The following is a 57671-nucleotide window of genomic DNA, read 5'->3' as shown; positions in this document are numbered from 1 at the left end:
ATGTTGGCTAAACTTGGCACCTTGTACGCTTTGTGTAATGAAGTGCTGGGCTTTACCGGATCATGGATAATTTACAGGAAGTTACAGGGTTTTATAGATGGAATTAAAAGTCGCTGCATATGAAGATTATGAACGCTTGGCTTCACTGCATGCACAAAGTTGGAAAATGTTTTATCAGGGTGTTCTAGAGCGTAAATATTTAGATCTTGATGTGCTTGCCGATCGTCGAGCTGTTTGGCAAACTCGTTTTATCAACCCTCCCTACAATCAATATGTTCTGATGGTTGAAGAAGGTGGGTTACTCTGCGGTTTCATCTGTGTATTTGGTAATCATGACTACGAAAAAGGTACGATTATTGATGCTTTACATGTCGACGACTACTACTTAGGTAAAGGGCTAGGTGTTAACTTAGTTGGTCATGTAGCTCAGTGGGTTAAGAAGCATTTTCCTAATAATGGCATTTATGTAAATGTAGTGAAAAGTAATAGTAGAGCGATTAATTTTTGTGAGAGGCTGGGGGGACACTTTAAACAAGAAAGGACTTGGATTGCACCTTGTGGTTCTCGTGTCCCAGAGCTGATTTATGCATGGAAATCGCCCGAGAAGTTAATAGAATCAACTTCACAACTCCAGAACGGTGCTGTTAATTTGGTTAAAGGGTAGAACGGCTGCCTTAATCATTCTGGTGTTAGCGTATTACAGGAACTATATTGCAATATATAAGGTGAGAGCCCACGTATACTGGTAGGCGGTATGAAAGTAGTTATGGTGATAGCGTTGTTTTGGGGGAGCGTAAATATACTGGCCGCTAAACCAATATCAGTCACTCTGTTCGCTACTAACGACTTTCCTCCATATAGCTATAGCGAAGATGGGGAAGCTAGGGGAGTTTATCCGGATATTGTTCGTCATGTGGCTAGCTCAATGCCCAATTTTAAAGTGGTGATTAAATCAGTGCCTTGGAATAGGGGACTGATGTTGTTAGAAAGCGGTAAAGCCTTTGGGTTTATGCCGCCTTATTATTTACCAGACGTGCGACCATATATCAAACCATACTCTGTCCCTTTGTTTGAGGAAACAGTAGCAATTTACTGCCACAGAGATGTAGTTAAACAATTAAGTAACCCAATCGTTTGGCCAGATTCGTTTTATGGTTTACGTGTCGGAATTAACTCAGGATATAACCTTGGTGATCAAGCATTTTGGCAGGCAGAAAGTCGCGGAGATATTAAAGTTCAAGAAGCGAAGGATCCTGAGGCCAATATTCTAATGATTCGAGAAAAACGCAACGATTGTTATTTGCACATCTCTTTATCAACGAACTGGACGTTACGCCAAATGAAAAGTAACGCTAAAATAGGTGATGGTAATTGGATGGTGATGGTAAAGGAAGTCAGCTCACAGTCTGGTTACCTCGGTTATACCAGCATTGATACTGGTTTTCCTTTCAAGCAAGAGTTCATCGATACGTTTAATCGAGAATTTATAAAGCAAAGGGAATCAGGCAGCATAGATGATGTTATTGCTCCTTATATTGTTGATTAGTATGTAATGTAAGGAGCTTTAGCTGCGAACACTTTTCTGGAGGTGTTCGATAAATACTCCAACTTTTTTTGCTAGGTGTTTTCTTGATGAATAAAAGGCATACAGCACGAGATCTTCGGCTTCATAATCTAGATGAAGTTCGGTGAGTAATCCATTATCGATTTCATTTTGGCAAAATGGCAATGGTAATATTGCAGCGCCCAAGCCAGCCATTGCCCCTTGTTTTGCAAGCTGACCACTGTTGACTCTAAAAGTAGACTGAATTCGCTGGGTAATAGTTTCCCCTTTTCGAAATTTAAAGACCCAGGGGGTCCCACTTAATACAGAAAACGTGCTAATGCATGGAATATGGTGCAAGTCACTCAACTTATTTGGTTTTGAGTAAGTGCGCAGTAGTTTTGGTGCTGCAACCACGGCACTGGTCCAGCGAGTGATCTCTCGTGCTATCCAACTGCTGTCTGGCAAGTTGCCTCTATGGAAACTGAGAAAGACATCAAACCCGTTCAGAAAATCTTGGTTGGGTGTTAAGTTTGTGTCACAGCATAATGATATTGACGGGTTTTCAACGCAAAAAGACACTACAGCTTCTGCTAATTGAGGAGAGTATGGCATAAGCACTCTAAGTTGACCAAATGCATCATGGCTATGTTCTGTAACCTTACTTAATGCCTCATTAAGCTGTAAAAACAAAGGTTGAGTTTGTTCGTATAATTGATCACCCGCTGGTGTGGGTGAAGTTTTACGAGTGGTCCTGTTAAATAATCGCGTATGAAGCGTATTTTCAAGTAAACCAATATGTCGGCTAACATTGGATGTCGGTAATCCAAGAAACTCAGAGGCTTTTTTGAAGCTATTGTTTTCGTAAACACAATGAAAGCTTCTTAGCCATTGTTGTTCAACCTTATCTATCATCGCCAACTATCCCATTTTTTGAGATTATAAATTCAAAGATAGTGACTTTATTACGTAATTCAGCTCAATACAATCTGTTTACCATGTCGGTTGTACAAAAAGATACTGGCTGTTATTAACCGAAATAAATGAGCGAAGATAACGAAAGTAATAATATAATTAAAGGACGCAAGGCTGAGATACCAGACGGTGTATGGATGCAGTGTCCCAAGTGTACTAAGACATTATATAAAGATTTTGTTGAACAAAACTTGTATGTATGCCCTGAGTGTTCCCACCATATGAGGATGCCTGCGCGCAAGCGATTGGAGTCTTTCTTAGACAAAGGTGAGCTGCAAGAAATGGGCTGTGATCTTGAACCGAGAGATATCGTCGGGTTTAAGGATGTTAAACAGTACAAAGAGCGTTTAAAGCTCGCCCAAAAACATACCGGAGAAAAAGATGCACTGATCGTATTAAAAGGTGAGTTGTATGGGTTACCTCTTGTTACTTGTGCTTTTGAGTTTTCATTCATGGCAGGCTCTATGGGCTCGGTAGTTGGTGCGCGCTTCGTTACCGCTGTTGAAACGGCAATAACAGAGAACTGTGGACTGGTATGTTTTTCAGCGTGTGGTGGGGCACGGATGCAGGAGTCATTAATGTCACTATTACAAATGTCCAAAACCAGTGCAGCGTTAAGACGTTTGTCTGATCTACGGCTACCCTATATATCAATATTAACAGACCAGACTTTCGGTGGGGTTTCGGCAAGCTTAGCCATGTTAGGGGACATTAATATTGCCGAGCCAGGTGCCAGAATTGGTTTTGCTGGTCGGCGTGTTATTGAGCAAACGGTTCGCCAGCAATTGCCCGACCAATTCCAGCGCAGTGAGTTTTTATTAGAACATGGCACTATCGATATGATTGTGGACAGGCGAGAGATGCGAGAAAAGGTCGCGAGTCTACTATCTAAGCTAATCAATCAGCCACTTGTAAAACGCTAACCATAAAGAGAATTTATAAAGTTTATTGGCGATTTGCCAAATTTATTTATCTAGTAAATAACGCCATTAGCGAGCAATTTATTCACATACTCCATCAAACATAGCAGTGTATATAATTGATTGTCTAACAACCAAATTGATTTCAATTCTTGTACGCTGACCGATCGTTCAAATTAGTTAACATGCTTAAATTTTGTCACTTGACTACTTTAGGCTAAAGATTTTGCAATCTGTTTTAAATTTTTTACAATTATAACTAACTGATACGCTTGTATTTTTAGTTTTTTTTATATAAATCAGATTAGATCATTAATGTTTTTTTTGAAAAATTAATATTTGAGCCTATTATCTGCGCGGTTCAGGGGATTGACATAACGCTTTTTAGCATAAGCCGTTTTCAATCCCCTCTTTATTCAGAGTAATAATTCTTTGGAGTATCAATGAAACTCACAACATTAAGTGTGTTATTTTCGTCGTTGTATTTTGGTTTAGTAGGTAATGTTTCTGCTGAAACACTAACATTTAGAGAAACTATTGATAGTGCATGTGGTATAAAGATTGCGCCAGGGCAAATTGGCTCGATTCTATTTAAGGACGAAACTCACTCAAGTGAGAGGTTTGTTAGGTTTACGCCGTATAGCAATGATTCACGTAAAACTTCACTTAACTTGCAGGTGAGAACTGTGTCAGGAACGATAGCACGTTATGGTGGCGTAGGAAATGTTGAACTAGGTAAACTAAAACTGTGGGTTGGTACAACCCCTGCCTCGGCATCATTCTCAGCTGCAAACACAGGGTCTCCTACGCCTGTGTCCAACGATACAGAGCTGAACGCGATTGCTGTTGTGGATTATTCGAAAAGCGAAATCGCTGAAAGTAGAAGCGGCCATACCGTAACCGCGACCATTCAGCTTACCTGTCCATAATGGTTGTAAAATAAAGTATCTGTAATTAGAGTTGGATAGTTGTAATATACCTATGATGAAGTTTCCATTTAAATTAATGATGATTTTTGTACTGAGCTTAAGTTACTCAGGATTTATTTATGCGCAATCAATAAGCAATCTATCATTAGAAAGTTTATTTTTTAGCACAAATGATCGTTTGCTGGTTACTTTTGGTAACTTAAATAAATACTCTGAAACCTACAAGATATCGGTGAGTAAATTATATTTTAGTTTAAATGACGTTACCACTCTCACTAATAATATTGATAGTGAAAATAGTGAAAATAGTGAAAATAGTGAAAATAGTGAAAAACAACTATCCAAATTTTTTAATAAGGTAAAACCTGAAAGTACGAGTAAAAGAAAACTGAATAGAATATTAAAATTATCCGCAGGAAAAACACGTAAAGTTAAAGTTCCAGTATTTAATTTAGAAAAAAATAAACTGAACTTCTATCGTATTTGTAGTGAATCAGAGCCTAAAGGTGGCTATGTATACGAGGTGTGTACGCACTCTGTTATATACTACTCTGATTCTAACTGAGTCTGATGCATGAAATACGTAATTTTCCTTTTTTTAACTTTTTTTTCAAGCTTATCATTGGCTGATCGATGCTATGACAAGACTGTTAGAAATAATGTTAACGAGAGATACCTAACAGAGGGCACTCGTTATGTTGATATGAATATTTGTACTTATCTAGTTGATGGTGCATCAGAGGAAGATAGTCCCATACTCATATTTGCTATAAAGCTAAACGAAGCTGATGATGTAAAGTTTAGGCATCGAGTCAGGGTGACGGCTTCTGGAGCTGCGTCTAATCCATGTATTATCGGTAGAAGAGGTGAGTACAGTTCAGCCATCAATTATAATCCTACTAAAAGTGAATGTGACTTAAGTAATAATTTCGTCTCTATGAGGTTTAATTTTCGCCCTGATGACAGTGACTCTAGCGGAACCCCCATGTTGATTATATTCAAGATGGATGTATCGCAAGTGACAAGTGATAAATTTGTTGATTTAAAGATAGGAAGTGAAACTGTCCTAGATCAAGTGCTTTATTTTGAATATGAATCAGATATGGTTGAAAATTCTATAAACTCCTGCAGTATTGAAGTTTCAGAAGATACTGTAGGTGGTATGATTTTTAATGACACGACTAATGTAAACGATAAATATCTACATGCAAGGCTTTTAACTTCTCAAGGTGGGAGCTTTAAATTTATACATGAAAGTAATAATGAACAACTAAGACAAAGCTTTTTAGGTTATTATGGATTTGGTTTTAATCTGGATGATCCAACATATCCATTTGAAGAAATAAAGTGGATTATGGAAAATAACAATCATAGAATTTTTGGTTCGCACGATATAACATTAGCTCCTAAATATAATTTAAATAGAAGTGACTTATTACCTTGTGACTATAAAGCAACATTGGAAATCGTGTGCGAATAATATTTCTGAGCGTTAGTTTATTATCATTTTATACTCAGGCACACATGCAAGCCCCAAGAGAGTTAAATGAAGTGGTGTATAGTCAATTTCCTCAAGTTGAATTAACCCTAGGAAATTTATATGACATCGATAAAGTCTATTCCCTAGAGGTGAATGGAGTTTTAGTAGAGGAAGCTATTCGTCTGAAAGGAAATCAAGTTAAGAAACAGTTAATACAGCTGCCGAAAGTTGAGCCAAATAAAGTGAATCGTTTTAGAGTTTGCTCTATGACTGCAGCGACACAAGAGGTAAGAAGTAAAATATGTTCAAGAGTCAATGTTTATTATCCGCAGCGATAATTCTCACTCTTTGGTTAGATGTTGTTTCAGCGGCAGGCTTTAGTATTCCCGGTGCTTCAGTGCCCGGAGGGTACGATCGCGTAACCACTTCTGATGGCGTGACCTGTGAATCAACCATAGCCAGTAGCTCTTATGTTCAAGCAGGCTTGATGGGTGTCACTGAAGACAGTGACTACAACCGTGTTACCACCCCAAACTATTCGGCCAACATTGAAAATAAGGATGAAGTTGGTGCGTATGTTCAAGTGGTGATCCCCTTTGGTGGTGGAAAACGTGAACGTTTAAACTGTAATCGCCTTTACAATATTGAAATCGATCGGCTAAAAGCACAGATTGAAAAACTCAAAGCGGAAGCGAGCCTGGGTGACATTTGGGCGCAGGCGAGTGAAGCACAGGATAAAAGCATTCCTGAGATGATCACAGTTGATGAAACACGCGGGACTGCACTTTTCGATGCCGATGGTTACTCGCTGAACTCATCGTTTACTCATAAATTTAACGACGTGGTTTTTACACTTCTTGATAACGATCAAGCGAAAGTTAAGGTTATCGTACACACTGACTCTGGTTTACCAGAGAATGAAGAGCTTGATCTTACCGAGCAACGAGCGGACTCTATCGCAAAATATCTAGAGAGTAGAGGTATTGATAAAAGCCGAATAAAAGCACTTGCAAGAGGGAACCTTTACCCTGTAGAGTCGAGTGATACCCAAGAAGGCCGAAACGCAAACACTAGGGTTGAATTTATCATTAGTAAGTAAGCTGACGATGACAAATTACGTTCAAGTAATCTATTTTCTGATCCACAACGTATTAAACCTTAGACTCACAGTGGAGAAGATAAAATGGAATTGCAAATCGAATCATTGGAAGGTGGAATTTATTTAGCTTACTCGGTTGACGGTGACGAGAAGATGTTACTGCGTGATGGCAACCATGACCCGCTTAAATTTTCGAGCTTGTGTCAAGCGAAGGAGCATTTTAAAGACCAGCAGTACCATAGTGCTTGCCTGGTTCACCTCAGCGCCTACGACGAGATGTGTGGTGAAAATATCGCAGCGGGTATCCCTCTCAAAACAGACCTTCAATGGTACTAAGCGACTCCCATCAAAGCTTATTAGGCCAGCACTCTTGCGGTGTTGGCTTTCTTTATATTAGTATCCCACAAATACGATCATTAAAATATTCGTACCCCTAAATGTGTATGCTCAGCAAGATGTATTATTCATAATGCATTTATTCATAATGCATTTATTCATAATGCATTTGTCGTTTTTGAATTTTTATTGATTACTATATTTCAGCATCAAGGGATGTGACTCGATTGTGAAAAATAGCCTCTCTATACGAGCGTATACCCGTCAAAAGCATGGTCACACACATGACTACCATCAATTAGTTCTGCCTATAGCTGGCGTAATCGATATTGAACTTGAGAGTTATGTAGGAAGCGTTTCTGTTGGCGAATGTGTTGTAATTCCTGCGGGAGTCTGTCACCACTTTCGCGCCCATGAATCCGCTCGTTTTATTGTTGCCGACTTAAACGAGTTATCATCAAATTTACTTGATACGACAAGTTTGGTATTTACCATATCGGCGCCTCTCTTGTCTTACTTATCGTTTGTCGAGTCTCAGCTGCAACATAGGGTCGAGGATACTCTTGAAGATTCTATGATGTCTATGTTCAATCAGCTTATGATTCAACAATCTTGTGACATGAAGATAGATCGTAGAATTCGACTAGCAATACAAGCTATAGACAAGGATCTCAGTGATGAAATCAGCATTGACTCTTTGGCCGCAAAGGCTTGCCTTAGTCCAACACAATTTAAGAAGTTGTTTAAGCTTTCTACAGGTCAAAGCGTGATGCAATATGTTGCCAAGCAGCGTATGGAAAAGGCGAAAGCTTTATTAACTCACACTGATATGCCAGTTCAATTGATCTCTGAAGCGGTTGGATATTCCGACCTGTCGGCATTTAGTCGGCGGTTTTCTCTGTTTTTTGGTCTTTCACCTAAAGCAATGCGTGGTTGAATGTTTGATTAACTGTTGAGTCTTTAAAGCCAACTTTAGTGTCTTATCTGCAAAGTTTATCTAATCTTTTTCATTATCATTTGTGTATTAACTACATACAAAAGAAAATGGTAATGACACTCATGGTACATCAAAAACAGAGAAAAATTGGCATAGGTTTGATTTTATTCTCGTCTTTGCTTTGGGGAACAACAGGAACGACTGCTTCATTGATCCCCAATGTGAGCCCTTTGGCGATTGGTGGATTTTCTATGGGCTTAGGCGGTTTCTTATTAGCATTGATAGCGCGAAAAACAATCATCAGCGATAGGATGATATTGAATGAAAACAAGTGGCTAGTTTGTATTGGAGCCTTAGCCTTAGCGGTTTATCCTCTTGCTTTTTATACCTCGATGAAGATGGCTGGAGTCGCTATTGGTACGGTCGTGTCTATATCTAGTGCGCCATTATTTGTTGCCATCATAGAACGTCTTTTTAGCAAAAATACCGCAGTGGATTTACTTTGGATCTTTAGTCTTTTTATCGGCACATTAGGCATAAGTTTACTGGTCTTTTCAGACTCGTCTGTCACTATGGAGTCGTCTGAGATAAATCACCATATTGGTATTAGCCTAGGGTTGTTAGCCGGTTTGACTTACGCGATTTATGCATGGGTGGCGAGAGATCTAATCACTAAAGGGGCGAATTCAAAATCTGCGATGGGAAGTGTTTTTGGTTTAGGTGCTGTATTTCTTATTCCCTCACTTATTTTTACTGGTGATGGCCTATTTGACACAAAATTAAGCACTTCAGTTGCTTTATATATGGCGTTAGTTCCAATGTTTCTAGGGTATATCTGCTTTGGGTACGGTTTAAAAGTGGTTTCAGCAAGTCAGGCAAGCTTACTTACGCTTTTTGAACCTGTTGTTGCGAGTGTATTTGCGGTAAGTATAGTTGGTGAGCGTATCCAAGCGTCTGGGTGGGTAGGTATAGGGCTGATTATGACATGTTTGCTAGTTCAATCTTATCAGCCCAAAAGCAAGTCTCACCTAGCGCTGCAAAGCGAGTGATACTTTAGATGTTGGTTTTCGACCTAGCGTATCACTGATTTCCCAACCAGCTTGGGCAATCATGTGTAGATCGATACCCGTCTCTATACCTAAGCCATGGCAAAGGTAAACGACATCCTCGGTGGCGACATTACCTGAAGCACCGGCGGCGTAGGGGCAACCGCCAAGTCCAGCAACACTACTGTCTATCACTTTAATACCCATTTGCAGGGCTTGGTAAATATTGGCTAATGCCTGACCATAGGTGTCATGAAAGTGTACAGCGATGCATTCAAGTGAAACTTGCTTGCTTACAGCATCAATAACTTTAGCCGTTCGCATCGGCGTGCCTGTACCTATGGTGTCGCCGAGAGACACTTCATAGCAACCTAGATCAATGAGAGAGCGAGCAATTTTTGCGACCTCGTTTGGATCGGTTGGCCCGTCATAAGGACAATCAAGGATACAAGACAAATACCCCCGTACGGGAATGTCTTGAGCACGTGCTTGCGCGATGACGGGCTTAAACCTCTTCAAACTTTCTGCAATGGAGCAATTGATGTTTTTCTGGCAAAACCCTTCAGAGGCCGAAGTAAATACAGCGACCTCATTCGCTTTTGCTGTCATTGCTTTTTCTAACCCCTTTATATTCGGGGTTAGGGCGCTATAGCAGATATTGGGTTGACGTTTAATTTGCTGCATCACCTCCAATGAGTCCGCCATCTGTGGTACCCATTTGGGTGAAACAAATGCGCCCGCTTCTATAAATTTTAGCCCACAGGATGAAAGCTGGTTAATGAGCTTGATTTTAGCTTCAATTGGCACCGCTTTCTCATTTTGCAAGCCATCACGAGGCCCAACTTCAACAATTTTTACTGACCGAGGCAGATCTGTTTTTGGGATCATGGCTGTCCCTCATTTACCCAGCTCGCAGACCGTTTATCAAAAAATGCACTCAGCCCCTCTTGCCCCTGTTCTGAGACCCTAACTTTAGCAATAAGCTCACTAGTATAATCAATCAGCTCATGAGCCAGTGGCTTAGACTCGCATTCTTGAATAAGGAGCTTAGTCTTTGTCATTGCGGCTGGACTGTTAACAAGTAGATGAGAAAGCAAATGCTCTCTGCGCTCGCTTATTTGCTCTGAAGATACCACTTCATGAATCAGCCCAATATTTAGAGCTTGCGTTGCATCAAATCGTTCTGCCGTCAACATGTAGCGCCTTGATTGTCGAGCACCAATGCTACGATTCACGTACGGGCTAATGGTTGCAGGCACTAAGCCTAACTTTACTTCGCTTAGGCAAAAGAGTGCGCTGTTATCTGCCAGCGCAATATCACAGCAACAAATTAGTCCTAAAGCGCCGCCAAAGGCACAGCCTTGGACAAGAGCAAGAGTTGGATGCGGAAAAGTGTCCAAACATTGCATCAAAAATGCTAACCTAGATGCGTCTTGGCGGTTTTCTTGTTCAGTTTTACTTGCCATGGATTTCATCCATGCCAAATCAGCGCCTGCAGAAAAATGTTTGCCATTTCCTTGCAGCACTAGACATCGAACTGACTCATCATGAGCCAGTGATTCGATGGATTCAATTAATGCTTCGATTACCTCAGCGTTAAAGGCATTGTGTTTATCAATGCGATTTAACGTTAAGGTCGCAACGCCACGTGAATCAATATGGCAGTCTAGGTATGTCCTATCCTTGGTGTTGTTCATACCGTTTCCTTACATTCTGAAGATACCAAACTGACTATCAGGAATAGGCGCTTGAGCCGCTGCTTTTAATGCTTGTGCTAATACATCACGAGTCTGTTTTGGGTCGATAATTCCATCGTCCCACAGTCTTGCACTGGCGTAGTAAGGGTGGCCTTGCTGCTCATACAATTCGACAATTCCTTTCTTGAATTGGTTTTCTTGAATGTCAGACCATGGCTCGCCTTGACGTTTCAACACCTCGCGTTTGACTTGAGTTAGCACCCCAGCTGCTTGCTCGCCGCCCATCACAGATATTCTGGCATTGGGCCACATCCACATTAGGGTAGGGTCATACGCTCGGCCACACATTCCATAATTACCAGCGCCGTATGAGCCGCCGATAATAATGGTAAACTTAGGCACATCGGCGCAGGCGACTGCCATAACGAGCTTAGCGCCATGTTTGGCAATACCACCTTCCTCAACTTTTTTCCCAACCATGAAACCGGTTATGTTTTGCAAAAATAACAGAGGGATCTTACGCTTTGCGCATAGCTCGATAAAGTGAGCACCTTTCTGCGCGGATTCAGCAAATAGAATTCCATTGTTGGCAACGATCCCTATTAGCCTACCTTCAATTCGAGCAAACCCACAAACGAGCGTTGTACCAAATAAGGCTTTAAACTCATCAAAGTCTGAGTCATCGACGATACGTGCAATCACTTCTCTAACATCGAAAGATAGGCGCAGGTCCGAATTGACGATGCCATATATTTCTTCAGCTGGCAGTCTTGGAGGGAGAACTTTGTCGACAGGAGCCTGATTTGCAACTTGATTACAGCTTGATAGTGCTTCACGGGCCATATGCATAGCCTGCTGCTCATTTTCAGCGTAGTAATCGGCAACGCCGGATTTTCTGCAATGAACATCTGCACCGCCAAGCTCTTCATCTGTCACAATCTCACCGGTAGCTGCTTTCACAAGTGGTGGGCCAGCCAAGAAAATTGTGCCTTGTTTTTTGACGATTACAGACACGTCTGCCATAGCAGGTATATAGGCGCCCCCCGCAGTACAAGGACCTAACACAACCGCAATTTGTGGTATGCCCTTGGCTGACATACGCGCCTGATTAAAGAATATCCGCCCAAAATGATCTTTATCAGGAAACACTTCGGCTTGATGGGGGAGGTTAGCACCGCCAGAATCTACCAAGTAAACGCAAGGTAGATTGCATCGTTCCGCTATTTCTTGTGCTCTAAGGTGTTTTTTGACGGTGAGCGGGTAGTAAGTTCCACCTTTAACAGAAGGGTCGTTTGCCAGAACCATACAAGGTACACCCTTGATTTGGCCAATTCCTGCCACTACACCAGCACATGGGATGGACTCTTCGTATACCTCCCATGCCGCAAATTGACCCACTTCTAAGAAGTCTGATCCTGGATCAAGCAGAAGATCGATACGTTCGCGAACAGGCAATTTTCCTTTCTTGCGCTGTCTTTCAACGGCTTTTGGGCCTCCACCTTGTTTAAGGCTCTCTAGATCTGCACTGAGTTTTTCTACAAGCCCTGTCATTGCTTGCTGGTTTTTAACAAACAATGGGGAATCGGTTTTTATTTTAGTTTTAATGACTGCCATAACATCCTCGTTAGCGTGACTCTTCAAACAGCTCACGCCCAATAAGCATCCTGCGAATTTCTGACGTTCCTGCACCAATTTCATAAAGTTTTGCGTCTCTTAATAAACGCCCGGCAGGGAATTCATTGATATAGCCGTTGCCACCAAGTAACTGGATAGCATCTAGGGCAATTTGAGTGGCCATTTCCGCGCTGTATAAGATAGCTCCAGCTGCGTCTTTTCTGGTTGTTTCTCCTCGGTCACATGCGCTTGCTACGGCGTAAACATAAGAGCGCGCGGCATTAGCTCGGGTGTACATATCTGCAACCTTTGCTTGGATTAACTGAAACTCGCCAATAGAACGACCAAATTGCTTGCGGTCATGGACATAAGGAACCACGAGATCAAGACAGGCTTGCATAATGCCAAGTGGGCCTGCTGCAAGTACGACACGTTCATAATCCAATCCGCTCATAAGAACTCTTACGCCTTGATTTACCTCGCCAAGGACATTTTCAACCGGCACTTTACAGTTATTGAATACCAGTTCACAGGTATTCGATCCCCTCATCCCAAGTTTGTCTAGCTTTTGAGCATGACTAAAGCCTTCAAAATCCCTTTCGATGATAAAAGCAGTAATCCCTTTCGATGCTGCGGAAGGGTCAGTTTTTGCGTACACAACAAGAACATGAGCATCTGGACCATTAGTGATCCACATCTTGTTACCATTAAGTACATAGTGATCACCTTTAAGCTCGGCTTTAAGTTGCATGCTTACCACGTCGGAACCAGCATTGGGTTCACTCATAGCCAAAGCACCAATGTGCTCACCACTAATTAGCTTCGGAAGATATTTTTCTCGTTGGGCAGCGTTGCCATTGCGAAATATTTGGTTCACACACAAATTTGAATGGGCACCATAGCTTAAAGCGACGGAAGCTGAAGCTCGGCTAATTTCTTCCATCGCCACCACATGAGCAAGATAGCCCATGCCTGCACCACCAAACTCCTCATCAACCGTGACACCAAGTAGCCCCATTTCTCCCATTTTGGCCCAAAGATGGTTGGGAAACTGGTTTTCTTCGTCCACTTTAGCCGCAATAGGGGCTATCTGCTCTCGAGCAAAAGCATTGACGTGCTCTCTCAACATGTTGATTGACTCGTCGAGTCCGAAATTGAGAGGGGTGTATTGAGATATCATATCGCCTCCGATTGGCTGATTTTCTGTTAAGCACAACATCCATTATTGATGACAGTTCAACTTGCTTTAGAACGCTCTAAAGCCTCTTCACATCGTTTTCGAGCAGTATTCAAATCTTCTAAGACTATGGTGATGTCTTCCAACTGACGTTTGAGTACGGCTTCCTTGTCGTCGATGATTTTGAGCATTTTAATTAACTGAGTATCCAGCTGATTTGTATCGTAAAGCTCCAACAAGTCACGGATCTCGGCGAGTGAAAAACCTAGCCGCTTTCCTCGTAAAATCAGTTTGAGACGAATCTTGTCTCTACGCTGATAGACGCGCATGCTTCCTTTGCGTTCAGGTTGAATAAGACCCATATCTTCGTAAAAGCGGATACTTCTTGTTGTGATATCAAACTCTTTCGCGAGCTCGCTGATTTTGTAGGTTCCCACCAGGTGAAACTCCCCAAATTTGGTGATAGACAATCACACTGTCCGCTACGACGGTAAAAAAGATTTTACAGTTTGCGAATGTGTTTGTTTACGTTAACGTAAATGTTAGTGCTATGCTTACGTAAACGTCAAGGAATAAACGTGCAAAAATTTAATGGCCTAAAGAGTAAAAGTGATGTTTAAGACATTCGTAACGCGGTTGCTTGATGGGCTGAGCCGTTTTTAAACCATCATGAGGAGTAGGTAATGGAACAGAAAGAGATTTGGATTGTTTCGGCGAAGAGAACCCCAATGGGTCGTTTTCAAGGCATGCTATCTGAATATTCTTCGCCTCAGCTAGGGGCTATGGCAATCAAAGCTGCCGTTGAAGAGCAGCCGGAAGTTGCTGGGTTGATAAACGAAGTGTACATGGGGTGCGTGTTACCAGCAGGAACAGGGCAAGCTCCGGCGAGACAAGCTGCACTAGGAGCAGGTTTGGATGAAGCGGTGGGGTGTACGACAGTCAACAAAGTGTGCGGTTCAGGAATGAAATCTGTGATGCTGGCACATGATCTTATTCGAGCGGGTAGCGCTAGTTGTATCCTTGCTGGTGGTATGGAGAGTATGACCAATGCCCCTTATCTTCTCAAAGAAGCGCGCTCTGGCATGCGTATGGGGCATAAATCTAGCTATGATCATATGTTCCTTGATGGCCTTCAAGATGCTTATCAAGGTGAACTGATGGGTGTATTTGGTCAACAAATTGCCGATAAATTGGATTTTTCACGTCAGAAAATGGATGAATGGGCAGCACTTTCCGTAGGCAGAGCAATGCAAGCTCAGCAGCAAAGGTTGTTTGATGATGAGATGGTGCCAGTGTCTCTGAAAAGTGGTGATAAGCTTGATTATGATGAGCAACCACCATCAATCAAACCTGAAAAAATTCCTCAACTCAAACCAGCCTTTGCCAAAGATGGCTCTATTACAGCGGCAAATTCTAGTGCCATTTCTGACGGAGCGGCAGCTCTAGTTGTCATGGATGGACAGTTAGCTCAGCAGAAAGGCTTGAAACCATTAGCAATAATCAAGGGGCATGCTACTCATGCTCGTCAACCATCTGAGTTTACCATTGCACCAGTGCACGCTATTGAGCATTTGCTCTCCCAGCTTGATTGGGATATTGATGAAGTGGACCTGTGGGAAATCAATGAAGCCTTCGCAGTCGTAACTCAGATAGCTGTGAAGCAACTTGGTCTTGATAGTGAAAAAGTTAACGTAAAAGGCGGAGCTTGCGCACTAGGGCACCCGATCGGGGCAAGCGGTGCAAGAATTATTGTGACTTTGATCCATAGCTTACGTCAGCTACAAGAATTGAGTAGCGATGGCAGTTCGAGTGAAAAGCGTGTGATGAAGGGTATCGCATCATTGTGTATTGGTGGCGGTGAAGCGACCGCTATTGGAATAGAAATACCATTATAAAAGAAAAGGATAATCAATCATGATTCAGTCAGTTCCCTTATTCATTGGTGGAGAATTCTGCCAGTCTCAAACAACCGAGTGGGTTGAGGTCACAAATCCAGCCACAAGCGAAGTGATTGCTAAGGTTCCATGTGCAACAGAACAAGAAATGGAACATGCAATCAAAAACGCTGCAGAGACCTTTAAGTCATGGAAAGACGTGGCGATATCAGAACGCGCCCGTGTCATGCTTCGTTACCAGCACTTACTTAAAGAGCATCATGATGAGCTTGCAGAATTACTTTCAAAAGAAACCGGAAAAATTTTAATTGATGCGAAAGGTGATGTTTGGCGAGGGATTGAAGTCGTTGAACAAGCAGCCAATATTGCCAGTAACATGATGGGTGAAACGGTTGAAAATGTTGCAACAGATATCGATTCTTACTCAATGATTCAACCACTTGGTGTTTGCTGTGGTATTACGCCGTTTAACTTTCCGGCCATGATCCCTTTATGGATGTTCCCGCTAGCAATTGCCGCCGGAAATACTTTTGTTCTTAAGCCATCAGAGCAGGTTCCTCTTACGGCGATGAGATTAGCAGAACTCTTTGAAAAAGCCGGAGCCCCTAAAGGTGTGTTGCAAGTCGTTCATGGCAGAAAAGAGCAAGTTGACACACTGCTAAAGCATCCTACTATTCGTGCTGTTTCTTTTGTCGGCTCTGTTCCCGTCGCTCAATACATTTACAAAACGGGTACAGACTATAACAAACGTGTTCAAGCTTTTGCTGGCGCAAAGAACCATATGGTCGTTATGCCTGATGCGAATAAGGCACAGGTAATCAATAACTTGGTTGGTAGCTCAGTCGGTGCAGCTGGACAGCGATGTATGGCGATTTCAGTGGCTGTATTTGTGGGTAACACGAAAGAATGGATCGAAGACCTTAAAACAGAGATGGCTAAGATGCAGCCCGGCGCGTGGAATGATGATAAAGCGGCATATGGTCCGCTTATCAGTAAAGAAGCGAAAAACCGTGTGGTTGCGCTCATTGAGGAAGGTAAAGCCCAAGGTGCAGTGTGCCAGCTAGATGGCACTCAATGTCAGGTAGAGGGAATGCCTGAAGGAAATTGGTTAGGTCCGACGCTTTTTACAGGTACGACGACAGATATGTCCATCTATGAGCAGGAAATTTTTGGCCCTGTGTTAGTGTGTATGGAAGTCGATACCCTAGATGAGGCCATCGAGCTAATCAATAACAATCCATATGGGAATGGCACGTCGATATTTACTGCTAATGGTGCGGCCGCACGCAAATATCAGCATGAAATTCAAGTTGGACAAGTGGGAATTAATGTCCCTATTCCGGTTCCATTGCCTTTCTTCTCATTTACGGGGTGGCGCGGCAGTTTTTATGGCGATTTACATGCATACGGAAAGCAAGCCGTGAGATTTTATACTGAGACCAAGACTGTCACTTCACGTTGGTTTGATGACGATATCCCAACTGGACCAAACTTAACGATTCAGCTGCGATAACGGGAGGCGAAATGGATTTTGAACTAAATGAAGATCAGCGCGCGTTCGCCGAAACCGCGCAGCAGTTCTCCATGGGGCAGCTTGCGCCCATGGCGGCTGAATGGGATGAAAAGCAGGTATTTCCTAAGGATGTGATTAAAGCAGCCGGAGAATTGGGCTTTCTAAGTTTGTATACACCAGAAGAACAAGGTGGGCTGGAATTAAGCCGATTAGATGCTTCCATTATTTTTGAACAACTTGCAATGGGCTGTACGTCAACTACGGCATTTATGACCATTCATAATATGGTGACTTGGATGATTGCGAGCTTTGCATCTAAGGAGGCCAAACAGTCTTTTTGTCCAAACCTGATTTCTGGAGAATGGCTAGGTTCCTATTGCTTGACAGAGCCGAATGCGGGTTCAGATGCCGCATCATTAACGACCAGCGCCAAAAAACAAGGTGACACTTACATCATCAATGGTGGTAAAGCCTTTATTTCTGGTGCTGGAGATACCGATGTTCTGGTTGTTATGGCGCGAACAGGAGACCACTCAGCAAAAGGCATTTCGGCTTTTATTGTTCCAGCAGATGCCGATGGAATAAGTTATGGGCGTAAAGAGCCTAAGATGGGGTGGAACAGCCAACCGACTCGCGCCATTACTCTTGATAATGTTGTGGTGCCGGAGCACTTCCGCTTAGGCGATGAAGGGGAAGGATTCTCTATAGCGATGAAAGGCTTAGATGGCGGGCGTATAAACATTGCGACCTGTTCTATAGGTACAGCGCAGCAGGCACTTAATGAGGCCTTACAATATGTCAAAGAAAGAAAGCAATTTGGCAAAGAGCTGGCTCACTTTCAAGGTTTGCAGTTTAAGTTGGCTGACATGGTCACTGAGTTAGTTGCGGCCAGACAAATGGTGCGCTTAGCCGCGAGCAAATTAGACAATCAGGACTCGGAAGCTACGGCATATTGTGCGATGGCAAAAAGATTTGCCACTGACGTTGGGTTTAAAATTTGCGATCAGGCTTTACAGCTCTATGGCGGTTATGGGTACATTAAAGAGTATCCAATGGAACGCCATTTTAGGGATGTTCGCGTTCATCAAATCCTCGAAGGAACCAATGAAATCATGCGTCTGATTATTGCTCGCCGTGTGCTATCAGAAGGCTCTCAGCTACTTTAATTTTAGGGACAGATTACAATGAATATTTCAGAGAGCGGTGCCATTGAGCACACTATCCAAAATCATGTGGCAATTGTCACCATGAATAATCCGCCAGCTAACACTTGGACAGCGGAGAGCCTTACAGAGTTTAAACAGCTGGTTTTGGAATTGAATGAAAATAATGACGTTTATGCCTTAGTTTTGACGGGACAGGGAGAGAAGTTTTTCTCTGCTGGAGCCGATTTAAAACTTTTTGCCAGTGGTGATAAAACAGTGGCGATAGATATGTCTCGTCTTTTTGGCGCGGCATTTGAAGCTTTATCAAGCTTTAGAGGTGTATCCATCGCCGCAATTAACGGTTATGCCATGGGAGGTGGATTAGAAGTTGCACTTGCCTGTGACATTCGTATCGCCGAAGAACAGGCCGTTATGGCGCTCCCTGAGGCGAAAGTTGGCTTGCTTCCATGTGCTGGTGGAACACAAAACCTAACAGCTTTGGTGGGTGAAGGATGGGCGAAACGCATGATTTTATGTGGAGAGCAAGTCACGGCAAGCCAAGCACTTAATATCAAGTTAGTCGAAGAAGTCGTCAGCAAAGGCAATGCGCTAGATGCGGCAATAAGCCTTGCAGAAATGGTCGCTAACCAATCTCCATCTTCGGTGACGGCTTGTAAGTCCCTGATTCAAAATACCAGAACCAACCCCTTGGCTCATGGACTAGTCAGAGAACGAGAGTTGTTTATCCAACTGTTTGATACAGAGGATCAAACCGAAGGCGTGAATGCATTTTTGGAGAAACGTCCACCTCAATGGAAAAATAGATAGGGGGGAGGTATGACAGCATTGGTTCGTTTTGAAGAGCTAAATTGTAAAGAAGGAAATGCAAAGATTGGAGTCGCAACGCTTGATAATGCACCTTCGTTAAATGCTCTTAACTATGACATGTTGAAGCAGCTTAAAACTCAACTAGAGGTCTGGCATGAAGACGATAATATAGTCTGTATCTTTCTTGAGGGGCAGGGAGAGAAAGCTTTTTGTGCCGGTGGTGATGTTCGTACTATGCACGATAAGATGAGTGGTGGCTCTTCTGATGAGATTGCATCTTATTGCACCTCTTTCTTTAAACTTGAGTATGAATGCGACTATTTGATCCATACCTACTGCAAGCCCATTATTGCTTGGGGACAAGGTATTGTCATGGGCGGAGGAATGGGACTTTTCATGGGGGCTAGCCATAAGGTTGTCACTCCAGAAAGTCGTCTCGCTATGCCGGAAATCAGTATCGGACTTTACCCAGATGTTGGGGCTACATGGTTCTTGAATAAGTTAGATCCCGGAATTGGACTATTTCTTGGTATGACGGGGGTTATGGTCAACGCCACTGACGCATTGGGTATTCAGCTTGCCGATCACATTGTTCGTGCTGATGACAAAGCGGAATTACTCTCTGGTCTCAAAGACACGCCTTGGTCAGACATTGAAGATGTATACCAAGAAGTGAGCGCGCTTCTCAATCAATTGACTGATAAAGTCAATGGACATCAACCCGATCCACAAATGTTGCCTTTTATTGATGAAATAAAACAAGCCTGTAATGCAGATAGTGTAATTCAAGTGAGTGAAAACATTCTTGGGCTGTCTGGGCAGACAAAATGGATGGAAGTAGCTAAAAGCAATCACGTTTCAGGCAGTGCGATTACTGCGCATATTTGTTTTCGACAATTAACTCAATATAGTAATTTGTCGTTGGCAGATTGTTTTCGTCTTGAGCTTATCCTGTCTGTTCAAAGCTGTTTGCTAGGAGAGTTTCGTGAGGGTGTACGAGCTCGCCTAATTGATAAGGACAACCAACCTAAATGGCTATACAGTCGAGTCGATAATGTCGATGAAGGCACGATCAACAGCTTGTTTAGCTCATTATGGAATGAAAACGACCACCCATTATCATTACTTGGTCACTATTAAAAATAAGGAAATGACTCATGAACACCATTGCGTTTATCGGTTTAGGTAATATGGGCGGCCCTATGGCAGAAAACCTGCTGTCGGCAGGGGTTAATGTTCGAGTGTTTGATTTGATGCCAGAGGCGGTAAAAACTCTGGAATCTGCAGGAGCCTATGCCGCATCTTCAATCTCGGATGTGGTGAAAGGTGCCGAATCGATCATCACTATGCTTCCAGCAAGCAAACATGTGAAAGATGTATACCTTGGCGACGAAAAAGGGTCTGTTGGGTTGCTTGATATGGTTGAAGATGGGGCATTTCTGATTGACTCATCAACCATTGATCCTCACTCAGCGAAAATGGTTGCTGAGTGCGCTGCGCAAAAGGGCCTTGATTTTGTTGATGCTCCTGTGTCTGGAGGGGTTGCAGGTGCTAAAGCAGGAACCTTGACATTCATTGTTGGCGGGTCGGATGCCGCCTTCGCCAAAGCTGAAAGTGTGCTTAAGCATATGGGGAAAAACATTTTCCATGCGGGGAAAGCGGGCGACGGTCAAATGGGCAAAATATGTAACAATCTGATGTTAGGTATTTTAATGTCTGGTACTTGTGAAGCGCTTAATCTTGGCATCGATAATGGACTCGATCCAAAAGTCTTATCAAATATTATGCTACAGAGCTCTGGGCGCAATTGGGCTTTGGAGCTTTATAACCCCTGTCCCGGTGTCATGGAGACTTCACCAGCAAGTAATGACTATCGTCCAGGGTTTATGAGTAAGTTGATGCTCAAAGACTTAGGATTGGGGTTAGATGCGGCTTCAATGAGCCAATCTTCGGTTCCAATGGGATCTCTCGCACGAAATCTATATGCTTTTCATAACGCAAATGGCAATGAGGAGCTAGACTTTTCAAGTTTGTTCGAGTTTTATCAATCAGAAAAGTAATGGGGTACGCGAATGGAACTAAAACATAGTGTGATAGCTATTACTGGGGCCGGGCAAGGTTTAGGTCAGATGATGGCAACAACATTGGCACAAGCGGGGGCTGAATTAGCTTTACTTGATGTAAACGATGAAGCTTTGCTAGATACCAAGGAACAATGCAATATGCTGGGAGTGAAAGCTTTGACCTATAAGGTCAATGTGACAAACGAGCAGCAAGTCGAGCAGGTATTTAGTGACATTGTGAGAGACTTTGGTCAACTGGACGGTTTAATTAATAATGCAGGTATTCTTCGAGATGGCTTATTGATTAAGGTGAAAGATGATGAAATGACTAAAATGTCCCTTGAACAATTCAACTCAGTGATCGATGTAAACCTTAATGGGACCTTTCTCTGTGGCCGAGAAGCAGCTGCTCAGATGATCAATACCCAACGAAAAGGAGTGATCATTAATATTTCTAGTGTTGCAAGGGCTGGGAATATTGGTCAGAGTAATTATGCTGCGTCCAAAGCTGCGGTGGCAACACTGGCTACCACTTGGGGTAAAGAGCTTGCTCGCTATGGAATTAGGGCCGCCGCCATTGCACCTGGTGTGATAGAAACATCGATGACGGGTGGCATGAAACCAGAAGCTCGAGAGCGTCTGGAGAAAATGGTTCCTGTTGGTCGTATGGGTTCCCCTGAAGAAATCGCTCAAACAGCGAAGTTTATTTTTGAGAATGATTACGTTAACGCTCGTGTATTCGAGGTTGATGGCGGAATATTCATGTAAACCAACGCGACTTCGTCTAGCAAAAGGCACGCTCTGCAGCGTGCCTTACTATTTTTTATAACTACATATTTTGATAGTTGGGACCGCCCCCGCCTTCTGGTGGTATCCAAGTGATGTTTTGCGACGGATCCTTAATATCACACGTTTTGCAGTGTAGACAGTTTGCTGCATTGATTTGAAGCTTAGGGCTGTTATCAACGGTGATGATTTCATATACACCAGCCGGACAATAGCGTTGGCTTGGTTCGTCAAACCTTGGTAGGTGATTTTCAATTGGCACACTTATATTTTTAATCACTAAATGGCAGGGCTGGTCTTCTTCATGCTGTGTGCCAGATAGATAGACTGATGACGGTCGATCAAAACTCAACTTTCCATCGGGTTTGGGATAGCTTACGTCCGAACACTCAGAGATTTCTCTCATTCCAAGATGATCTGGGTTGCTGTCCGAGATATTCCATGGGGCCGCTCGGTTGAATACCTTATGCCAGACATTTTGCTCTAATGTTGCAATAGCACCACCTGCAATGGCACCGTATTTGTGAATTGATGAGGCAAAATTTCGACTTAAATGGAGCTCAGTGTAAAGCCAAGATTGTTCAAAAACACTTTTATAGTCAGGTGTGGTTTGACTGTTTTCTACTCTTAACTGTGAGAACACAGCTTCAGCTGCCAACATGCCTGACTTCATAGCCGTGTGGCTTCCCTTAATTTTGCCTGAGTTAAGGGTGCCCGCATCACAACCTATTAATAGACCACCAGGAAACTGTTGTTTTGGCAGAGAGTGAAGCCCACCTTTGGCGATTGCCCGAGCACCATAAGCTATCCTTTCTCCACCCTCAAGATATTGACTTATCAAAGGATGGTGTTTGTAGCGCTGAAACTCGTCAAATGGACTGAGGTGAGGGTTAGAATAGTTTAAATCAACAATAAGCCCCACAACGATTTGATTATTATCTAAATGATATAGAAAGCTACCGCCGTTTGAATTGGTTTCATTCAGCGGCCAGCCCGCACCATGTAGGACACGACCGGCTTGGTATTTAGGATGATCAGCAGGGACTTGCCATATCTCCTTGAGCCCTAGGGCGTAGTGTTGAGGTTCGCATTCATTGGCGAGCTGGAATTTTTCGAGCAGCTCTTTGCCTAGATGTCCTCGCGCTCCTTCAGCGAAAATAGTGTATTTTGCTTTTAGCTCGATACCTGCTTCAAATGAGGGCTTTTGCTCCCCCGTCTTATCGAGTCCCATGTCAGAGGTATTGACACCAATCACTGCTCCACTTGAATCATAATTTATGCTTGTCGCAGCAAATCCGGGATAAACTTCAATCTCAAGTTCTTCGGCTTTTCGACCCAACCAACGACATAGGTTGGCCAAGCTAATAACATGATTTTTCTCGCTATTATGCATAAGGTTGGGGGTCAAAAAAGACGGTACATTCACATGATTATGTTGTGATGTCATGTAGACAAACTCATCCAAGCTTACTGGGTTATTAACCGGAGCTTCTAAATCTTTCCAGTCAGGAAATAATTCATCTAAGGCTTTTGTCTCAAATAGTGCACCAGAAAGAATATGAGCACCAACTTCAGCGCCTTTTTCAACAACACAAATAGATACAGGTATGTCATTGATCTTACTAAGCTGTGCAAGTTTTATTGCGCTTGATAACCCCGCAGGCCCTGCACCTACAACGACGACATCAAACTCCATACATTCTCTTTCCATTGGTGTAAACCTACCTTTCCAACTTTCTAACACTAATCAATATAGTCTAGTTGACGTAAACGTAAACTTTACTAAGCTGTGTATATGACAGAATCGGTGACCAATTGCGTTTAATGTGAAGCCGATCGGTAAAATATAATCGAGAAAGTCAGTATAAACATTCTGAATATCAGCCTGTTACTGTTCTGTAGTTACTTTTAACACCAAGGAGGAGATGTGAAAGTATTAGTAGCCATAAAACGTGTGATCGACCCATATGTAAAAGTTAGGGTGAAGAGTGATGGCAGCGGTGTTGAAACGAATAACGTTAAGATGTCCATGAACCCATTTTGTGAAATTGCAGTAGAAGAAGCGGTTCGTTTAAAAGAATCTGGCGCAGCGAATGAAGTGGTCGTCGTTTCCATAGGAGATACGGCGAGTCAGGAAAACCTTAGAGGAGCGCTTGCATTGGGGGCAGACCGGGCAATACATATCAAGCATGATATTGCTCCCGAGCCTCTAGCCGTTGCAAACCTGTTGAACGCAGTCATGGACAAAGAGGATCCTGCACTCGTTCTTCTTGGTAAGCAGTCGATTGATACAGATAATAACCAAGTTGCCCAGATGTTGGCTGCTCTGACTAATCGTCCCCAAGGTACGTTTGCGTCAGACATTAAAGTTGATGACGGCTACGTTAGCGTGACTCGTGAAGTTGACGGTGGGCTTGAGACGGTCAAACTTCAATTGCCCGCGATTATTAGTACCGATTTAAGACTCAATGAACCACGTTATGCTTCCTTACCTAACATAATGAAAGCCAAGAAGAAGCCATTAGAAGTTATTTCTGCAGATGACTTGGGCGTCGAAGTGGTATCAACTCACGAGATCCTTGAGGTAATGGCACCTGAAGCTCGGACGGCAGGGGAAATGGTAGCCAATGTGAATGAGTTGATATCTAAGCTTAAAAATGACGCTAAGGTTTTATAGGGAGATGAGCATGAATTCAAAAACGTTAGTCATTGTTGAGCACGATAATCAAGTTCTAAGTAGTGACACTTTAAAAACGATTTCTGCTGCAACCGAACTAAATCAACCAATAAGTGCATTAGTGATTGGGTGCGATTGTCAGAGTGTTGTTGATGCCGCTGCAAATGTTGAAGTAGTGTCTGAAGTACTAGTCGCAGATTCAGAGATCTATCAACAGCAGCTCGCGGAAAATAGTGCACCATTGGTTCAGCAGGTGGCAGTTAGCTATTCTCATCTATTTGCGCCTTCGACAACTTTTGGCAAAAATTTGATGCCAAGGGTTGCGGCTTTGCTTGGTGTGGGTCAACTTTCGGATGTGATCAAAATTGAATCAGAAGATACTGTCATTCGTCCCATCTACGCGGGTAATGCGCTTGCTAGGGTTAAGTCTTTGGACAAAATTAAGATAGCGACGGTTCGAAGCTCTGCGTTTGAAAGTGCAGCAGTAGCGAGTGACTCTAAAGCTGACATAAAGGCCCTAGACATCAATATTAGCAACGATACATCACAATTAATTGAGCGCCAAAAAACAGAAAGTGCTCGCCCTGATTTACCTGCTGCTAGGGTGGTTGTATCTGGTGGGCGAGGAGTGGGAAGTAAAGAAAACTTTGCGCTAATCGAGCAGCTAGCAGACAAGCTTGATGCTGCTATTGGCGCTTCCCGGGCTGCAGTCGATGCAGGCTTTGTCTCTAACGATTTGCAAGTCGGTCAGACAGGGAAGATAGTCGCCCCTGAGCTGTACATCGCTGTCGGAATATCGGGCGCTATTCAGCACCTTGCAGGTATGAAGGATTCGAAAGTGATTGTTGCTATCAACAGCGATCCAGAGGCACCAATATTCGAAGTCGCCGATTACGGCCTAGTGGGAGATCTATTTGAAATACTGCCAGAGCTGACAGAATCGGTATAGCTTATCATTGAAAAATATGATTAATATTCCGATAGTTGTTTTTCATCTATCGGAATATTTTATTTTAAGGCAATCCAACTTGAATAAAATCAACTTAAAAGAGCGATGAATCTGACTAGATTTCCTAAACTTAACCTATTGGCTGAGTTTTAGGAAGTCCTTTGAATGACAATACATTTAGATATTGCCACCTTATCAATTATTTGTGTGTTGTTGTCCGTATGTTATTGCATAGGGCTATTCTTGATTCAAAGACTTCAACCAAGCGTATGTGGCATCAATACGATAGCGACTTCTTTACTACTACTTTCTGTAAGTTTCTTTTTCCTTAGCTTCGGCAATAACATCACTCTTTGGGTATCTAAGATTTTAGCTAATTCTTTAATGGCGTTTAGCTACATTTTTCTGCTGATGGGGATTTGCCAGTTTAGAGGTTTTAGCGTGAAACTCGCTAGTGTCGGCTTCTATAGTTTTCCAGTCCTTGTTGTTGGGCTAACATATTTTACCCTTTTTGTGCCTTCGACTAATGCGAGGGTGATTTTAATGTCTATCTATATCTCAAGTATGTGCTTTGTCGCGATCATTGCTAACCACAAAGGTAAAAGCACCGATATCTCTCCTTCAACAGTTCTTCTTTCTTTCGGGCTCGCGATACAATCTGCTTATAATTTGTTCCGCTTTGGTTGGAGTTTATTTGAAGGTGTGATTGATGACTTTATGCGTACTGGAACTGTGCATCAGTTGGCTTTTGTCAGTACCTTACTCATGATTATCCTTATCTTTTTTTCAGTGACTTGGATGTTGACAGGGCGTTTAGTGGCAACGCTTCATGACACTGCGATTAAAGACGAGTTGACCCAGCTATATAACCGTCGAGCACTTGAGGAATTGATTCCAACTGAAGTGGCTAGGGCATTGAGGCATGATCAACCTTTATCGATAGTCTTACTTGATATCGACCATTTCAAACAAGTTAACGATACTTATGGCCATCAGATAGGGGATAAGGTACTACGAACAACCGGCCATATACTTAAATTACATACTCGCAGAGATGATTTGAGTTTTCGCTATGGTGGGGAAGAGTTCATGGTATTACTACCCAATACCGACATCGAGAAAGCACTGATTGTGGCAGAAAAATTAAGGGAGGAGATAGAGCACTCCCGAATGTTGCCAAGTAAAAAAGATTGCTGTACGGCAAGTTTTGGGGTTACCCAGTTACGTGATGAAGAGTGGCAAAGCGCTGTAGAGCGTGCCGATGTTGCACTCTACAACGCTAAAGAAAACGGCCGTAACCAAGTAGTTGCAGGGGAGAGTTAACCTTGTCTCGACTTGTGGTGGAGAGCAGAGTTAACGCCCCTTTTGTTTATGTTACTTAAGTTTCATTTCCAAATGTTCGACCATGAGTTTAGTAAATCTTGCTGCCTCGCCACCTGTACAAGCTCTGTGATCAAAAGTCACTGATAACGGCATGGCTTTCACTGCAACAGCTTCATTGTTTCTCATCACAACTTTTTCTATGATGCGCCCAGCTCCAACGATGGCCACCTGAGGCGGTGACACAACAGGAGTCGCATATAGCCCTGCAATTGCACCAAAATTAGACAGGGTAATGGTTGCGTGTTGTAGCTGTTCGCGGCCAATTTTTCGGTCGCGTATTCCAGCAACAGTGTCATTAAGCCATGACCGAATATCTGCTGTTTTAACTTCATGCGCATTGCGCAGCACAGGCACATATAAACCGTGGCTGCTGTCAACAGCGATACCAATATTAACTGCGCTGTGAACACAACGTGTCATTGTCTCAGCGTCAAACCATGCATTCAGAGCTGGTTCTTTTTGACAAGCATGAACCACAGCTTGAATTAAACGGCCTGAAATATCTTCGCCTTTCGCCCAATTTTCTAAAAGTGCTTCTTCAGTAATCGTTACTGATGCCACATTATGATGAGACTCAGCCATGGTGCCAACCATGGTACGGCGAGCACCTTTAAGCACTTCAGTACCGGGTTGTTGTTTGCCTGCCTCTTCATAAATATCGGCGTCGGTGATCATGCCGTCATGTCCGCTACCTTTAATTTTAAGCAAATCGACACCAAGTTTTTTAGCAAGAAGTCGCGCTGAAGGCATAGCGGTGATTGGCGAGTCATCATTAGTATTGCGTGCAGCGCCGATCCAAAAATCGTCAACATCAACTTTGTGAGTTTGACTAGAAACATTACCGACTACGGTTGCCGCATCCTTCTGTTTCTCTTTACTGCTCTTACTAGCACCTTCTTCTTCGATTTCGAGTAAAAGGCTACCAATGTTGATCACATCACCTTCTTCGCCGTGGCGGCTGACAATTTTTCCACTATATGGAGCAGGTACATCTACGACAGCTTTGGCCGTTTCGACAGTTAAAATAATCTGGTCTAGCTTGACCATATCTCCTACATTAACATGCCATTGCACAATTTCTGACTCTGCAAGTCCTTCGCCAAGATCCGGTAATAAAAACGATCTCATTTCCAATCCTCCATGAGCTCTTTCGCTGCAATAACAATGTCTTCTTCTTGAATCATAAAGTAGTCTTCATTTCTGTAATATGGCATAACCGTATCCATACCAGTCACACGCTTTGGTGGTGCTTTCAGTTCGCACATAGACTGCTCGGCTACTCGTGCAATAATTTCTGCACCAACACCACAGCTTCTACTCGCTTCATGAACAACCAGTATGCGGCCGGTTTTGCTGAGAGACTTAAAGATGCTATCCATATCGATAGGTTTAATACTGGCCAGGTCGATAACTTCTGCTTCTATGCCTTGCTCTGATAGACGTTGAGCTGCTTGTAGTGATTCAACAACACAAGCTCCCCATGTTACAAGAGTAAGGTCCCTACCTTTACGCAGCGTAAAACATGTGTCTATAGGTAGAGCTTCACCGTTATCAACCACATTGGACTTAACTGTCCGGTAGATCCTTTTTGGTTCAAAGAACATGACAGGGTCATTACTTCGAATCGCGCCAAGAAGTAAACCGTATGCACGCTGCGGTGATGAAGGGATAACGACTCTAAAGCCAGGAATATGAGCAAAGATTGCTTCAACACTTTCTGAATGGTGCTCTGGCGCATGAATACCGCCACCAAATGGTGCACGGAATACGGCAGGGCACGTTAAGCGTCCGCGTGTTCTGTTACGCATTCTAGCGGCATGACAGATGAGATGTTCTAGAGCTGGAAACACGAATCCTTGAAACTGGAATTCTGCCACAGGTCTAAGCCCTTGTGTTGCCATACCAACACTCACACCACCTATGAGTGCTTCCGCAAGTGGTGTATCAATAACTCGTTTAAACCCAAATTTGTCTTTAAGTCCGACGGTTGCTCTAAATACGCCGCCGTTATCACCAACATCTTCCCCTAACACTATGACATTGTTGTCTTTTGCCATTTCATGGTGTAGGGCAAGGTTGACTGCTTCAACTAGTGTAATCTCAGACATGTTTGCCTCCCTGCATGCGCATTGCCTTAGTTATCAGTTCGTCACGCTGTTTGTTTAACTCTGAGACAGGAGACTCATAGAGATAATCAAATGCGGCTTCTGGTGCCTGAGGGGGGAGGTTTAGATAACGCTCTACGGCTTTTTCTACTTCAACTTTTGCGTTTTCCAACAGGGTTTGTTCGTCTTCTTCAGACCAATGTCCTTGCTGTGTTAAATAGGTTTTTAACCTTTTAATAGGTTCATATTGCCAAGCTTGGTTCAATTCGTCTTTACTTCTATAGCGCGTTGCATCATCAGCTGTAGTATGATCGCTTAGGCGGTAACTGACAGCTTCAATAAGAGTCGCGCCTTTGCCTTTTCTTGCTCTATGTAAAGCGGTTTGTACCGCGTCATACATAGCAATAACATCGTTACCATCCACGGTAATGCCGGGGATGCCTGCGCCTTTTGCTTTCTCAGAGAGAAAATCAGCAGCACATTGTAGCGCTCTTGGAACTGAGATTGCCCATTGGTTATTGTTGACGACAAACACCAGTGGAATATTCCACGTCCCAGCACAGTTGATGGACTCAAGAAAATCGCCTTTTGAAGTGGCGCCATCGCCGCAAGTGACTAGCGCTGCATTGTGGTCTCCAGCAATTTTGAGAGCGGATGCAACGCCTACGGCATGAGTACATTGTGTGGCGATAGGGACACAATAAGGCAAATCGCGACACTCGACTTCACTATTTTCAAAAGTAAAGTCGCTTCCTCGTTCATCACCACCCCAGTACTGAAGGTTTTTTTCCATACCAATTCCTCGAACCCACATAGCAGGCATATCTCGGTAGTATGGGATAAATACATCTTGAGGTTTAAGTGCATGACCGATGGCAATACCAAAGGCTTCTGCGCCCAGGTGAGAAGGGTAGGTACCTAGCTTTCCGGTTCGTTGTAATGCGACAGCTTTGTTGTCGTAGGTGCGTGCGACTACCATGTCGCGATAGAACTTTTTCAGTGTTGTAACATCGGCCCACTCAGGAAGTGGTTTGACGACTTGGCCATGTTGGTCGATAAATCGATTCATGGGTAATGCCTGAACGTTCATCTCAAGCTCCTTATTGTGCTGCATTCTTTGGCAGCAATTGATTAACATCCTCCCGATATGGCCATTTTTTAATATTCTGAGTTTTATCTCAAATTGAAATACTATTCTGAATAACTGGATAAAGTTGTTGTTAAGTACTGATATATTGTGCTTATCCAGTTTTGAATGTTGGCCACATCAGTTGGGTTAAGTGTAACTAAATTGTTAAATATTGCCTCCTTCATAATGGGCAGAGAGAGTAAACTAATCCTTACAAAGTCTAAAAAACAGATGAAAGTGCTGGTTTTTTTATAGTCGCTAGGTGAGATACGAAAAGATTCACTAATGATGAAGCAAAAAAAAATAGAATATTATCCGGTTTTTTTTGTAAAAAACGCCAAGAAAAGTTACTTACTGTAGAAAAATTAGAGCCATAGCTAGGTTCAATGTCATTGTTTAGCATGAGTATGAAGTATGGTATCGGTGGTTTAATGGAGAGGTAACTGCTGGGTACCAGTGTTAAAAATCTATGTATAAACTTAGAAAATGTCAGGTTATTAAATGATAATAATGACATTGTTATGTTTAGCGTCAAATGGTCTGGGCCCACAATAAAAAAACAGCGTAGATGGATCACCGCATAAGGGCTTGATATGAAAATTGCTACCAAGATAGTTATTGCTTCGACTTTATTATGTAGTGTGGCGGTTGTTGCCACTGGTACATTTGTTGGCTGGAAAGCGTCGACCTTATCAGAACAAGCATTATATCAGCGGGCGATGAGTCAGCTGACTTCCATTCGTGAGAACAAAAAAAGTGAAATAGAGAACTACTTCCAACAGATCCGAGGGCAGATGGTGACGGTTGCCAACTCTATCGGCGTTAGAGATGCGATGGTGGCGTTTTCTGATACATTTGAACGATACCCCGTAGAGCTTGTGAGTTCAGCTGACGTAAATCAGCTTTCAAACTACTATTCATCAGGTTTTGGTGAGACTTACCGTGGTGCAAACGGAGGTCAATCGGCCAATGAGCAAAGAGTTTTATCGAGTTTGTCTGATAAAGCCAAAGCACTTCAGGCTAGATATATTGGGGTGAACCCGAATCCCCTAGGTGAAAAGCATCAGCTCATGGCTGATACTTTGGGCACTGAGTATGATGATGTTCATAAAAAGTATCACCCGAGCATAAAAGGCTTTTTAGAAGAGTTTGGTTACTATGACATTTTCCTTGTCGATACTAGTGGCAACATTGTTTACTCTGTGTTCAAAGAATTAGACTATGCAACTAACTTAAACTCGGGCCCTTACTCATCGACAGGTATCGCCAAAGCATTTAAGCAAGCCTTAAATATAAGTCCTTCTCAATACTACTTAGAAGATTTTGCTCCTTATTTTCCATCATACGAAGCGGCTGCTTCATTCATTGCCACCCCCATCGTTGTGGAAGGGAGCTCAATCGGTGTTCTTATCTTTCAAATGCCTGTTGATAAGATAAACAGCATTATGACATTCGGACAAAACTGGAGCTATGCTGGATTAGGCCAAACAGGAGAAACGTATTTAGTGGGGCCAGATCAGCTACTCAGAAGTGAATCTCGATTTTTACTTGAAGAGCCAGAAAAGTATTTCTTGGAACTAAAAACTCTTGGCGTTCCTGCAGAGACAATACAACAGATAGAGGGAAAATCATCCGCTATTGGCCGTTACAAAGTGAGCAGTGCAAGTGTTAGCGCTGCTTTGGGCGGTAAAAGTGGTACTGATGTTGTGTTGGGCAAAAGGGGTGTCGAGGTTTTATCTGTCTATGCGCCTCTAAATGCCGCAGGCTTAAAGTGGGCGATTGTTACGGAAATTGACAAGAATGAGGCTTTATCAGATTTAGAAGCACTGATTAGTTCGAAATTTACCACAGTGGTTGTCAGTATTGTTGTTGGTGTAATTGTCGCGGTATTCGTGTCTTATTTTCTCGGCAGAAGTATTGCCCAGCCGATCAGTAGAGCGAGTAATAAAATCCAAAATATTAGTAGAGAAAACGATCTTACCGAACGTCTTGATGAAGACGGAAAAGATGAAATGACGGAATTAGCTGTATCTCTCAATTCTTTGTTTGCTCATCTTCAAGACATAATCCGTAAGTTTGCTCAAGCGACCGATGATCTTAATAATAATATTCATAGCATGAGTGGTAGCATGAATAGCACGCGCTCGGCCGTCACTGATCAGAATGAACGTGCCGAGTCTGTTGCAGCGGCAATTAATCAGATGGGTAGCTCTATATCCGAAGTTGCGGAGTTTGCGAGCCGAGCTGCAGAGTTCGTCAAAAATGCAAATGACACTGGTAGTCAGGGTGTCAGTGTGGGCCGGAACTTGGGGGTAGAGATATCTCAACTCAACGAAGAGATGCAAACGGCTGTGAATGCAATTAGCCGTCTAGACAATGAGAGTAACTCAATCGCTGAAGTATTGGATGTGATACAAGGGATTGCGGAGCAAACTAATTTGTTGGCGCTTAATGCTGCTATCGAGGCGGCTCGAGCTGGTGAACAGGGGCGTGGTTTTGCTGTAGTGGCAGACGAAGTACGTAATCTTGCCGGAAGAACTCAGTCTTCGACAGAAGAAATCAGAGAGAAAATCGAATCTTTGCAAAAAGAAACGGGTGATGTCTCGACCAGCATAACTAATGCCAACGAAACAGTGTCAAAAGGTGTGGAAACGTGTGACACAAACGCTCAGATGCTTGAGCAAATAGTGACTATGTTGAATGACCTTAATGAAATGAATGTGCATATAGCTGCCGCCACCGATGAACAACAGTCTGTGACAAGTAAAATCACAAGTAGCATTACTTCAATAGCAGACTCGTCATCGGAAGTAACTAGCCAAGTTCAAGATGTTGATGACATTCTTAAAGGCCTGTCTTCTCAAGCTGAGCAGTTAAACTCGGAGGTCTCACAGTTTAAGTACTAGATCTGTGAATCGGTAAGTTGCCTGCTAGCCTTTGATGAAACTTTGCCCTGTTTGGCTGCCAAATACGCTTCCAAGATGGGTTTTTAACCACTTGAATAAAAAAGACAAAAATTTTATTGACCTGACATCACAATAGGTTAAAGTACGCCTCGTTCCAGCGGCACAGCCCGCTGAGATGGTGTTACCATCGCATTGTTGCGTTGCCCTGGTGGTGGAATTGGTAGACACAAGGGATTTAAAATCCCTCGGCGTTCGCGCTGTGCCGGTTCAAGTCCGGCCCGGGGCACCATCTAAATTTCCTTTTCGGAAAAGAAACATAAAATAAGGCGCGTTGGCAGAGTGGCTATGCAGCGGATTGCAAATCCGTGGACCTCGGTTCGACTCCGGGACGCGCCTCCATTTTATCCCCATCAACATTTATAAGCACATTCGTTCTCCCTCATGTTCACCCTTAGAGATAATTTTCCTTGGCGCTTAACAGAGTATACGCTCCAGCTATAAAACAAAACTGCTCTTCACGTTCATGTCGTAATCCTTACTACTCTAATTTCAGGCCATCGCTTTCGCTCAATTCATAAATCATTTAGATGACATTTCTGTCATTATTTTTTCATGATTTTTATAAATTTGTTACTGAAAACATTGGGTATAATTGTACGTGACTAATAATATCTTGATGAAACTAAGGAAATTGAGATGCAAAAAATTGGGCAGCTGCCAATGCCACCTACGGCGGGTATCTTGGGACATGTTAGCTATTTAAAGAAAACCAATGTACATCAGCAGATGTTGGCCTGGATACAAGAATATGGCGCTCAGTTTCGTATAAAACTTGGTCTAAAAGATGTTCTTGTGTTATCTGAACCTGCCCAAATTAAGTCGATATTAAAGTCTCGACCCAGTGAGTTTCGCCGTTTAAAAAGTATTGAAAGTGTGTTTGATGAAGTTGGGCTAAATGGTATTTTTTCTTCTGAGGATGAAAGGTGGAAACACCATCGAAAACTGACGGAGCCGATGTTTCAACCCAGTCACTTAAAACACTTTTACCCTAACTTATGCATGATTACAGAACGTTTGATAAAGCGTTTTGAAGCCTTGTCAGAATCTGGCGAGGTTGTTGAATTAGTTAATGAGTTTAAAAAATATACCGTGGATGTCACTTCACTCTTGGCTTTTGGTGAAGATTTTAACTCAATTGAGCGAGGGGATACTTCAGTCAGAGATTGTATCCAGCGCGTATTCCCTGTGGTAAATCTACGATGTAAGTCTCCTATACCTTTATGGCGTTTTTTCAAAACCAGTAAAGATAGGGAGTTTGATGCCAGTCTGGAGGAGATCAAGCAGTTTGTTTCCGAATGCATAGGGAAGCAACGTATTCGTTTGAGGGAAGAACCTAATCTTAAAGATTCACCAGAAAATATGCTGCAAATTATGTTATTGGAGCAGGAACAGGACACGTCCTTAACTGATGAAGATATCGTTGCGAATGCGATTACTGTCTTGCTAGCTGGAGAGGATACCACCGCGAATACGCTCGCTTGGATGGCATTTTTAGTCAGTAACGATAATGATAGCGAGATTGCCCTGCATAATGAACTTGATGAAACTGGTAATACTAAAGTATTAGAGTGGCCGATTGCTCGGCTGCCTTATGTAACCGCGATCATGTACGAAGCAATGCGTTTGAAGCCTGTTGCTCCGCAACTTTATTTAGAACCTAACCATGATACTGACATTGGTGGGGTAGAGGTTAAAAAAGGCACCCCCATTTTTGCTATGCTCCATGCTAGTGGCTTTGATCCTGACTTATTTGAGAAACCTACCTCGTTTGATCCCAATCGGTGGATAGACAAGACCGGAGCTTCCTTTTCAAACGTGCAACCGTTTGGCGGGGGGGCTAGGCTGTGCCCTGGGCGATCATTGGCGATTATGGAAATGAAATTAGCCTTTCATGCATTGTTTAAAGAATTTAGTGTTGAGCCACAGCAAAAGCCGGAAAGGGTTACTGAGCAATTTGCTTTCACTATGTCACCTGTTGGATTTAAAGTGAAAATAAAGAAAGCCGTCGAGTAGTGCACGAGTTACTGAGCAATGATCCATCGAAAATTTGCTGATGAATCATTGCTTCATTTTTAGATTAGCAAGAGACAGTTCAACTTATTCCCCAGCTACCACATGATTGTTGAACTTTAAGCTTGCAGCAAGCATGTATAGACAAGTTGCAAGCAAAATAGAGAACAAATATCCCAGTAAAGAGTGTTCTTGAGACATATACTGGTCAGCAATAACAGGGCCTAATACTGAGCCTATGCTATAGCTAAACAACATGACTTGAGTTGCTGATACTATGTATTTTGCGTCTAAATTGTCACAGCCAAGGTTGATGGCGATTGGATACAAAGCAAACGCAGCCATACCAAGCAAAAATAGCCCTAATGCCATTAAGCGCAGATCGTCATCAAACATAACCAAGCTAACCGCTAGAGTGCCTAGTAGACAGAAAAATGCCATTAATAGTGTACGGCCTAAATATTTTGACATCCAAGGCACTATGGGCTGCACCAGCATACCGCCGAGTATGATAAGCGCCATCAGTGAGCCTATATCAGAGTTTTCAATTCCCTGTTCTGCAAGCTCAAGTGGCATCATGCCATAAACAGCGCCGAGAATGAGCCCAGATACTATGCTACCAATAATGGCGGCATGGTTGAGCTTGAAAATTTGCTTAGCTGTTAAATGTTCAATGGACTCGGACTGAGGCTGCTCACATCGTCCAAATAAAACAACAGCAATAGATGAGCAAACCAAGACGCCAATGATGAGAAAAGGCAGATAACCACCGATACCCACATAGCTTATCCCCAGTTGTCCAATTGCGCTGCCACCATAAAGCGCTGCCATATATAAACCGAGACGCTTAGCTCTAGCCTTTGGAGAGCCTTGCAGTAACCAAGATTCTACGACGACAAAGATACCAGCAACAGAGAAGCCTGCCACCAGACGAGCGACTAACCAGACAGATGAATGTGCCAAAATCGGCAAAACTAGACTTGTAATGGCAAATACTGCCAAACACAGGCCTAGTGTATGCTTGTGACCCAAGCGACTCACTATAGGCTCAATAATGATCGCTCCAAGCAAAAGACCAACATAAAACACACTTGCTAGCCAACTCGCTAATGAGCTGTCCAGCCCATAGTAAGGTAGCATCAGTGGGATCAGACTCATTAAATAGCCTGAAGCTACCGCATAAAGAGCCAGCGCAATAACAGGGGTTGAAATGCGAGCTTTTGCTGCAGGAGCAAGAATGTTTTCCAATGTCGTAGCCTCTTAATATAAGTCATAGTTAATAAATTTGGCGCGACTATGAGGCTATTTGTACTTTGGGTAAAACGAATAATTTTGGTCGTTTCGATAAAAATTTTTTTTCGAAGCGTTTTATGAGCAAAAATAAAGAAAAGACCATATAAATTAAACTTAATTTGACCTTATCTAGAATAAATTCTGGTGTTTTTAACATCTCCAAATCATCGCTAAGCCATTGCTTAAATTGATTTTTAGGCAGTACAACATTTTAAGAGCTGGCCCTTTTACCACGTTTGAACAGCATTATTGCTGGAATGCGTCTAATCTGGTGTCTAGATGCTAGGTTTGTCTGACTTTCAGTATCTATTTTTACAAATCGAACGCTTTTTGTTCGCTGGTTGTAATTTCAGCGATATCCGATGATGTGACTCGTGTCCAAAACGTCAAAATCCTTAATAAATCCGGCACTTTACCTATTGATTTAGTAAGAATGCCAGCCGCCTTTCTTGTAGAATACCCCACAGAGTTTGTCTTTTTTCAAGCACCTAGGTGTGTCGGTATCTAATGGATGGACAAACAATAGGTAGGGCTAGGTCGCGCTGACTGAATCCCCATAAGCGAATATTGCCCGCTTAAGGTGATAACTATGTTTTGGAGTAAGTAATGAGATTAAGTTGTCGGTTTATTTTAGCGAATCAGCTCAAGCCTGAGCACCTGTCCTATATTGTGTTACCAGAAAAAGTGCCGTGGCAAATGCGGACCTACAAAAACGCCAGTGAGGTTCACGCCTTGTTGCCGGCTTTTTTGCAGCGTTCTCTTGAGCCTTATAAGAAACGAGATCTAGCTTCATATCTTGAACGATTAAAAGGGGAGCTTAAAAAAGGCCAGTCGGTGGCGCTCTCTATGTCCCCTCATTCTTCGCCTGTGTCGGCCAATCAATTAAGCAGCGTGCCACTTTTGGCAAAAAAAGTCGCAGAGCTTCAAGAAGCGCCCGTCACCTATCGAAAAGCAAACTACGCGCCAATTACCGATAACACAACGCTCGCACGCTCTATTACTTATGTTCCCGTCGAACCGACCCCAGAGCGTAAAATCGTGGTTGAATTCGCTGGGCAATGGAGAAACACACCAGCTTATTTATCCCTGAGTCAGACCAGTAAGCAACACAATGCTAAGGCCAGTCCAAAGCGCGATAGAGAAACGTCTCACCGAAGTCTTGCTACTTTTAAGGGATTAGAGACTGAAAGCAGAAGTTTGTATCTCAACATTCCCTGCTCAGGACTCGCTCCGATCCAGCTAAAGTTAGCCGATGATATTGAGCCTGTAGAAAAAGAAGCCCAAATGGGCGAATGGGATAACGTACTCATCCCTGTTTTGCCCGTTGTTAAGAACAGCAGTGGTATGGCCCTGCGTGATAAAGGCTATATCTATATCGTTTGGAATAACAAGGTATGGCGAGAGTTAGCCATTCAGCCCAATGGCTATTTTCGTGATATAAACCTTGACTACTATCAGCAGAAAGAACTCACTTTCCGCCACCTTAATATTGATCTAAGTACAGTACTTAACGATCATCACTACGGTTCGGAGCCATTTGAGATCAAACAAAATGGCAAAGTGGTGTGTCGCAGTGAGCTGTCCGAAAATGAAACCGAGCGTGTGTTTGGTTTAGTCGAAGAAGAGGTTGAACTTGTCTTCCCCCATTTAGACCTAGAGCCGATAACCTTAAAAACCCTGCCAAGCCCACACAGAGTCGATCAAGGCAATCAACGAAAGCCCGATGGGGTGCCATTGCCCCATATTTGGGTTCCCTACAAACTCAAAGGTGCGGTGCAAGATTCGTTGTTTTTGCACTACAGCGAACAAGCGCTAAGTAAAGACCAAGTCATGGCTCTTGAAGCTGACCCTGCCTCTTGCGCGATACCACTCAGTGATCTGAGTCAATACAGTGAGAGCCAAGCCTTTTCTGAATCAGGAGACAAGGTTCTATGTTTGTCGCATCCGGCCCAAGGCGCAAGTGGAGGTGCATTACTTGACGCGCAGCACAAAACCAATATTGCAGGGGTTAATATGCCTAATTCCGGTGGACTAGTGATTGAGTATCGTAAAGAGCTGCTCGCGGATGAAACCGATGATTTCTTTGAGTTGAAAAATAGTGAATTTGAGTGGTCTTCACGGGCGTATTTCCGCTCTGCTGCAACCAATGAGCAAGGCAATTTGCTGCTAAGGTTTGCCGCGCCGCCTCCTGAAGTCAAACAGGTGGATATTTTACGGGCAGCGCATAGCGATCATGGTCGCGGCGTCCAGCACTATGTGTTGGTCGAAGCCAATGTGCCGGTTTCTGAACTTATAGGACAACAACAATGAATAAATGGTTTATCGGTTTGATCTTGGCCGCCCAGTTGGTTGGGTGCGGCGCTGAATCTGACCAAGAAAACACGCCGCCTCGTCAATATACTAAGCAAGAATTGTACCCCGATCGCCACTATGTGACGGAAAACAATTGGTATGAAATGGTAGACAGCGAAAAAATTCACTTTATCGATGGTAAGGATCGCAGCCAAATTCAACCCTTCCCCAAATATTATATTTACCGCGCTAAAGAGTGGCCGAGAGAAGATCTCAATGATGCCAGCTCTTATGATTTGCCTAGGGTTCAATTTTACTGGGCCAATATGGGCGATAAGAACGACCCCATGTACACCGCCTATGAAGGGCAAACTAAAATCTGGAGCATGAAAACCGATGGCACGGACTTGCGCTTAGTGCTGGATAATATGACTACAGGCGGCTACGGGAAAATGGTGCGCTCGCCAGATAACCGCTACCTTGCCTACGGTAACGGCGACGAAAAACGGGTGTACGATTTACAAACTGGTGAGACTTATTCATTGGCCGAGAATTATGGTGTTCCACGTTTTGTTTGGTCCGAAGACAGTAAAACACTGTACTTTACCGATACTAAAGACCTTATTTATAAATGGGATATTGAAACCAAACAAGTAGTGCCGTCCGATCTTCCAATGACGGATACCAATGTGTTTTATCAAGGTAACCTATACTCAGTAAAACATTTTGGAGTAATAAAGTATGCAGGGCTTTCGAACCAAAAGATGAAACAAGTCTCTTGGGGTAAAGAGCTAAGTGTCGCTGATGCCCGATCGTTGGACCGTTCTATTAGCCCCACGGGTAAATATGCATGGGCTATCAATAGAACACATCTTTTTAAAGTTGATATGGAGAAAGGAACGGCGCAAATGATTAAATCGGGCATGATGCCTTATATTTTAGGCCTTAATGGCCGTTTTGGTGGCAGCAAGCATATGACCACCTTTGCCGTAAGAGACTATCAAACCGATAAAGAATGGGAATGGCGGCCATTGGGTATGAACCGAACCATAAAGCATAATAGCTTATATAATGCCTTTGCCAATAATGGCCTCTGGTTTAAGGAGGCGAAAGCATGATGCACACCGAAAAACGCCGCGCTACTCCCTACAGGACAACAACAATGAACAAATGGTTGATCGGTTTGATCTTGGCCGCCCAGTTGGTTGGGTGCGGCGCTGAATCTGACCAAGAAAACACGCCGCCTCGTCAATATACTAAGCAAGAATTGTACCCCGATCGCCACTATGTGACGGAAAACAATTGGTATGAAATGGTAGACAGCGAAAAAATTCACTTTATCGATGGTAAGGATCGTAGCCAAATTCAACCTTTTCCCAAATATTATATTTACCGCGCTAAAGAATGGCCGAGAGAAGATCTCAACGATGCCAGCTCTTATGATTTGCCTCGGGTTCAATTTTACTGGGCCAATATGGGCGATAAGCATGACCCCATGTACACCGCCTATGAAGGGCAAACCAAAATCTGGAGCATGAAAACTGATGGCACTGACTTGCGCTTAGTGTTGGATAATATGACCGTCGGCGGCTACGGGAAAATGGTGCGCTCGCCAGATAACCGTTATCTTGCGTATGGCAATGGGGACGAAAAGCGGGTGTACGATTTAAAAACCCGTGAGACCTATTCATTGGCCCACGGCTACGGCATGCCGCGCTTTGTTTGGACCGAAGACAGTAAAACGCTTTACTTCGCTGATACCAAAAGCCTTATCTATAAATGGGATATTGAAACCAAACAGGTGGTGCCGTCCGATCTTCCAATGACGGATACCAATGTGTTTTACGACGGAAACTTCTACTCTGTAAAATCAGCTGGCGCAGTTAGGTATCGAGGTGCCTCCAATGACATCGTTAAAAAAGTCACTTGGTTTAAAGGGCTTGATGTTGATGATGCAAGTTCTCTAAATCGTTCTATTAGCCCAACCGGCAAATATGCTTGGGCGGCCAGTCGAAAATATCACTTTAAAGCTGATATAGAAAAAGAAACGTCGCAAAGAATGAAATCGAGCATGATGCCTTATATTTTAGGCCTCAATGGCCGCTTTGGTGGCAGCAAACATATGACCACCTTTACCGTAAGAGACTATCAAACAGACAAAGCATGGCAATGGCGGCCATTGGGTATGAACCGAACCATAAAGTATAATAGCCTGTATAATGCCTTTGCCAATAATGGCCTCTGGTTTAAGGAGGCGAAAGCATGATGCACACCGAAAAACGCCGCGCTACTCCCTACAGGACAACAACAATGAACAAATGGTTGATCGGTTTGATCTTGGCCGCCCAGTTGGTTGGGTGCGGCGCTGAATCTGACCAAGAAAACACGCCGCCTCGTCAATATACCAAACAAGAATTGTATCCCGATCGCCACTATGTGACGGAAAACAATTGGTATGAAATGATAGAGAGTGAAGATATTTATTATAAAGACGGCGTAAAGCGTGCTCAGATACAACCTTTTCCCAAATATTATATTTATCGCGCTAAAGAGTGGCCGAGAGAAGATCTCAATGATGCCAGCTCCTATGATTTGCCTCGGGTTCAATTTTATTGGGCCAATATGGGCGATAAGCACGACCCCATGTACACCGCCTATGAAGGTCAAACCAAAATCTGGAGCATGAAAACCGATGGTACTGATTTGCGCTTAGTGTTGGATAATATGACCACAGGAGGCTACGGGAAAATGGTGCGCTCGCCAGATAATCGCTACCTTGCCTACGGTAACGGCGACGAAAAACGGGTGTACGATTTAAAAACTGGTCAGACTTATTCATTGGCCGATTGGTCAGGGGTTCCGCGTTTTGTTTGGACCGAAGACAGTAAAACACTGTATTTTACTGATACTAAAGATTTTATTTATAAATGGGATATTGAAACCAAGGAGGTTGTACCGTCTGAGCTTAAAATGACGGATACCAATGTGTTTTATGAAGGTAATTTCTATTCTGTAAAAGCGGCAGGGGTCGTTATGTACCGAGGTGCTTCCAATGAAATTGGAAAAAAAGTCACGTGGTTTAAAGGGCTTGATGTGGAAGATGCAATCTCTCTCGATCGATCCATTAGTCCAACCGGTAAATATGCTTGGGCTATCAATAGAACACATCTTTTTAAAGTTGATATGGAAAAAGAAACGGTACAAATGATCAAATCAGGCATGATGCCTTATATTTTAGGCCTTAATGGCCGTTTTGGTGGCAGCAAACATATGACTACTTTTACCGTAAAAGACTATCAAACCGGTAAGGCATGGCAGTGGCGGCCATTGGGTATGAATCGAACCATAAAGTATAATAGCCTGTATAATGCCTTTGCCAATAATGGCCTCTGGTTTAAGGAGGCGAAATAATGGTTAAGCAATATACCGATGAATATTTTTTATTTGGTACCTACTTTCACACCTCGGTGAATGAGTCTGGAGACCGCTTCTTTGACGAATGGCATCAATCTGCTGGTCTTACCGCCGAAGAGTCGCTGAGCGAAAAAATTCGCCCTATCCCTTATGCGCCAGTCATGGTTAATGCATTAACCGAGGTCGATAATCGCCAGCTTTGGGCCACCAATCATATTGGTAAACTGATGAACTTAGGCCTTGGCCAGCCAAGTAGTGATGTTCTAGTCCCTGAGCCGGAAAACCAGCAAATGGCCGATACCACAGACCTCATTTTATTACACCATGGCTCGCGGGTAACCCGCCTAAATAGTCAAGATTATGAGCTGAGTTTTCCGCCAGTTAAGTTATTGGCGCATTTAATCAGTGATACCGCCATTTCAGTCACGCGGTTAGGCGGCGCGCTAAAATCCTTGGCAAAAGAAGTATTGCCACAGTATCAAGGTGTAAGCTTTACCCCAACGCAAATTTTGCCAAGTCAGCTTGCCCCTGCCTATCAAACCAGTACTGGTCGCCCCTTAACCGAGGAGCAGCAGGCGTATAATCACTGGCGAGAAGAGAAAATGGCCGCGCCAGAAACGCCCATTAAAGGCTTTGTGGTGCCAAGCTATCATACGTTGGCTGTGGTATTTAGTGACCCGCTGTATAATGGCGCTGAGGTGTCGCTGATTCGGCCAATCGACGATATTGATGCTGAAAATCCACAGGACGCCAGCGAAGATGTGGTGGCGAGCGCTTGGGTAACGAAAGTAGAAAGAAAAGGCAATCAAGACTATTTGCCGTGCGCCTTATTTAATCTTGACCCTGAAGAGATAGACACTGGCTTTTATTTACTGCGAATTAAATTTTGGCAGCAAGAATATGAGCAAGCCAATCAAGGCGCTAAGCTTCCAGATAGCGTCACCAAAAGTAACCTCAGTCATGACTTTAGCTCCAGAACTGGTGTTGAAAGTGACGGACAAAATGTCTACTCCTATGAGCTGCATGAACGCTTGGTGTTTCGCGCCAACGGTGGGTTGGGTAAAATTGCTTATGTGTGCGGCGATATGCTCTCGCTTGAAGAGCTAATCATCCATCAATTTCCTAACCAACTGCCGGAATATAAAGACTACCTTAGTGAAGGTCAGTTCTATCAGGCCGATGCGGTGGCGGGCATTGGCGCGTTTTCTCTTTCCACCCAAGCGATCAAAACCTATGAGTCGCTGGCAAGCGATGTGAGCCTAATGGATGGCCTTGCGTTCATCGAGGCACCGGCTGAAATTGCCGCCACCATAGGCAGTGCGTTTAAAGATAACATCGACAAAGAGTTTATTCCTAGCATCATCAACGCTGGAATCGCCTTTAGAGAAGCGGTATCGGCCAATCGCGAGGCGTTTAAAACGTGGAACCAAGCCCAGCATATTGCGCGGCGAAACCTCACCTTTGAACAAACGCTGGCGCTGATTTTTAAAAAGAAGGTGGTTGATGGCGCTTACCTAACGCGTGAGCTAGAGGCGATGAAAACCCTCTACCAAAACAAAAAGTACACCCGAGTGATAGGGCGGTTGTCTCAATCATGGGGGCTAATCGCTTCCAAAGGATTGCCAGCTCTTAATACTGCCGCTGAGATGATGGCGTTTTATAATCAGTATCAAAGCTTTTCCGAAATGAAAGACAGCGCCAACAGTGCGTTTAAACAGCTTGAGCAGTTGTCACAAAGTTACTTACAGCAAGTGACCTTTGTGCGCAAATCAGACCAAAAAACCAAATGGCAGAGTAAAGCCGAATCGTTGCAGGAGCTGCTTGGAGAGGAGGCGCGTATTCGCGTTGACAAGCAAGGCATTGCGGTCAATCTTAACTTCCAATTTAACTCGGCTGAGGTCAGTAATCAGCAGCATCCCCTGAACAGTGATTTTGACCGCCTTTGTGAGAATTTGTGCCAATTGTTAGAAGCGAATCTAAGTTATCAGGTGGTGATTGAGGGGCACGCAGGGCCAATAGGCAGTGAGAAAAACAATCAAAAGCTGTCTAAGTGGCGAGCGCAGCACGTCACCGAGAAAATAGTCAGTTATGCCCAAGATAGCCAAGCGCTCGAAAAGCGCATTCATTATGTCTATTTTGGCAGTACGCGCCGTTACTACGACGATGAAAGCCAATATCAAGACCACGATGACCGCTCCGACAGTGCAGACATTGCCATTGACCGCCGAGTAGAAGTGCGTTTAGTGGTCCCTGATTTTGCCGTGTCTTTACCCCCAAGTCGCACAGGTTCGCTCAAACTAGAGAGCTTGCATCAGCTATGGCAGGGCTACTTGATAGGCGCAGACAAACAGCAAGGTGACATGCTGCAATCGGCGATTGGTGCGCTGTGCGGTATCGCTATGTTTACCCCGCTTGCGCCGGCGGCAGGTGCCTATTTTATCGGCTCAACCGGCTTGGATGTGTTAGACACCGCCTTCACCTTGCTCGATGAAATGAATAGTTCAAGAGTGTACACCTCGTTTAAAGAGGCGTTTGAGAAGAAAAGTGAACTTAAAACACTGGGTAAAATCAACCGCAACATCATTCAGCAATATCTTAACATCGATGAAAAGATTGAAGCTCAAGAACTCAATGCCGAGCAATTGGCCGACCATCTAAACAATCAAGACTTACCAAAAGAGCTACTAAAGCGTTTTCTTCTCAGAGCCTATGCGATTAATAGCTTGGTTGAGCTGTTGACGCGTATCCGTCTAAAAGAGGCCTTTAGCCCCTTTGCGACGCGCGGCAGTATTGTCAGGGATTACCAGCTTGACCATTTTATTGAATCCTATGTGATGAATGACAACTGGGAAATTCCCGAGCATAATTACAATACGCTCGCGCACAATTGGCTCAATCGTTTCTCTTCGTCATCATATCGCCGCGACCCTTATTATGTCAGTAGAAGGAGCATCAGCGGCGCATTTCATACCGGCTTTCCTGTCCAAACCGCCATTTACCTCGACAAAGGCGAAAAAGCGCTTGAGAAATTCAGCAAAGACTTTGATATGTCTAAGCCCGATTTAACGGCGGCGGATGTGGGTTTTAGCCGCCTTTTGGTGTTTGATGACCAGACTAACGCTTGGCTGTCTCACGCCGATTGGCTCAAGCAGCAACGCACTTTAAATAAGCCTAGCGCTGGGAAAATAGGGCCGTTTACACGGGTTAAAATTCAGGTACTGCTCACCGCAGCGGCCTCAGATGACAGCAAAACGCTCTTTCATTGCGACCTCTCTTATGAGGTGTCTCGCTTGTTGTTTGATATTGAAGGTCCTTCATACAGTTTGCTCATGGGGCCAAAGCAGCAAAGCGATTTTACCTTACAAGATAGCCAGCTTGAGGACTATTTTGCCAAACAGGGCAAGGAGACATTGACGGGATTTGAATTTGAGCCGACCTATTGGTTCGGCGCATTAGAAATACCTGGGCTAAAGCCCTTATACCAAACCAACCTTATCGAGGATATTCGTTCACTCACCGATGAAAATGGGGCGTTTGATTTGTGGGTTGAAAGTAATGGCGCTCACCAGTTGGAATACTTGTTTAAGCTCAATGGTAAGATTGTTCTCGCGACAAGGCCAGATACACAAGTTATGACCTTGACGCGCGAGGTGCCTGCAAGGGATGCCCGTTTTGATTATGGCGTGTTTGACGAATCACAAAGTAAAGCGCTGTATGATGGCCAGCACATGCAGAAGGTACGCCTAAAAGGGTCCGATCTCTTGATTGAAGACTTTATTACCAGCCCATCGGTTAACCAAAGAGAAAACACCCCTCCAATTGTGGGTGGCGACTTGATAGTGCTCCCTGCGCTGAAAGTCGGCTCTGAGCTGAAGTTTTTCAAGCAAGGCACCCGCAGTTCAATGTCGTTTGATCAAGGTATTGCTTTTGATAGCGATAGTTTCGATTGGTCGAAAGAAACACCCTCATCCTTATATGTTGCCGTGATCTCGGACGAGTTTGAGAAAGAGACCTATCAAACCATGCATCTTGATCCTATGAGCGTCCCTGTGGAAATGCAGCTTGGCGGGCTTGATAAATGTGCGGGGCCGAAAATGGCCAGTCGAATGCATTACGTCGGTCAGGCTGAGGTTGGGATAGAGCGGCCCGCCACCAGCCCTTATGAAACGCCAAGTTATATGATGACATGGAAAAAAAGTGAGCCAGAGGACAACGAGACCTTAGAGGCCGATCTTGTCAGCTTTGCAAGTCAGGCACTAGAGCAAATCAGCCAAGAACGTGAAGAGCTAAAAGACAGACTCATGGGTTGCGGTGATAAATTTGTTCATGTGATGAAATTTGACCTTGCTTATGTTGCGCCAAACGGTCGAAAACTCAATGGGCTGCGTCCTTTTGGTGACATAGTGGCAAAAGGTGGCTTAACACGTTCAGAAATTACCCTGCTCAGTGTAGCGCAGCGTGATGTCGCGACAGAGTTTGAGCTGGGAATACAGCCAATAGCGCTTCCGGCGTCAAAGTCACTCGTTGCTGGTATGCCATGGTCGCAAAATATCGAGCGCGAGCAGATATACAATGAATCCGCCGCCCGTCACTGGCGCACCCTTACCGACGAGCAAAAACGCAGCGAATGGCTAGAAAACTGGATCACTAAAGAAACCATTTCACTCGAAGCCCCCGTCGCCGAGCTTAAGGTTTAAACCTCCAAAATAAGACGATAGAAACCCAAAGCCGCATCTCAGTTGAGATGCGGTTTTTTTAATTCAGATGTGCTGAAAATTTGTTGTACATGCTCAAAATTCATATGAAGTTTATGCGTTTTGTATAAAGCAAGATGTCGCCTTATGCAACTGGATCGTATATCATCATAAGCCTATGATCTTTTTATGGTATTGATAGGCAGTGGCTAGTGAGCATTAGAAGAGAAAGCTCAAAAAATATATTGGAATCTTGGCATCTAGTGGAGTTTTTTCAAGCCTACTCAGTGCCAGATAAAGAAGACAGTAAAATTGCACCAGTAAACGTGTCCGGTCTCGAATTACAGTCACATGGCAATCATCTGCTTCCTTGGTTAAATCCAGCGATTCGTGATTCACTTGGTCTTACTCTGGGTAAAAAATGCGTTTATACCCTTTAGTTGGGGCTGTTCGATAAATCTTCGATAGATAAAAAAGTTGCACAATACTTTTCTACTAACAATCAGGACAATTGCGCTTGTGAGGAAATCGAGCAAAGAAGAGACAATGAAGGAATGTCTTGCTTTGCTAAGTTGATGTTGGATGAGTTTGGTGCGCCTCGGCTCGATACTTTTTCGGTAAGCACGCTACCTTGGGCTTTAGCCGAGTTACTCGAGGACAGAGCGGGGACAATATCTCAGGAACGATTTGATACAAGGTGCGACGACCTAAAAGAGTTTGTAGAGCGCTGGGAAACGACCTTGCCTAGCCATCCTAGCTTAGAGGGCAGGTATACTCTTTGTGTGAACAGCCTAATGAACTTAATAGAGGGACTTTATCAATGGGCTGGCATCTCTAATGAGGACTTATTACTTTCTCAAAACTCAAAGGTTTACCCGTTTCAGATGGCTTTTTACGAGTACGAAACTAAGTCTGATAACCTTTTAGCGGATAAAAACAAGCCAGATAATACTCAAGACGATAGTGAAGATGACTCTTATGAAGATGATCCTATTACTGATGACTCTCAGCTCCCCATTCTAAACAGCTTTTACATTCGAGATATAGAGCGCGCGATTAATTCAATTGTGACTGGCAGGACTAGCAAACCTCTTCAAGCTTATCTAGGACAATCCAGCTCCAAGCATGTTGATCTGTATACCAATGATTCTATTCCTCTAATTCATAAGCATTTGAACCCTAAGATGACGCCAGAAGGTCGATGGTTGACAGAACCTGTACATAATATGTCCTTAATGCAGCAGTTTGCCATCAATACTGTATTCACAGAGCTAAAAACAGGTGGTGTTATCTCCGTTAACGGGCCTCCTGGCACAGGTAAAACTACGTTGCTGCGAGATATCATAGCGCAAAATATTGTAGAGAGAGGGAAAGTTTTAGCTTCTTTTTCAAAAGCTCGCGATGGGTTAAACCCAGAAGGGTTTCTTGTTGAAGAACTCACTGATTTTGAAATGGTGGTTGCATCATCGAACAATGCGGCGGTAGAAAACATCTCTAAGGAGCTACCTCAAACAAAATCAATAGGCAGCAGATATTTAGATACCAGTTTCTTTCGTTCTGTAGCAAACCAAATTAGTGCAAATGAAAAGAAAGGTCGTTTGCTACCTTTGGATGAGGAAAAGCAGACTTGGGGAAATATCTCTGCAGTTATGGGGGCTTATAAAAAGAGGAATAGATTTCTTGAGCGTTTTTTCTTTAAATACCACTATCAAAAAGGCAAAGAACCAGAGGCTAGAGAACCTTCTTTAGACTTCTTGAATTTTTGGCAATATCGCTCAACTTATACAGGACCTTCTTTTCACCAAGCCAAAAAAAATTTTAACGACAAGTTATCTCGTTTTCATGAGCTTAATGATAAGTTAGCCTACTTCGATAGCTTGCAAAATACTTTCGATGCACAGCGATTCGATGTTGATTTAAATCGAATGAACTTAGCTCTAAATGAATTAGAAAACTATGCTCATTCGCTATCTGTAGAGCTAGATATCCTTAATTCAACCAGAAATTCTGAAGTGAAAAGGGAAGAAGAAATTTCAATTTCCCTAGAGTTGCTGAGGCTTAATTCTCCCAGTTGGTTCAGTCGCTTCTTTAACACCAAGAGTAATAAACAATATAAGATCTCGCTATCGCACAAACTTAGTGAACTCGAAAATGTCAAAAAAGCTATTCGGTTGGTTGTTGGTGATGTTGAAGCCAAACAAATCGAGATAACAGCATCTACAAAGAAAATTTTACAGCAGAAGGTTGATATTCAATCTAAAGAGGCTGAAAAGCAAAAGCTTTCAGATGAATTAAATACTTATAGAACGGAGTTTAAGGGGTATCACTTACCTGAAGTTACAGATGATATTGAGTGTCATGACATACAGAGACACGCTTGCTGGCAGCATGACAAAATAAATGCCTTGAGGTCAGACGTATACGCGGCAGCGTTACAGCTTCACGAGGCTTGGATCATAGAGGCAAGCAATCAGAATACCTTTCTAAATCAGATATATAAAGTTAAGGATGTCGTGTTAGGCAAGAGTAGTGATAATGCTCTGGCGATTTGGCAGATACTATTTATGTTTGTCCCCGTGGTTTCGACGACTTTTGCTTCATTCGGAAACATGTTTTCTAAGCTGCCTCCAGAGTCTCTAGGTTGGTTGATGATTGATGAGGCTGGGCAAGCAATACCGCAAGCAGCGGTTGGTGGTTTACTTCGTGCTAAGCGAGCAGTGGTTGTTGGAGACCCTTTACAGATCGAGCCTGTATTTACTTCACCACCAGAGCTTATTGACTACTTAATGCAATCTAAGTTGCAAGAGGAATCAAAGCAGTGGGACCCTTGTATCTGGTCAGTTCAGACGTTATCCGACCGAGTTAATCCATATGGCTGTATGATAGATATGAACGGCGAAGGTCAATGGATAGGAATACCCTTATGGGTACATCGCCGATGTATCGAACCAATGTTTAGTATTGCGAATGAAATAGCTTACAACAATCGCATGATACACGGCTCCGTTGAAGATAAAGACATCGAGCCGATAGCTCATAAGGCGTTAGGACACAATCGCTGGAATGATTCACAAGGAGACTGTGTACTGAAACAGTACAAACGTGAGTTGGGTGAAGAGGTTAAAGCTCTTTTATTCGAGCTAGCAGCACACAACGGCGACTTGAGCAGCATCTATCTAATAACACCGTTTAAAGCGGTGAAAAGAGAGTTGAAAGAAGAGCTAAGACGCAGTAAATCGCAGTTACTCAGTAACTCGAATTGGACTGGCAAGAAGTTTAATGACTTTTTGAAAAACAACGTCGGGACTGTGCATACCTTTCAAGGCAAGGAGAATAATACCGTTATTTTGGTGCTCGGCTGTGATGAAAAAAATAGTGGCGGTGCGTCTTGGGCTTCTTCGAAACCAAACCTATTAAATGTTGCTGTTACTCGAGCAAAAAAACACTTGATTGTCATCGGCGATATCCAAGTGTGGTCCGATAAAAGCTATTTTGATAAGGCTTACTTGAAGCTGGTTGAACTGGCACATGAAAATACATCAAAAATAGATGGTTCAACTCACTTACATTGGGCGAGTGATGACATTTATGCGGATGGAAGGCTATTACCTCAAGAAATCGCTCCTGAACTGAGTTAATGAAATTATCACCTTGAAGTGTTTGTCTTCGTAGTTTCTCGGACTCATAAGTAAATCAATATACAAGGAAAGAATGTGGAACATTTAGAAATATCTATTTTGGGTTCAATCCAGAAAAGTAACTTTGATTCTTGGAAGTTGGATTTACTTGACCAAATAGCATCGACAAACCTAGAGCTCGAAACCGACAATGACTTTGCTGCCGCATCAGATAATGTTAAATCATTAAAAGCGGCTGAAAAAACGTTAAAAGAATGCAAAGTTAAGGCTTTAGAGCAAACGCATGATATTCAAAAACTTTTTTCAGCTATTGATGAAGTATTAGAAACAGCGCGAGAAACTCGTTTAATTTTAGAACGGCAAGTCCGAACTAAAAAACAGCAGATAAAATTTGACCTAGTAACAAAAGCACACTCAAAGCTGCTCGACTACTGTAAATCAAAATCTGAAGTATTCTCGTATGTTGATCAAGAGCAATTTACTGCGGTGAGTAAATTGGAAGCTGCCATAAAAGGTAAAGCTTCTTTGAGTGGGGTGGAGAGAGCTCTGGATACTAAAGTTAAGGAGCTAATGCAAGAGATCGACGCTCGAGAACAGTTCGCTCATGAGAGTTATCAGTTTATTTCAAATCAGAGTGACCAGCACCGTGTATTACTTCAAGATATGCAGTATCTTTTGTCTCTACCATTATCTGAGTTGAAATTAACCGTTGAGAATAGAATTGTTAAACTTTCTGAGCAGCAAGCGCTGAAAAGTGCTCAAGAATCTGAGTCAGAGTTGCAAGTAGCCTCATGTGAAGCGGTTCATGGTGCTCGTAGTGAAACTATAAGCAACTATGTTATTTCTATAGAGGTTAGTTCGACCCGTTCAGATGCAATTGAAATTGCTCGATCAGTGAAACAGCATTTGATAGCACGATCAGAGGTTACCGATATTAAATTAAATAAACAGCGTGACTAAATGTAAAAATATCGTGTATTTGGTCACCTTGCAGATTACAAGGCCATATCAGTTAAACTCATTATGGCCTTATTTGGGATGACTGCGGGTATTTTTATTTCTGTAAAGCTTCACTAAGCCATTGCTTAAATTGACTTTTAGGCAATGCACCATTTAAAGAGTCGACTCTTTTACCATTTTTGAACAGCATAATTGTTGGAATGCTTCTAATTTGATACCTAGCTGCTAGGCTTGTTTGGCTTTCTGTATCTATTTTTACAAATCGAACGTTTTCTGCGCACTCCGATGCAACATCGGAAAAAATGGGAGCAAAGCCCACACAAGGGTTACACCACGGAGCCCAAAAGTCGATGACAACAGGTTGATCACTGTTTAAAATCGCATCGAAGTTGGAATCCGTTCCTTCTATCGGAAAACCATCAAGTAGCGCGCTTGAACATTTCCCGCATTTTGGGCTTTCAGATACTCTTTCAGTTGGGATTCGATTCATACTCTGGCAAGAAGGGCAGCGTGTATTAAATGTCGACATGATGTATTTCTCGTTTAGTTTTCTACACAAGTGTGACGTTGATTTTATCAATCAGGTGACACTGAAGATAGTCGATAGTTATACTTTGAAAATACAAATATTCCAACCGACTATGTTGGCTATCTAACACAATAAAAATAAAGGTTTCGAATGACTACAACATACGCAGAAATTACTGGCTGGGGTAAATGCCTTCCGCCTACTATTTTGTCTAATCAAGATTTAGGCACTTTTCTTGACACTTCCGATGAGTGGATTCAATCCAGAACAGGGATCGAAAATCGCAGAATTAGTCATGTCGATACTTCAGAGCTTGCTACGGTTGCCGCAAAACATGCCATCGCATGTGCTGGTTTGGACATCAGTGATATCGATCTTCTTATTATCGCAACCTGTTCACCAGACTCTCTTATTCCTAATATGGCATCGAAGGTGTCACAAAACTTAGGTATGGAAGGGACAATGGCGTTTGATCTAAACGCAGCTTGTACCGGCTTTCTTTATGGCTTAGAAACTGCAACAAGGATGATGCAATCGGGAAGTTACCGTCATGCCTTGGTGATTGGTGCAGAGCGCCTGTCCTTTTTTATTGATTGGTCAATGCGAGATACGGCGGTTTTATTTGGTGATGGTGCTGGGGCAGTTGTACTGAGTCAATCAGAAAGCGCAGTGGGTTTACAAAATGCGCAGCTAGGCTGTGACTCTCAAGGGAGAGACATACTGTCGGTGCCTAAATTTGGCAGTTCAATGAACCGTTTTGCCGCCGATAATGGATATTGGGAATTCAATTTCGTCGGTAAAGAGATTTTCAAGCGAGCTGTAAAAGGCATGGGCTCTGCAGCCCACAATGTGTTAGAGCGCAGTCAGTTATCGACAAAAGATGTAGACTTGGTTATTCCGCATCAGGCGAATATTCGTATTATTCAAACCTTATGTGATTTGTCTGGTATTGGGCAAGACAAAGCATTTATTAACATCCAAAAATATGGCAACACATCTGCGGCGACAATTCCCATTGCGCTATGTGAAGCGCTTGAACAAGGCCGCGTCAAAGCAAGTGACGATATACTGTTTGCAGCGTTTGGCGCAGGGTTAACTTGGGGGGCTGCGCATGTCAAATGGGGAAGTCGTGTAACGCCAATGGTTGTCAGTGAAGCGGCATTGCCAGAATGTGATAAACCAGCGCTTGAGCTAATTGATGAAGCGGTTAAATTCTGCAAGAAACATACTATTTACTGATCACATAACCCTTACTAGTGAGTAGGCGTATCGAGATGATATGATGCGCCTGAGCAACTAAATTAATCTAGGAACAAAATGAAGTTTCTTCACACCTCTGATTGGCATCTCGGACGTCAGTTTCACAGTGTTTCTCTCCTTGACGACCAAAAAGCGGTATTGGCTCAGTTAGTTGAGTATTTGCGAGAAAACCCAGTCGATGCGCTTGTTATTGCTGGAGATATTTATGACCGTTCAGTTCCGCCAACTGCTGCAATTGAGCTAATGAATCAGTTTGTTAGTCAGGTTTGTGATGAACTCAAAGTGCCTATCATTCTTATCCCAGGCAATCATGATGGTGCACAAAGGCTCGGGTTTGGCTCGTCGCAAATGAAAGGGGCTGGACTACATATCTTATCGAGTTTTGAGGACATGTGTCGACCCGTTGTGATTGATACAGATGCTGGAGAGGTGGCCTTCTATGGCATGCCATATAATGATCCTGAAATGGTACGCCATTATTTCGAGCAATCCGTGTCGACGTTCGATGATGCGCACAAATTCTTGGCCGATGAAATTAAGTCTAGATTTAGCCCAAAGCAGAAAAATGTATTGATCAGCCATTGTTTTGTGGATGGAGCTATAGAATCTGAGTCGGAAAGACCACTTTGTATAGGTGGTTCAGAGCGAGTCAGTCATGAGCATTTTGTCGATTTTGATTATGTGGCACTCGGGCATCTTCACCAACCACAAAAAAAAGGCCATGATTACATTCGATATTCCGGCTCTCTAATGAAGTACAGTTTTTCTGAACAATATCAGAAAAAGGGTGTGACCTTAGTTGAGTTTGATAAAAATGGCTTTAAGTCGGCGACACATATTGATCTTAAAGCGCCGCATCAGATGCGAATTATCGAAGGTGAGCTGAATAATATCATTGAGCAAGCTAAAGAAGGGCCCAATCATGACGACTATTTATTGGTTCGTTTAATGGATACTCACGCCATTCTAAACCCGATGGAAAAGCTTCGCAGTGTATACCCCAACGTATTACATATTGAGAAACCGGGCATGTTAATTGGTGTAGAGAAAGAATTGGCAGCCGCTACACTGTCACGCAGTGAAGTAGATATGTTTCGTGACTTTTTTAAAGAAACGCAGAGTGTTGACTTAAGCCACGAGCAAGATGAGGCGATTTCGGACCTGATCATGCAGTTAAGCCGTCAATAACAGGGGAAACGAATGAAACCACTATTGTTAACCCTGCAAGCCTTTGGTCCTTTTGCAACGACGCAAACCATTGATTTTCGATTATTAGGTAGTAATCCTCTTTTTTTAATCAACGGTCCAACAGGATCGGGCAAAACCTCAATTTTAGATGCGATTTGTTTTGCTCTGTACGGAGAGACGACAGGCAATGAGCGACAAGCGACTCATATGCGGTGTGATTTAGCCGATCTTTCTACACCAACAGAGATAACATTTGAGTTTGCGCTCCATGATAAACATTACCGCGTAACTCGACTGCCAGAGCAGCAAGTACCTAAGTCGCGTGGAGAGGGCACAACAACACGCAAACATACAGCGTCGCTTTATGAAATCACCGAAAGTGAACGGTTAATTACCAGCAAAACGGCTCAAGTGAAGCTGGAAGCGACCAGTCTACTAGGTTTAAATGAAAGTCAGTTTCGTCAGGTAATGGTGCTACCGCAAGGAAAATTTCGTGAATTATTGCTTGCAAGCTCAAAAGACAGGGAAGCGATTTTTGGTCAGCTGTTTCAAACCGATATCTACAAAAAAATTGAATTCGCTTTAAAAGACAAAGCCTCGTCTATCGTTACCGCTAAAGAAGAGTTTGATAACCAAATACAAGGCGCGCTGAAAGTTGCTGAAGTGTCTTCAGAGCAAGAATTGAATATTCAAATCGAAGACATCACTCAACAACTGGCTAAAGCTAAGCAAGAAGAAAAGTCCAGCTTTGAACGCCTTAATCAAGCGAAAATTAAACTTGAGCAGTCGAAGATGCTTGCTGGTCAATTTTCTAAGCGGGAGCAAAGTCAAAAGAGCCTAAACCTTCACTTAGAACAGCGAGATAAAATAATAGACATGACTTCGTTACTTGAGCTTGCTGTAAGCGCGGAAAAGCTCAATGTACCGTATCAACATTGGCAATCATGTCTTAATCAAGTGAAAGCGCTCGAAAATAAAGTCTCGACTTTAAATATTGAAAGGCAACAAGCTCAAACTCACTTAACTTTGTGTGAGCAAGGATTACAAAAAGCCATATTAAACGCAGAGCAACTACCTAGATTAAACGAACAACTGTTTCATTTAGAGCAAAGTAAAGAAAAACTAAAAGAGATAGATCTGCAGCAAACAACTCTGAAAGAGCTTGAATCTCAAAGTAAAGAACATGTTCACACCATGGCCAAGTACCAAGCGTTAAAAGCTCAGCTTTTCGAAGAGTTACAGACAAGTGAACGCAATTTAGATAGTGCAAGGAAAGGGACTACGGAGAAAATCTCTCTTGAAGCTGATATAGCGAAAACCCAGCGTTTATTGGCCGACCTGAGTAAGTTGAGATCTTTGCTCACTGAGCAGGTACAGCTTACCAACCAAACCGGTGCTATTCGTATAACTAAGCAGCAGTTAGAAAAAGAGTTAGCAGAGAAACGCCAACATGCAGACAAGTTGGAAATGCATTGGCATAGTGCTCAGGCAGCAGTACTGGCTAAACGACTTAAATCGAACCAACCTTGCCCAGTTTGTGGCAGTTGTGAGCACCCGAGCCCAACAAAGTTTGAAGGTAAGGAAGTATATAAGCAGGATGTGCAACAAGCTCGTCAAGTTGAAACGGCGGCATTAGAGCAATTTAATGCAGCATTGAACGAATTGGAGCGTCATCACTCCTTGTGCGAGCAACAGGAAAAACTGATTCAGTCATACAAACTTGAATTGGGTGATGATGCTGTTCTCGATATTGAATCGACAGAGCAAAAGCTTTTGCAGTTAAAGGCAAGATACCATGAACTTGATGCTATTGATGTGCCTAAGTTAGAAAGTGTCGCTGCGGAACTTAAGCAAAGGTGTGAAAACGGTGAGGCGAAAATAAACGCTCTTCGAGAAGAAATATCAGCCAATGACGCAAAACTTGAGGCGCAGAACAAACAGTTAAATCAGCTTCGTGCCTCAATCTCTGGCTCATATGACTCTATTGCCCAACTTGATGCCGTGTATCTGGATCTCCAGCAGAATATTGAGCGGCTTAATCATGCGTTAAAATATGCGCAAGAATCACAGCATAACGCGACGGTAAGCTATTCCAATATTGAGTCTCAGATATCTTCTCACCAAGAATTATTGACTACAGCGCGGAGCAATACGCAATTGGCTGAGACAGAGTGGGATGGTGCTTTAAAGGCCGCCTCCTTTTCCTCATTGGAGCATTTCTTGGAATGCCGTTCTAGTTCAGAACAAATGCAAGATTGGCGTGAACAAATAGAGCAATATAGTTCGACCAAGTTAAAACTCGAGCAAACCATTTATGATATTGAGCAAGAACTTGCCAACACTTCTCGGCCAAATCTAGAAGAAGAGCAACTTAATGTTACGCTTCTTGAATCAGAACACGTTAAGTGTCGAGGTGAACTAGATGCTGCTCAATCGCTTTTCCATCGCTTGGAAAAAGTCGCTTCGGACATTGCCCAATTACGAACTAAAAACAGCAAACTCGATGATGAATACAAAGTTTATGGCACACTTTACGATGTCGCGAGCGGAAAAACGGGTAGTAGAATTAGTTTACATCGCTTTGTGTTGGGTGTGTTACTTGATGATGTATTGATCCAAGCTTCTCAAAGGTTAAGAGTGATGAGTCAGGGACGCTATCAACTTGTACGTAAAACAGAAGGGTTTAAAGGCGTCGCTGGCCGAGGATTGGACTTATCCGTTGAAGATGGATACACAGGTAAAACACGTGATGTAGCCACATTGTCAGGTGGAGAGTCATTTATGGCGGCACTGGCTCTCGCATTAGGCCTGTCAGATGTTGTTCAGTCATACAGTGGGGGAATAAGACTCGATACTTTGTTTATCGATGAAGGCTTTGGCAGTCTAGATCCTGAATCATTGGATTTAGCCATGCAAATTCTAGTAGAGCTGCAGCAAACGGGGCGTATGATCGGCGTTATTTCTCATGTATCCGAGCTCAAAGAGCAGATGCCACTGCGGCTGGATGTAAACTCATCAAGATCGGGAAGCAGTATCTCGCTCATTGGCGCATAAATGTTACCAGCTAGTCATTGTTACTCAATGAGAGAAGTTACTGTATTTCATGATTTGGTCGATACAGTAACGAACATTGACTTTGAAACACAGAGTACTGAGGGATCCCCTCATAAATCCGCCAGTGCATAGCCATCTTTTAAGAGC

48 protein-coding genes and 2 tRNA genes are annotated in these 57671 nt (G+C 43.2%); 36 read left to right on the top strand and 14 right to left on the bottom strand.

What is annotated here, in order from left to right; all coding sequences use genetic code 11:
* Positions 1-97 precede the first annotated feature (97 nt).
* Together AAFM34_RS05740 and AAFM34_RS05735 are read left to right on the top strand one after the other, a co-directional pair.
* On the top strand, positions 98-664 hold the full coding sequence (locus tag AAFM34_RS05740; RefSeq protein WP_341660899.1) for a GNAT family N-acetyltransferase: 567 nt from the start codon (positions 98-100) through the stop codon (positions 662-664).
* A 90-nt stretch (positions 665-754) separates the two neighbouring features.
* Positions 755-1546 carry a transporter substrate-binding domain-containing protein gene (locus AAFM34_RS05735; RefSeq protein ID WP_341660897.1) on the top strand — a complete coding sequence of 264 codons (792 nt, stop codon included), beginning with the start codon at positions 755-757 and terminating at the stop codon, positions 1544-1546.
* 18 nt (positions 1547-1564) lie between these two features.
* On the opposite strand, the gene AAFM34_RS05730 is transcribed toward AAFM34_RS05735, so the two are convergent.
* Entirely contained in the window at positions 1565-2458 is an 894-nt protein-coding gene (locus AAFM34_RS05730; protein ID WP_341660895.1) for a LysR family transcriptional regulator, read from the bottom strand.
* Between the two features lie 128 nt (positions 2459-2586).
* On the opposite strand from AAFM34_RS05730, the gene accD reads away from it, so the two are divergent.
* The 9 genes from accD to AAFM34_RS05685 all read left to right on the top strand — a co-directional run bounded on the left by accD (position 2587) and on the right by AAFM34_RS05685 (position 9268).
* The gene (gene accD, locus AAFM34_RS05725) at positions 2587-3441 is read left to right on the top strand and encodes an acetyl-CoA carboxylase, carboxyltransferase subunit beta (protein ID WP_341660893.1); all 855 of its coding nucleotides are present in this window, start codon (positions 2587-2589) and stop codon (positions 3439-3441) included.
* A gap of 440 nt (positions 3442-3881) precedes the next feature.
* Complete coding sequence (locus AAFM34_RS05720; protein ID WP_341660891.1) at positions 3882-4367, top strand: hypothetical protein; 486 nt, start codon at positions 3882-3884, stop codon at positions 4365-4367.
* 52 nt (positions 4368-4419) lie between these two features.
* Positions 4420-4932 carry a hypothetical protein gene (locus AAFM34_RS05715; protein WP_341660889.1) on the top strand — a complete coding sequence of 171 codons (513 nt, stop codon included), beginning with the start codon at positions 4420-4422 and terminating at the stop codon, positions 4930-4932.
* A 9-nt stretch (positions 4933-4941) separates the two neighbouring features.
* Positions 4942-5847, top strand: a complete 906-nt coding sequence (locus AAFM34_RS05710; protein ID WP_341660886.1) for a hypothetical protein — start codon at positions 4942-4944, stop codon at positions 5845-5847.
* Between the two features lie 44 nt (positions 5848-5891).
* Positions 5892-6185 (top strand): hypothetical protein, encoded by a 294-nt coding sequence (locus tag AAFM34_RS05705; RefSeq protein WP_341660884.1) that lies wholly within the window; start codon positions 5892-5894, stop codon positions 6183-6185.
* A complete protein-coding gene (locus AAFM34_RS05700) occupies positions 6149-6946 on the top strand; it encodes an OmpA family protein (RefSeq protein WP_341660882.1) in 798 nt (265 codons plus the stop codon). The genes AAFM34_RS05705 and AAFM34_RS05700 overlap by 37 nt, the downstream gene beginning before the upstream one ends.
* Before the next feature lie 84 nt (positions 6947-7030).
* Positions 7031-7282, top strand: coding sequence for a DUF6482 family protein (locus tag AAFM34_RS05695; RefSeq protein WP_114786396.1), 252 nt, complete (start codon positions 7031-7033; stop codon positions 7280-7282).
* 229 nt (positions 7283-7511) lie between these two features.
* Positions 7512-8219, top strand: coding sequence for an AraC family transcriptional regulator (locus AAFM34_RS05690; RefSeq protein ID WP_341660879.1), 708 nt, complete (start codon positions 7512-7514; stop codon positions 8217-8219).
* A gap of 113 nt (positions 8220-8332) precedes the next feature.
* Complete coding sequence (locus tag AAFM34_RS05685) at positions 8333-9268, top strand: EamA family transporter (protein WP_341660877.1); 936 nt, start codon at positions 8333-8335, stop codon at positions 9266-9268.
* On the opposite strand, the gene AAFM34_RS05680 is transcribed toward AAFM34_RS05685, so the two are convergent.
* The 5 genes from AAFM34_RS05680 to AAFM34_RS05660 are packed head-to-tail and all read right to left on the bottom strand — an operon-like array spanning position 9248 to position 14190.
* Entirely contained in the window at positions 9248-10153 is a 906-nt protein-coding gene (locus tag AAFM34_RS05680) for a hydroxymethylglutaryl-CoA lyase (RefSeq protein WP_341660875.1), read from the bottom strand. The two genes, AAFM34_RS05685 and AAFM34_RS05680, sit on opposite strands and share 21 nt — an antisense overlap.
* Positions 10150-10962 (bottom strand): enoyl-CoA hydratase-related protein, encoded by an 813-nt coding sequence (locus AAFM34_RS05675; RefSeq protein WP_341660873.1) that lies wholly within the window; start codon positions 10960-10962, stop codon positions 10150-10152. Before AAFM34_RS05675 ends, AAFM34_RS05680 begins: the two co-directional genes overlap by 4 nt.
* Positions 10963-10971: 9 nt before the next feature.
* A complete protein-coding gene (locus tag AAFM34_RS05670; protein ID WP_341660871.1) occupies positions 10972-12576 on the bottom strand; it encodes a carboxyl transferase domain-containing protein in 1605 nt (534 codons plus the stop codon).
* Positions 12577-12586: 10 nt separating this feature from the next.
* On the bottom strand, positions 12587-13756 hold the full coding sequence (locus tag AAFM34_RS05665; protein WP_341660868.1) for an isovaleryl-CoA dehydrogenase: 1170 nt from the start codon (positions 13754-13756) through the stop codon (positions 12587-12589).
* A gap of 56 nt (positions 13757-13812) precedes the next feature.
* Entirely contained in the window at positions 13813-14190 is a 378-nt protein-coding gene (locus AAFM34_RS05660; protein WP_341660866.1) for a MerR family DNA-binding transcriptional regulator, read from the bottom strand.
* A gap of 246 nt (positions 14191-14436) precedes the next feature.
* Between AAFM34_RS05660 and AAFM34_RS05655 the strand changes: the two genes are divergently transcribed.
* Genes AAFM34_RS05655 through AAFM34_RS05625 form a run of 7 tightly spaced genes read left to right on the top strand, consistent with a single transcriptional unit; the run spans position 14437 to position 21965 of the window.
* Positions 14437-15648, top strand: coding sequence for an acetyl-CoA C-acyltransferase (locus AAFM34_RS05655; RefSeq protein ID WP_341660864.1), 1212 nt, complete (start codon positions 14437-14439; stop codon positions 15646-15648).
* 19 nt (positions 15649-15667) lie between these two features.
* The gene (locus AAFM34_RS05650) at positions 15668-17161 is read left to right on the top strand and encodes a CoA-acylating methylmalonate-semialdehyde dehydrogenase (RefSeq protein ID WP_341660861.1); all 1494 of its coding nucleotides are present in this window, start codon (positions 15668-15670) and stop codon (positions 17159-17161) included.
* Between the two features lie 11 nt (positions 17162-17172).
* Positions 17173-18327: an acyl-CoA dehydrogenase family protein gene (locus AAFM34_RS05645; RefSeq protein ID WP_341660859.1), complete on the top strand. Its 1155-nt coding sequence runs from the start codon at positions 17173-17175 to the stop codon at positions 18325-18327.
* Between the two features lie 18 nt (positions 18328-18345).
* On the top strand, positions 18346-19134 hold the full coding sequence (locus AAFM34_RS05640; protein ID WP_341660857.1) for an enoyl-CoA hydratase: 789 nt from the start codon (positions 18346-18348) through the stop codon (positions 19132-19134).
* Positions 19135-19143: 9 nt separating this feature from the next.
* Positions 19144-20274: an enoyl-CoA hydratase/isomerase family protein gene (locus tag AAFM34_RS05635; RefSeq protein ID WP_341660854.1), complete on the top strand. Its 1131-nt coding sequence runs from the start codon at positions 19144-19146 to the stop codon at positions 20272-20274.
* Between the two features lie 17 nt (positions 20275-20291).
* Positions 20292-21194 (top strand): 3-hydroxyisobutyrate dehydrogenase, encoded by a 903-nt coding sequence (gene mmsB, locus AAFM34_RS05630; RefSeq protein ID WP_341660852.1) that lies wholly within the window; start codon positions 20292-20294, stop codon positions 21192-21194.
* A 12-nt stretch (positions 21195-21206) separates the two neighbouring features.
* Positions 21207-21965: an SDR family oxidoreductase gene (locus AAFM34_RS05625; protein ID WP_341660850.1), complete on the top strand. Its 759-nt coding sequence runs from the start codon at positions 21207-21209 to the stop codon at positions 21963-21965.
* 61 nt (positions 21966-22026) lie between these two features.
* Here AAFM34_RS05625 and AAFM34_RS05620 read toward each other — a convergent pair whose 3' ends face one another.
* Entirely contained in the window at positions 22027-23694 is a 1668-nt protein-coding gene (locus AAFM34_RS05620; RefSeq protein ID WP_341660848.1) for an electron transfer flavoprotein-ubiquinone oxidoreductase, read from the bottom strand.
* Between the two features lie 216 nt (positions 23695-23910).
* Between AAFM34_RS05620 and AAFM34_RS05615 the strand changes: the two genes are divergently transcribed.
* The 3 genes from AAFM34_RS05615 (at position 23911) to AAFM34_RS05605 (ending at position 26932) form a co-directional block, all read left to right on the top strand.
* Positions 23911-24660 (top strand): electron transfer flavoprotein subunit beta/FixA family protein, encoded by a 750-nt coding sequence (locus AAFM34_RS05615; RefSeq protein WP_341660846.1) that lies wholly within the window; start codon positions 23911-23913, stop codon positions 24658-24660.
* A gap of 10 nt (positions 24661-24670) precedes the next feature.
* Positions 24671-25609, top strand: a complete 939-nt coding sequence (locus tag AAFM34_RS05610) for an FAD-binding protein (RefSeq protein ID WP_341660844.1) — start codon at positions 24671-24673, stop codon at positions 25607-25609.
* 165 nt (positions 25610-25774) lie between these two features.
* Positions 25775-26932, top strand: coding sequence for a GGDEF domain-containing protein (locus AAFM34_RS05605; protein WP_341660842.1), 1158 nt, complete (start codon positions 25775-25777; stop codon positions 26930-26932).
* Positions 26933-26983: 51 nt separating this feature from the next.
* Here the strand turns inward: AAFM34_RS05605 and AAFM34_RS05600 are convergent, their stop codons facing one another.
* From AAFM34_RS05600 to pdhA, 3 genes are read right to left on the bottom strand one after another with little or no spacing between them, the layout of a single operon-like run.
* Positions 26984-28120: a dihydrolipoamide acetyltransferase family protein gene (locus AAFM34_RS05600; RefSeq protein ID WP_341660840.1), complete on the bottom strand. Its 1137-nt coding sequence runs from the start codon at positions 28118-28120 to the stop codon at positions 26984-26986.
* Positions 28117-29100 carry an alpha-ketoacid dehydrogenase subunit beta gene (locus AAFM34_RS05595; protein ID WP_341660838.1) on the bottom strand — a complete coding sequence of 328 codons (984 nt, stop codon included), beginning with the start codon at positions 29098-29100 and terminating at the stop codon, positions 28117-28119. The genes AAFM34_RS05600 and AAFM34_RS05595 overlap by 4 nt, the downstream gene beginning before the upstream one ends.
* Complete coding sequence (gene pdhA, locus AAFM34_RS05590) at positions 29093-30187, bottom strand: pyruvate dehydrogenase (acetyl-transferring) E1 component subunit alpha (protein ID WP_341660836.1); 1095 nt, start codon at positions 30185-30187, stop codon at positions 29093-29095. Before pdhA ends, AAFM34_RS05595 begins: the two co-directional genes overlap by 8 nt.
* 632 nt (positions 30188-30819) lie before the next feature.
* Here pdhA and AAFM34_RS05585 point away from each other — a divergent pair.
* From AAFM34_RS05585 to AAFM34_RS05570, 4 genes are all read left to right on the top strand, one after another.
* Entirely contained in the window at positions 30820-33132 is a 2313-nt protein-coding gene (locus AAFM34_RS05585; protein WP_341660834.1) for a methyl-accepting chemotaxis protein, read from the top strand.
* A gap of 202 nt (positions 33133-33334) precedes the next feature.
* Positions 33335-33421 (top strand) — tRNA-Leu (locus AAFM34_RS05580).
* A 36-nt stretch (positions 33422-33457) separates the two neighbouring features.
* Positions 33458-33531 (top strand) — tRNA-Cys (locus tag AAFM34_RS05575).
* A 297-nt stretch (positions 33532-33828) separates the two neighbouring features.
* Positions 33829-35205, top strand: coding sequence for a cytochrome P450 (locus tag AAFM34_RS05570; RefSeq protein WP_341660832.1), 1377 nt, complete (start codon positions 33829-33831; stop codon positions 35203-35205).
* A gap of 84 nt (positions 35206-35289) precedes the next feature.
* Here AAFM34_RS05570 and AAFM34_RS05565 read toward each other — a convergent pair whose 3' ends face one another.
* From AAFM34_RS05565 to AAFM34_RS05555, 3 genes are all read right to left on the bottom strand, one after another.
* On the bottom strand, positions 35290-36450 hold the full coding sequence (locus tag AAFM34_RS05565) for an MFS transporter (RefSeq protein ID WP_341660830.1): 1161 nt from the start codon (positions 36448-36450) through the stop codon (positions 35290-35292).
* 256 nt (positions 36451-36706) lie between these two features.
* On the bottom strand, positions 36707-36805 hold the full coding sequence (locus tag AAFM34_RS05560) for a hypothetical protein (protein ID WP_341660905.1): 99 nt from the start codon (positions 36803-36805) through the stop codon (positions 36707-36709).
* A 2-nt stretch (positions 36806-36807) separates the two neighbouring features.
* Positions 36808-36960: a hypothetical protein gene (locus AAFM34_RS05555; protein WP_341660828.1), complete on the bottom strand. Its 153-nt coding sequence runs from the start codon at positions 36958-36960 to the stop codon at positions 36808-36810.
* A 141-nt stretch (positions 36961-37101) separates the two neighbouring features.
* On the opposite strand from AAFM34_RS05555, the gene AAFM34_RS05550 reads away from it, so the two are divergent.
* The 8 genes from AAFM34_RS05550 to AAFM34_RS05515 all read left to right on the top strand — a co-directional run bounded on the left by AAFM34_RS05550 (position 37102) and on the right by AAFM34_RS05515 (position 51493).
* Positions 37102-38805, top strand: a complete 1704-nt coding sequence (locus AAFM34_RS05550; protein WP_341660826.1) for a hypothetical protein — start codon at positions 37102-37104, stop codon at positions 38803-38805.
* On the top strand, positions 38802-39905 hold the full coding sequence (locus AAFM34_RS05545) for a hypothetical protein (protein ID WP_341660824.1): 1104 nt from the start codon (positions 38802-38804) through the stop codon (positions 39903-39905). Before AAFM34_RS05550 ends, AAFM34_RS05545 begins: the two co-directional genes overlap by 4 nt.
* Positions 39902-41053 carry a hypothetical protein gene (locus tag AAFM34_RS05540; protein WP_341660822.1) on the top strand — a complete coding sequence of 384 codons (1152 nt, stop codon included), beginning with the start codon at positions 39902-39904 and terminating at the stop codon, positions 41051-41053. Before AAFM34_RS05545 ends, AAFM34_RS05540 begins: the two co-directional genes overlap by 4 nt.
* The gene (locus AAFM34_RS05535; protein ID WP_341660820.1) at positions 41050-42198 is read left to right on the top strand and encodes a hypothetical protein; all 1149 of its coding nucleotides are present in this window, start codon (positions 41050-41052) and stop codon (positions 42196-42198) included. Before AAFM34_RS05540 ends, AAFM34_RS05535 begins: the two co-directional genes overlap by 4 nt.
* Positions 42198-46898, top strand: coding sequence for an OmpA family protein (locus AAFM34_RS05530; RefSeq protein WP_341660817.1), 4701 nt, complete (start codon positions 42198-42200; stop codon positions 46896-46898). Before AAFM34_RS05535 ends, AAFM34_RS05530 begins: the two co-directional genes overlap by 1 nt.
* A 209-nt stretch (positions 46899-47107) precedes the next feature.
* Positions 47108-47335 (top strand): hypothetical protein, encoded by a 228-nt coding sequence (locus AAFM34_RS05525; protein WP_341660815.1) that lies wholly within the window; start codon positions 47108-47110, stop codon positions 47333-47335.
* A 114-nt stretch (positions 47336-47449) separates the two neighbouring features.
* Positions 47450-50533: an AAA domain-containing protein gene (locus tag AAFM34_RS05520; RefSeq protein WP_341660813.1), complete on the top strand. Its 3084-nt coding sequence runs from the start codon at positions 47450-47452 to the stop codon at positions 50531-50533.
* A gap of 75 nt (positions 50534-50608) precedes the next feature.
* Positions 50609-51493, top strand: coding sequence for a hypothetical protein (locus AAFM34_RS05515; RefSeq protein WP_341660812.1), 885 nt, complete (start codon positions 50609-50611; stop codon positions 51491-51493).
* Between the two features lie 94 nt (positions 51494-51587).
* Here AAFM34_RS05515 and trxC read toward each other — a convergent pair whose 3' ends face one another.
* The gene (trxC, locus tag AAFM34_RS05510) at positions 51588-52022 is read right to left on the bottom strand and encodes a thioredoxin TrxC (RefSeq protein ID WP_341660810.1); all 435 of its coding nucleotides are present in this window, start codon (positions 52020-52022) and stop codon (positions 51588-51590) included.
* Between the two features lie 150 nt (positions 52023-52172).
* On the opposite strand from trxC, the gene AAFM34_RS05505 reads away from it, so the two are divergent.
* From AAFM34_RS05505 to AAFM34_RS05495, 3 genes are all read left to right on the top strand, one after another.
* Positions 52173-53261: a ketoacyl-ACP synthase III gene (locus AAFM34_RS05505; protein WP_341660808.1), complete on the top strand. Its 1089-nt coding sequence runs from the start codon at positions 52173-52175 to the stop codon at positions 53259-53261.
* Positions 53262-53339: 78 nt separating this feature from the next.
* The gene (locus tag AAFM34_RS05500; RefSeq protein WP_341660806.1) at positions 53340-54470 is read left to right on the top strand and encodes an exonuclease SbcCD subunit D; all 1131 of its coding nucleotides are present in this window, start codon (positions 53340-53342) and stop codon (positions 54468-54470) included.
* Between the two features lie 12 nt (positions 54471-54482).
* On the top strand, positions 54483-57524 hold the full coding sequence (locus AAFM34_RS05495; protein ID WP_341660804.1) for an SMC family ATPase: 3042 nt from the start codon (positions 54483-54485) through the stop codon (positions 57522-57524).
* Positions 57525-57671 lie beyond the last annotated feature (147 nt).

The sequence above is a fragment of the Vibrio sp. genome (assembly GCF_038138445.1).
GTDB lineage: Bacteria > Pseudomonadota > Gammaproteobacteria > Enterobacterales > Vibrionaceae > Vibrio.
This window is presented reverse-complemented; position numbering and strand designations above follow the sequence as displayed.

What these genes read in the sequence shown, in the direction of transcription:
- AAFM34_RS05655 (WP_341660864.1), top strand. Translation starts at nt 14,437, where the DNA reads ATGGAACAGAAAGAGATTTGGATTGTTTCGGCGAAGAGAACCCCAATG.
- AAFM34_RS05735 (WP_341660897.1), top strand. Translation starts at nt 755, where the DNA reads ATGAAAGTAGTTATGGTGATAGCGTTGTTTTGGGGGAGCGTAAATATA.
- AAFM34_RS05665 (WP_341660868.1), bottom strand. Translation starts at nt 13,756, where the DNA reads ATGATATCTCAATACACCCCTCTCAATTTCGGACTCGACGAGTCAATC.
- AAFM34_RS05720 (WP_341660891.1), top strand. Translation starts at nt 3,882, where the DNA reads ATGAAACTCACAACATTAAGTGTGTTATTTTCGTCGTTGTATTTTGGT.
- AAFM34_RS05695 (WP_114786396.1), top strand. Translation starts at nt 7,031, where the DNA reads ATGGAATTGCAAATCGAATCATTGGAAGGTGGAATTTATTTAGCTTAC.
- AAFM34_RS05600 (WP_341660840.1), bottom strand. Translation starts at nt 28,120, where the DNA reads ATGAGATCGTTTTTATTACCGGATCTTGGCGAAGGACTTGCAGAGTCA.
- AAFM34_RS05500 (WP_341660806.1), top strand. Translation starts at nt 53,340, where the DNA reads ATGAAGTTTCTTCACACCTCTGATTGGCATCTCGGACGTCAGTTTCAC.
- AAFM34_RS05680 (WP_341660875.1), bottom strand. Translation starts at nt 10,153, where the DNA reads ATGATCCCAAAAACAGATCTGCCTCGGTCAGTAAAAATTGTTGAAGTT.
- mmsB (WP_341660852.1), top strand. Translation starts at nt 20,292, where the DNA reads ATGAACACCATTGCGTTTATCGGTTTAGGTAATATGGGCGGCCCTATG.
- AAFM34_RS05585 (WP_341660834.1), top strand. Translation starts at nt 30,820, where the DNA reads ATGAAAATTGCTACCAAGATAGTTATTGCTTCGACTTTATTATGTAGT.
- AAFM34_RS05715 (WP_341660889.1), top strand. Translation starts at nt 4,420, where the DNA reads ATGATGAAGTTTCCATTTAAATTAATGATGATTTTTGTACTGAGCTTA.
- AAFM34_RS05675 (WP_341660873.1), bottom strand. Translation starts at nt 10,962, where the DNA reads ATGAACAACACCAAGGATAGGACATACCTAGACTGCCATATTGATTCA.
- AAFM34_RS05545 (WP_341660824.1), top strand. Translation starts at nt 38,802, where the DNA reads ATGAATAAATGGTTTATCGGTTTGATCTTGGCCGCCCAGTTGGTTGGG.
- AAFM34_RS05650 (WP_341660861.1), top strand. Translation starts at nt 15,668, where the DNA reads ATGATTCAGTCAGTTCCCTTATTCATTGGTGGAGAATTCTGCCAGTCT.
- AAFM34_RS05505 (WP_341660808.1), top strand. Translation starts at nt 52,173, where the DNA reads ATGACTACAACATACGCAGAAATTACTGGCTGGGGTAAATGCCTTCCG.
- AAFM34_RS05620 (WP_341660848.1), bottom strand. Translation starts at nt 23,694, where the DNA reads ATGGAAAGAGAATGTATGGAGTTTGATGTCGTCGTTGTAGGTGCAGGG.
- AAFM34_RS05670 (WP_341660871.1), bottom strand. Translation starts at nt 12,576, where the DNA reads ATGGCAGTCATTAAAACTAAAATAAAAACCGATTCCCCATTGTTTGTT.
- AAFM34_RS05540 (WP_341660822.1), top strand. Translation starts at nt 39,902, where the DNA reads ATGATGCACACCGAAAAACGCCGCGCTACTCCCTACAGGACAACAACA.
- AAFM34_RS05530 (WP_341660817.1), top strand. Translation starts at nt 42,198, where the DNA reads ATGGTTAAGCAATATACCGATGAATATTTTTTATTTGGTACCTACTTT.
- AAFM34_RS05595 (WP_341660838.1), bottom strand. Translation starts at nt 29,100, where the DNA reads ATGTCTGAGATTACACTAGTTGAAGCAGTCAACCTTGCCCTACACCAT.
- AAFM34_RS05710 (WP_341660886.1), top strand. Translation starts at nt 4,942, where the DNA reads ATGAAATACGTAATTTTCCTTTTTTTAACTTTTTTTTCAAGCTTATCA.
- AAFM34_RS05570 (WP_341660832.1), top strand. Translation starts at nt 33,829, where the DNA reads ATGCAAAAAATTGGGCAGCTGCCAATGCCACCTACGGCGGGTATCTTG.
- AAFM34_RS05605 (WP_341660842.1), top strand. Translation starts at nt 25,775, where the DNA reads ATGACAATACATTTAGATATTGCCACCTTATCAATTATTTGTGTGTTG.
- AAFM34_RS05520 (WP_341660813.1), top strand. Translation starts at nt 47,450, where the DNA reads ATGTCTTGCTTTGCTAAGTTGATGTTGGATGAGTTTGGTGCGCCTCGG.
- trxC (WP_341660810.1), bottom strand. Translation starts at nt 52,022, where the DNA reads ATGTCGACATTTAATACACGCTGCCCTTCTTGCCAGAGTATGAATCGA.
- AAFM34_RS05640 (WP_341660857.1), top strand. Translation starts at nt 18,346, where the DNA reads ATGAATATTTCAGAGAGCGGTGCCATTGAGCACACTATCCAAAATCAT.
- AAFM34_RS05730 (WP_341660895.1), bottom strand. Translation starts at nt 2,458, where the DNA reads ATGATAGATAAGGTTGAACAACAATGGCTAAGAAGCTTTCATTGTGTT.
- AAFM34_RS05550 (WP_341660826.1), top strand. Translation starts at nt 37,102, where the DNA reads ATGAGATTAAGTTGTCGGTTTATTTTAGCGAATCAGCTCAAGCCTGAG.
- AAFM34_RS05740 (WP_341660899.1), top strand. Translation starts at nt 98, where the DNA reads ATGGAATTAAAAGTCGCTGCATATGAAGATTATGAACGCTTGGCTTCA.
- AAFM34_RS05705 (WP_341660884.1), top strand. Translation starts at nt 5,892, where the DNA reads ATGCAAGCCCCAAGAGAGTTAAATGAAGTGGTGTATAGTCAATTTCCT.
- AAFM34_RS05700 (WP_341660882.1), top strand. Translation starts at nt 6,149, where the DNA reads ATGTTCAAGAGTCAATGTTTATTATCCGCAGCGATAATTCTCACTCTT.
- AAFM34_RS05625 (WP_341660850.1), top strand. Translation starts at nt 21,207, where the DNA reads ATGGAACTAAAACATAGTGTGATAGCTATTACTGGGGCCGGGCAAGGT.
- pdhA (WP_341660836.1), bottom strand. Translation starts at nt 30,187, where the DNA reads ATGAACGTTCAGGCATTACCCATGAATCGATTTATCGACCAACATGGC.
- AAFM34_RS05535 (WP_341660820.1), top strand. Translation starts at nt 41,050, where the DNA reads ATGATGCACACCGAAAAACGCCGCGCTACTCCCTACAGGACAACAACA.
- AAFM34_RS05495 (WP_341660804.1), top strand. Translation starts at nt 54,483, where the DNA reads ATGAAACCACTATTGTTAACCCTGCAAGCCTTTGGTCCTTTTGCAACG.
- AAFM34_RS05635 (WP_341660854.1), top strand. Translation starts at nt 19,144, where the DNA reads ATGACAGCATTGGTTCGTTTTGAAGAGCTAAATTGTAAAGAAGGAAAT.
- accD (WP_341660893.1), top strand. Translation starts at nt 2,587, where the DNA reads ATGAGCGAAGATAACGAAAGTAATAATATAATTAAAGGACGCAAGGCT.
- AAFM34_RS05685 (WP_341660877.1), top strand. Translation starts at nt 8,333, where the DNA reads ATGACACTCATGGTACATCAAAAACAGAGAAAAATTGGCATAGGTTTG.
- AAFM34_RS05610 (WP_341660844.1), top strand. Translation starts at nt 24,671, where the DNA reads ATGAATTCAAAAACGTTAGTCATTGTTGAGCACGATAATCAAGTTCTA.
- AAFM34_RS05645 (WP_341660859.1), top strand. Translation starts at nt 17,173, where the DNA reads ATGGATTTTGAACTAAATGAAGATCAGCGCGCGTTCGCCGAAACCGCG.